This window comes from Nesterenkonia sp. K-15-9-6, assembly GCF_052656005.1.
Genome location: NZ_JBQYEY010000003.1, coordinates 1 through 56412, shown reverse-complemented (window position 1 = coordinate 56412; position 56412 = coordinate 1). Strand labels below are relative to the sequence as shown.

Below are 56412 nucleotides of genomic sequence, written 5' to 3'. Positions count from 1 at the left end.
CCTGCAGCTGCTGCTGGAGTATGACCCCGAGCCGCCGTTCGACGCCGGCGCGCCGTCCCGTCCCGACGCCGATGACGAGCTCGCCCAGGCGCAGATCTCCGCCACCACGGAGCTGCGCGGAGACGTCGTCGAGCGGGCCGCGGCACGGCTGACGGGGGACTGAAGCCCGGAGTTCAGACGAGCGGGATCAGGCGCCTGGTCGCGGGGCTACCTCGTCGGGAACGGGCTCGTCCCGCGCCTCAGGCGGCAGTGCCGTACCGCGCATCCGGGCGACGGCGCTCATCCCATGGTGGATGGCCAGGGCGGCGAAGCTGCCCAGGGCGATGCCTTCGAAGACGATCTGGCCGAACTCCATGGTGAAGTTGGCGATGGCGATGACCAGCGGCACCCCGGCCACGGCCAGGTTGATGGGGTCGGCGAAGTCCACGCGGTTCTGCACCCAGATGCGGACACCGAGAATGCCGATCATCCCGTAGAGAACGGTGCCCGCACCGCCGAGCACCCCGGCGGGGACGGTGGCGATCACGGCCCCGACCTTGGGCAGCAGCCCCAGCGCGATGGCGAAGAGCCCGGCCACCCAGTAGGCGGCGGTCGAGTAGACGCGCGAGGAAGCCATGACGCCGATGTTCTCCGCGTAGGTGGTGGTGCCGGATCCTCCGCCGGAGCCGGCGAGCATGGTGGCCACCCCGTCGGCCATCAGGGCCCGGCCGGTGACCGGGTCCAGGTCACGGCGGGTCATCAGCGCCACGGACTTCACGTGGCCGACGTTCTCGGCCACCAGCACCAGGACCACCGGCAGGAACAGCCCGATGGTGCCCACATGGAAGCTCGGTGCGGTGAAGTCCGGCAGACCGAACCAGGCGGCGTCGCCGACGCCGGAGAAGTCGACCTCCCCGCGCAGCACCGCCACCAGGTAGCCGACGAGCACGCCCACGAGGATGGCCAGCCGGCCCAGCAGCCCACGGAACAGCACCCCGGCGAGCAGCATCGCCACGATCGTCACCGTGGCGGTCACGGGCTCGACGTTGACGTTGTTCCAGGCCGCAGGGGCCAGGTTCAGTCCGATGAGCGCGACGATCGCACCGGTGACCACCGGCGGCATGAGCAGCTGGATCCACCGGGTGCCGGCCACATGGACGATGAGTCCGACCAGGAACAGCCCGGCACCGGCCATCACGATGCCGCCAAGCGCCCCGGACATTCCGTACTGGCCCATGGAGGCGCCCACCGGGGCCAGGAACGCGAAGGAGGACCCCAGGTAGGAGGGCACGCGTCCAGCGGTGATGATGAGGAAGAGGATGGTGCCCAGCCCGGAGAACAGCAGCGTGGTCGAGGGCGGGAAGCCGGTGATCAGCGGCACCAGGAAGGTGGCGCCGAACATGGCCACCACGTGCTGCATGCCGATGCCGGTGGTGCGGCCCCAGCTGAGCCGCTCGTCGGGGGCGACGACGTCGCCGGGGCGGACGGTGCGCCCGTCGCCGTGCAGGGTCCAGCCGAGGCCAGGGATGAGAGTCTTGGTCACAGACATGCACCTTACCGGGACGGGATGACCCGGAGATCACGGAGGCCGACCCGCCATGCAGCTCGAGATCGCCGTCCAAGACGTGGCAGGAATCCAGGTGGCCCACGACCACGGCGCTGACCGGGCCGAACTGTGCCAGGCGCTGGTCACCGGAGGGCTGACTCCGACGTCGGGCATGATCCGCCAGGCGGTCGAGCTGGGACTGCCGGCCCGCCCGTTGATCCGTCCGCGCGGCGGCGGATACCTCTACTCCTCTGCCGAGGTCGCCGTGATGCGCCAGGATGTGCCGGCGCTGCGGGAAGCTGGTGCGGCAGGAGTGATCGTCGGCGCGTTGGACGATCACGGGCTGGACCATCCCGCCCTGCGCCGGTTGGTCGAGGCGGCCGACGGGCTGCCGGTGGTGGTCCACCGGTGTGTGGATGTGCTGCTCGCCGCCGGGCTCACCACGCCGCCGCAGCTCGTCGAGGAGCTGCTGGACCTCGGCGTCAGCGGGGTGCTCACCTCCGGAGGAGCCGCGACGGCGCCCGAAGGGACCAGCGTCATCGGTCAGCTGGCGGAGGCCGGTGCGGGCCGGCTGGAGATCATCGCCGGCGGCGGGGTCCGCGCCGCGCATGTGGCGGGCCTGGCGGAGGCCGGCGCCGACGTCGTCCATCTCTCGGCCGGCTCCCCGGTCACCCACGGATCCCCGGGGCCGGGAGGAGGGGAAGGATCGTATGTCACCACCGACGCCGCGCTGGTGCAGGCGGCACGGTCCGCCGTCGACGCCGCCTGACAGTTCGATCCGGCATATCGTGCCTCTCCTCACATCCCCTTGACACGGTTTGCCGAAATTCAGATCACAGCACAATCACAGTATTTGATGAGATCTGCGATTCTTGCGTCGTCGTGGCGGATCCCACTCACCGCAAGGATGCCGCGCCACGGGGAAAGCCCGCAGGAAAAGCCAGCAGGGGGTGTTTTCACCCCGATTTCACCGGGGTCAGGGTTGATCTGTCTGTGTGGCTCACTACTGTGGAACCGATGTCGAACTCCGCAGACACCCCTGCCCAGAACGGGGAACGTGTCGAGATCCGCACCCTCGAGGTGACCGACGGCGCCGCCCTGTGGCGGCTGGCCGCCGGCACCGGCGTGCTGGATGTCAACACCCCGTACGCCTACCTCCTGTGGGCCCGCGACTTCGCCGACACCTCCGTGATCGCGCTCGTCGACGGCCAGCCCGCAGGATTCATCTCCGGCTATCACCGGCCGGGGGACCCCGAGACCCTGTTCATCTGGCAGGTCGCGGTGGACTCCGCCTTCCGCGGACGCCGCCTGGCCTCCCGGATGCTCGCCGACGTCGTGGCACGCTCCGGCGCCTCCCGACTGGAGACCACGATCACCGCGGACAACGCCGCATCGATCGCGCTGTTCACCGGGCTCGCCCGCGACCAGGGTGCCGAGATCGCCCGATCCGACCTCTTCACGGAGGAGCTGTTCCCGCCGTCCTCCGAGACCGGCGAGGAGCACGCGGCCGAGGACCTCTACACGGTCTCACCGCTGAACACCTCTGACAGCTGAGCCCGGCGCCGTCGACGCACCGACCCCCGACGTCCACCTGACCCCCGAGCGGCGGAGAGACCTCCGCCGCGCCATCAAGGAGACCAGCACCATGGCCACCGACATCTTCGAAACTCGTGAATCCCAGGTCCGCAGCTACTGCAAGAACTGGCCCGCCGTGTTCGAGAAGTCCTCGGGCGCGTACCAGTTCACCGAGGACGGCTCCCGCTACCTGGACTTCTTCTCCGGCGCCGGCGCCCTGAACTACGGGCACAACCACCCGGAGCTGCGGGACCTGGTGGTGGACTACGTCGCCAACGACGGCGTCACCCACTCCCTGGACATGAAGACCCCGGCCAAGCGCCGCTTCCTGGAGACCTTCGAACGGATCATCCTGGAGCCGCGGAACCTCGACTACAAGGTCATGTTCCCCGGCCCCACGGGCACCAACACGGTGGAGGCCGCGCTGAAGCTGGCCCGCAAGGTGACCGGCCGCCAGCACATCCTGTCCTTCACCAACGCGTTCCACGGCATGACGCTGGGTTCGCTGTCGGTGACCGGCAACTCGATGAAGCGCCGCGGCGCCGGCATCCCGCTGACCAACTCCTCGAAGATCCCCTATGACGACTATTTCGACGGCGACATCCCGGACTTCATCTGGCTGGAGAAGGTCCTCGAGGACTCCGGCTCCGGCGTGGACAAGCCCGCCGCCGTCATCGTGGAGACCGTGCAGGGCGAGGGCGGCCTGAACGCCGCCCGCATGGAGTGGCTCAAGGGCCTCTCCGACCTGCTGCGCCGTCACAAGATCCTGCTGATCATCGACGACGTCCAGGCCGGCTGCGGCCGCACCGGCACGTTCTTCTCCTTCGAGAAGGCCGGCATCACCCCGGACATCGTCTGCGTGTCCAAGTCCATCTCCGGCTACGGCCTGCCGATGGCGCTGACCCTGTTCCGCCCGGAGCTCGACGTCTGGGAGGGCGGAGAGCACAACGGCACCTTCCGCGGGAACAACCTCGCCTTCGTCACCGCCGCCCGCGCCCTGGAGCTGTTCTGGGCCGACGACTCCTTCGAGAAGGAGCTGGCCGGCAAGATCGACGAGCTGCGCGAGGGTCTGGAGCAGATCGCCGGGCATGTGAAGGGCGCGACCCTGCGCGGCCGCGGCTTCCTCTCTGGCATCTGCTTCCCGGACCCGGACACCGCCGGCAAGGTGGCCGCCGAGGCCTATAAGCGCAACCTGCTGGTGGAGACCTCCGGTCCGGAGGACGAGGTCGTCAAGGTCATGCCGCCGCTGACCATCGACTCCGAGGACCTGCAGAAGGGCCTGAAGGTCATCGAGGACGCCGTCCTGGCCGCCACCGGCCAGATGGGCGAGCCTTCGCGGGTGCGCCCCCCGCACTGATCGGAGAGCCCGGAGCGGCCCCCGCGGTGCGCGTCCCCGCCGGGGCCGCTCCGGCGCGCTAGACTCCGGGCCAGCACTCGCCCCACCGACCGTCCTCAGCTGACAGGAGACCTGCATGTACACGCTGCACATCGACGACCTCAACGACACCGAGCGCGACATCCGCCACGGCAACTGGCGTTCGCGCCGGATGGTCCTGGGCAAGGAGAAGGTCGGCTTCTCCTTCCACGAGACCACCATCTTCGCCGGCACCACCAGCGAGTTCTGGTACGCCAACCACGTGGAGGCCGTCTACTGCGTCGGCGGCAAGGGCACGCTGACGAACCTGGAGACCGGCGAGAAGCACGACATCACCGACGGCTTCCTGTACCTGCTCGACGGCCACGAGAAGCACCGCGTGGAGGTCGAGGAGGAGCTGCGCATGATCTGCGTGTTCAACCCGCCGGTGACCGGCAAGGAAGTCCACGACGAGAACGGCGTGTACCCGCTGATCATCGAGGACTGACCTCCTCCTTCAGCGCTCTGACCTCGCACGTCTGAGCACCACGACGGCGCCCGTCCCGGCACTTCCGGGGCGGGCGCCGTCCTCAGTGGGGTCGCTGCCCTACCAGGGCGGCGCCGAACGCGGCGGCCAGCGAGCCGGCAGGCAGGGTCTCCACGCGGTCAGCGAGCCGCAGAGAGGCCAGGAAGTGCGAGGCCGTCGCCTCCTGCTCGAGGACCTCAGCAACTGGATCGAGAAGGCGGCCCCCCAAGGCGGCCACGCCTCCCCCCAGGACCACAGTGGAGACATCCAGGGACAGTGTGAGCACCCGCACCGCCGAAGCCACGGCCCAGGCGATCTCTCCACGCATGCGCTGCGCCCAGCGATCGCCGGCCTCTGCCGCGTCAAAGACCTCATGCACGGCCCCTGCGCCAGGACGGCCCCACCGCCTCGCCACGGCTCCACCGCCGGCGTAGGCCTCGATGCAGCCCCGCTGGCCACAGGCACACAGAGGTCCCGTGGGGTCGATGGACAGGTGGCCGATCTCGCCCGCCACGCCGGCAGATCCACGCCACAGCTCACCGTTCAGCACAGCACCCGCGGCCACGCCGGTGCCCAGGTTCAGATACCCCAAGGCCTCATCCACGCCGCCCCGGAGGGCATACGCCCCCAGAGCCGCCGCCTTGACGTCGTTCTCCACACTGACGGGCACCGCGGTCACCCGCTCAAGGAGCTCCCGGAGATCCAAGTCCTGCAGCCCCAGATTGACCGCGTGCCGTACGACTGACCCTCCAGGATCGACCTGCCCGGGCATGCCGATACCGATCGACCGAACGTCGCCGGCCGTACACTGGTCCGTCAGTCCGCGAAGAGCTGTCCGGATCGTCTCCAGCACACCTGCGGCCCCGGGCTGAGTGGGCAGCCGGATACGCGCGACGAGGGAGTCGTGAGCATCGAGCGCGACGGCGTCAGTCTTCGTCCCGCCCACATCGAGTCCGACTCGCACCGTGGAGGCTCGGTCAGTCTGCGGCACTGACAGGGGCGTCATGAGACGCCCAGCTCAGATTCCAGGACCATGACGAGCCCGCCCCGCAGAACGATGTCATCACTGTCGGCCGGCAGGCGCATCCTCACCTGCGTGTGGAATCGACCCAGGATCCGACTGCGCAGCGCCTCCTGCGCGGCGTCGAGGAACGTCCCCTCCAGGAGGCTCCGGGGGCCGGCGACGACCACATCGGAGAGGTTCAGCGCGCCGACGATGGGCGCCAGCAGGATCCCGAGCTTGGTTCCGGCGCCGCTGAGCACGTCCTCGATCGGACGGCCCGCTCGTTCCGCCTCCTGCACCAGCTCACCCAGCCGCGGCACCGAGATCCACGACTCCAAGCATCCGCGCTTGCCGCACACGCATTCCGGACCGCCGCCCTCACCCACCGGCACATGGCCGATCTCACCGGCGGCGTTGTATCGACCGACCACGAGTTCGCCACGGATCATGAGCGCCCCGCCGACACCGCGTCCCACACGGACGAGGAACATGTCAGGGTCACCGCCCCCGAGGGTCTGCTCCGCCAGCGCCGCGGCATTGGCATCATTGCGGACCACCACAGGCACGCTCAGCTCCCGGTGCAGCAGGTCCCTCAGCGGGACGCCGTCCCAGCCGATGTTGGGCGCCGTCAGCACCACGCCTTGGTCCGAGACGACTCCGGGTGTGCCGACACCGACGCCCAAGACTCGACGATCCGCCAGGGCCAGCAGGTTGCGCGCCAATGCGAGGACCGTCGCCTGCGCCTGGTCGCTGGTCTCCCGCCCCCGGCGGGGCTCTTCGAGGCGGGCGAGAATCGTGCCGGTCAGGTCCATCACCGCACCGCGGTAGGCCTCGGCGCCCGAGAGATCCAGCGAGATGACCTGCAGACCTTCCCGGTCCAGGTCCACCAGGACTCCCGGCTTCCCCGGTCCGGAACGCGCCCTGGGGCCCTGCTCCACGACGACCTCTCGCGCGATCAGCTCGCCCACGAGTCCGGAGGCGGTCACGCGGGTCAGCCCTGTTGCTCGCGCAAGATCCGCACGGCTCATCGGCCCGGCGTGGAACAGCTCCCGCTGCACGAGGGCCAGGTTATGCACCCTCACGTGCTCCGGCAGAACGGGGCCTGCGGGTCGTGCGCTGCGGGACTGCGGCCCGGAAGGGCGTGCCAGAGAACTCATGTTTGTAAGTATGACTTACAAAGCGGCGCGACCACCAGGGCAGGAGCCAACTCGATTCGAGCACTGTCCCCTGAATCAGAAGGGAGAGTGCCACGTGGCGGACTTCACATGACTTCGGTCCAGCCTCTTCCATTTTGTTAGTAAAGGCTCCATACTTTTTCCTACGACGGCCTGCACCCCTCGACGAGGGGCGCAGCACCCGGCATCTCGCACCGTGAAAGGACCACTCATGCGACGGCTCCCCCACCTGGCACTCGCCTCCACTCTGACGTTGACCCTGGCCGCCTGTGGCGCAGGCGGCGGGAACACCGGCGACGACGCCGAGTCCGCCGACCTCACCATCTGGTTCATGGAGGACTCTGTTCCCGAAACCGCCCAGGAGTGGCTCGTCGACGAGTTCGAGACGAGCTATGAAGGCTCCACACTGACCGTGCAGATGCAGCCGTGGGCAGGCGTCGTGGAGCTCCTGCAGACCTCGCTGCCTGACAGTTCGCAGACCCCGGACCTCGTCGAGATCGGCAACACCCAAGCCTCCACCTTCACCTCCGTCGGGGCCTTCTCCCCGGTCGACGACCTCCTCGAGGAGCTCGGTGGAGACTCGCTGATCGAGTCTGGCCTGGAAGCCGGCACCTGGGAAGGGACGACGTACGCCCCGCCGCTCTACGCAGGCTCGCGCATCATCTTCTACAGGCAGGACCTACTCGACGCCGCCGGAATCGACGTTCCGACCACGTTGGACGAGCTCAACGAAGCGGCGATCGAACTGAACGAGGCCAATCCGGAGGACACCGACGGATTCTCCGGAATCTACCTGGCCTCCTCCGACCCCAAGACGCTGGAGGGCTGGCTGTTCACCTACGGCGGCGACTATGCGACTCAGCACGACGACGGCACCTGGGAAGGCACGCTCTCCTCCCCAGAGTCTCAGGAGGGCCTCCAGGCCGCGCAGGACCTCATGGAGCGCGGTTCCGAGTATGTTTCGGATCCGAATGAAGCCGTGCCGGTGGCCTACGAGCTGTTCAACTCCGGGAAGATCGGCTTCTACTCGGGGCTCGCCCTGAAGGAGTACGACATCGACGAGGAGCTCTGGGAGAGCGGTGACGCCCAGGTGATGGCCCTGCCCGGCACCGACGCCGACACTCCCGGCACCACGTTCGCAGGAGGGTCCAATGTCGCCATCTCGGCCGCGTCGGCACACCAGGAGCTCTCCCGCGAGGTACTCAGGCTCATCTACTCCGATGACTTCCAGACGATGCTCGCCGCAGACGCGGGCTGGGTGCCCGGCAACCTGGACCACGCCTCTGCACTGGAGGGGCACAGCGCCGAGGCGTTCCAGGAGGCCGTGGCACATTCCCAGCTGACCCCCAACACACCGTCGTGGGGTGTGGCTGACAGCGCCCAGCTCCCCCTGGAGATCTGGACACGCATCGCAGACGGGGAGGACGTCGAGGACATCGCCGCCGACGTGGACGCTCAGCTCGAAGAGATCCTCAACGACTGATGGCGACCCTGACCCCCACCACCTCTCCCCCCGGGACCGTCCCCCGGGACTCGTCCCCAGGGCGGGGTGACGTCTCCAGAAGAGCGCGCCGTCGGAAGGCCTTCCTCCCTTTCCTGCTGCTCGCGCTCCCCACAGGCCTGGTCATGCTGGCCCTCGGGTACCCCATGGCGCGGCAGTTGGTGATGTCCTTCCAGGAGTTCGGCATCGCCCAACAGTTCGGGCAGCCTGCCGAATGGGTCGGGTTCGCCAACTATCAGGCGATTCTGACAGACACCTACTTCTGGGTCGTCACGGTGCGCACACTCGCGTTCACCGCCGTGGCCGCGGGGCTGACCATGGTGGTCGGCGTCGGCCTGGCCGTGCTGATGCAGCGCGTCGCCACCGGAGTGCGCGTGGCACTGCAGCTGGCGCTGCTCTTCGCCTGGGCCACGCCGGTGATCGCCGCCGTCGCCATCTGGAAGCTCATGGCAGATCACCGGCATGGTGTGGTGAATGCCGTGCTCTCCGGAGCCGGCCTGACCGGCTTCGACGGATTTCATTGGCTGCAGGCTGGAACGACGCCTTTCCTCATCGTCGCAGCGACGGTGGTCATCTGGGCGAGCACGCCGCTGGTCACACTGGCCACCTACGCCGCACTGAGTCAGGTGGACGAGTCCGCGGTGGAGGCCGCCCAGATCGACGGCGCGAGCACGCCACGGATCCTGTGGCACATCGTGCTGCCGATCATCCGTCCCGTGCTGATCCTGATGGCCATCCTCCAGGTGATCTGGGACCTGCGGGTGTTCGCACATATCTACTCCCTGCAGCAGACGGCGGGGAACACCACGGACACCAACCTGCTGGGGACCTACATCTACCAGACAGGCATCGCCGGCGGCGACTACGGCATGGCCTCCGCTCTGGCCATGGTGATGCTCCTGCTCCTGCTGGCGCTGACCTGGCGCTATGTGAGAATCCTCGGCCGACAAGGAGATCTCCGATGACGTCGACCACACCGCTGCGTCCGCGCCGGACCGCGAGTCGGCAGGCACTGAACATCACAGCACTCGCCGTCGCCCTGCTCTGGATCTTCCCCATCTACTGGATGGTGAACGTGTCCTTGCAGCCGAATGCGCAGATGCGTCTCGAAGGCCCCACCTGGGTGCCGCTCGACTTCACTCCGGACGCCTACCTGGGAGTCTTGTCCGACAGCTCCTTCTGGACGGCGATGCGGATGAGCATGCAGGTCAGCCTGCTCGCCGTGGCTGTCGCGCTGTTCTCCGCCACGTTGGCCGCGGTCGCGCTCAGCCGATTCCGGTTCCGGAGTCGCACCGCAATCATCATCACTGTGCTGGTCGTCCAGATGATTCCCGCCGAGGCCCTGTTCATCTCCCAGTTCCGCATGCTCTCCGGCTGGGGGCTGGTGAACACGACCCTTGGGCTCTCGCTGCTCTACGTCGGCACCGTGATGCCGTTCATCGTCTGGATGCTGAAGGGCTTCGTCGACGGCGTCCCGGTGGACCTGGAGGAGGCTGCCATGATCGACGGCTGCACCAAGGTGGGGGCCTTCTTCCGCGTCACGTTTCCGCTCCTGGGCCCGGGCCTGGTGGCCACAGGAGTCTTCGGCTTCCTGGTCTCGTGGAATGAGTTCACACTGGCCCTGGTGATGCTCTCATCCGGCGGGAGGGTGACCCTGCCGGTCTGGCTGCAAGGGTTCCAGGAAGGGATGAGCGGCACGGACTGGGCCGGCATCATGGCCGGTTCAGCACTCATCGCGATCCCGGTGCTGATCCTGTTCAGCATCGTCCAACGACGCATGGCCTCCGGCATGGTCTCCGGTGCAGTCAAGGGCTGACACAGCCCAGCAGTGCGCCTCGTCTCGTCCCCCACTCACCCGTCCTCACTCGACACCCGGCCCTCGCCACCCCAACAATCCAGGAGCCCTCGTGACGCACGCTTCAGTCTTCCCCCGGCCTCGCCAGCTCACTGAGCTCTCCGGTCCGGCCCCTGCCCCTCAGGCAGAGGTCCTCGTCACCCGTGACGCCGACCTACCGCCCCAGGGCTTCCGCCTGGAATACGCTGAGACGGTCCGCATCGCCTATTCCGACGCCGCCGGACTGCGCTATGCCCAACGGGCCCTCGACCAGCTGCGCGGCACCCCGGCGGACCAGCAGCAGGCCGTGCTGATCGAGGACTGGCCCGACATCCGCCGCCGCGGATTCATGCTCGACGTCAGTCGGGACCGTGTCCCGGAACGCTCGACGCTGCTGCGCCTGATCCACATCCTCTCCCTGGCCCGGTACAACCAGCTGGAGCTCTACACCGAGCACAGCTTCACGTACTCGGGGCACGAGGAGGTCTGGCAGGACGCCTCACCGCTGACTCCTGAGGATCTCCGCTGGCTCGACGACCTCTGCGCCGCACACGGCATCGAGCTGGTGCCCAACCAGAACACCTTCGGGCACTGGGAGCGTTGGCTGGCCCACGAGCGCTACCTCCCGCGGGCCGAGAACCAGGAACCCCAGGAGTTCGCCGGGCGCCTGCGCCCGCCGTCCACCCTGGCGCCCACAGAGGAGAACGCGGAGTTCGTCACCGAGCTGCTGGAGGAGCTGACGCCTCACTTCAGGTCGGATCGGCTCAACATCGGCGCTGACGAGACCTGGGAACTGGGCACCGGGGTCAGCCGCGAGCAGGCCTCACAGCAGGGGCTGGGCCAGGTCTTCCTGGACTACGTCGCCAGAGTCGCGGCCCCGTGGACCTCGCGGGGCCATCAGGTGGAGTTCTGGTCCGACATCCTGGGCAGCTACCCGGAGCTGATGGACCGGGTTCCGGAGGGCACCGTGCCTGTCGTCTGGCTCTATGACTCTCCGGATCACATCGCCACCGTGATCGACCACATGAGCGAGGCGGAGAGGGGCTTCAACGAGGCGCACGGCGTCGACACGGAGCAGCTGAGGAACTTCACCTCCCGCGCGCAGGCGCTCATCGACGCGGGCGTGCCGTTCTGGGTCGCGCCGGGCACGGGCAGCTGGCTGTCATTCATCGGGCGCCTGGACAATGCAGTGGGCAACATCATCGACGCCGTCGAGACCGCAGGGCGGAACATGGCGCCCGGCTTCCTCCTCACCAGCTGGGGAGACTGTGGACACTTCGACCCCCTGGTCGTGTCCTATGCGCCCATCCTCTTCGGCGGGGCGGCCAGCTGGCATCTGGAGAGCAACCGCGAGACCTCTGAGCTCCTGGGAGAGATTCTGGATCGGCACGTCTTCCAGGACCAGCAGGGCGTGCTGGGGCCGACCCTGGTCCGACTGGGCCGGGTCGCCGGGGAGCTCGACGCCGCCGTCGCCAATTCCAGCCCGTTGTTCCGTGCCGTGCAGCAGCCAGAAGCGCTGGAGGCGCACCAGGTGCCCTCCGCGGAGAGCCTGGATGCCGCGGCAGAGACGATCCACTCGGCGTTGGCCACCCTGAGCTCCTCACGTCCGGCGAGCCTCGAAGGCCCCGTGGTCCTCGAGGAGATCGCCCAGGCAGCTCGTTGGGCGCAGTTCGGCGTCGACGTGCTGCGCAGTGATCTCTTCCGCGGCGGGGCACTCCAGGACTCGGAGGACACCTCTGCGACCGCTCGCGACGAAGCTCGCAGACTTCTGGATCGCCTGGAGAAGCTCCTCGCGGAGCAGCGCAGAGTCTGGATGCTGTCCTCCCGACCGGGCGGTCTGGACGACAGCATGGACCGGTTCTCTTCTCTGCGGCGCCGGCTCGTCCGTCTCGCTCAGCTGCCGCAGCCGGCCCGTCAGGCGCGGACACTGTGACTCACGTAACGTGATACGATTCACAGCGGCGGGCTCCTCCTGGGAGTGGCCGGCCACTTCATAACACTTTTCACAACGGATCGTCGGGCACGTACCTGCCCGTGAAAGGGAAATATCACCATGGCCTCTGTGACCTATGACGCCGCGAGCCGGATCTACACCCCCGGTGCTCGCCCCGCCATCAATCAGCTCCAGCTGGACATCGCCGACGGCGAGTTCCTCGTCCTCGTGGGACCCTCCGGCTGCGGAAAGTCCACCGCACTCCGCATGCTCGCCGGCCTCGAGGAGGTCAACGAGGGCCGCATCCTGATCGGCGGTGAGGACGTCTCCCACGTCTCCCCCAAGGACCGCGACATCGCCATGGTCTTCCAGAACTACGCGCTGTACCCGCACATGTCGGTCGCAGAGAACATGGGCTTCGCTCTGAAGATCGCGGGCGTGTCCAAGGATGAGCGCGCCAAGCGCGTCAAGGATGCCGCGAAGCTGCTGGACCTCGAGCCCTACCTGGACCGCAAGCCGAAGGCCCTCTCCGGTGGTCAGCGTCAGCGTGTGGCCATGGGCCGCGCGATCGTCCGCTCCCCCAAGGTCTTCCTGATGGACGAGCCGCTGTCCAACCTGGACGCCAAGCTCCGCGTGCAGACCCGCACCCAGATCGCTGCCCTGACCCGCAAGCTCGCCGTCACCACCGTCTACGTGACTCACGACCAGGTCGAGGCCATGACCATGGGTGACCGCGTCTGCGTGCTCAAGGACGGCGTGCTCCAGCAGGTCGACTCCCCGCGCAACCTGTATGACACTCCCGCCAACGTGTTCGTCGCCGGGTTCATCGGCTCTCCGGCCATGAACCTCTTCCAGGTGGAGCACGACGGCGAGGCCCTCATCCTCGGCGGTGAGCGCTACGTGATCCCGGACGGGTCGCTGAAGAAGACCAGCAGCAACAAGGTCACCCTGGGTGTGCGCCCCGAGGACATCCACATCGACCCCGAGCACGGCATCGAGATGGTCGTGGACCTCACCGAGGAGCTCGGCGCAGACGCCCACATCTTCGGCTCGCCGGAGGGCCTCGAGTCCTTCCAGCCGCTGGTGGTCCGCGTGGACGGCCGTCGTCCTCCGCTCAAGGGCGACCACGTCAAGGTGGTCCCGCAGATGGACCACATCCACCTCTTCGACGCCGAGACGGGCCTGCGCCTCAACGGCGAGATCCCGGAGAACACCCCGCACGCGCAGCTGGCGGACGTCGAGGCACTCCAGGACGAAGAGGGCGAGTGAGCCCAGGCCGCTCCTGACCTGAACCACCGCTGAGGGCGGGTCCCGGATGATCCGGGGCCCGCCCTCAGCGCAGCTCACGGCCTGGTGGCGTCATCCCCTAGGCTGAGGCCATGAAACAGCTGCTCTCCGTGATCGTGACCATCATCCTGGTCATCGTCGCCATCCGTGTGGTCCTCTGGATCCTGGGTGCGGCGATGAGTCTGGCCGCCAACCTCATCTTCATCGCACTGATCGTCGCCGCCGTGATCTGGCTGATCCAAGCGGTGACATCCAAGCGCTGACAGACCCTGACCCTCAGCCCACCAGCTTCTCCAGCAGCGCCCTGGCCCCCTGCTCCCGCAGGATGGTCAGGGCTTCTGCATACGGGCGCGTGAAGGCATCGTGCGCCACCAGGTCCCCGAAGAGCTCCTCGTCGCGCAGGAAGGCGAGGAGGTCGTCGTCGTGCTGGGCGGCGGCGGCCATGACCCGCTCCCGCAGCCGGTCCACCACGGGCCATTCCTCCCCGTTCTCGCCCACCCCTTCGGCATAGCGGGCCCAGGAGGCGACGACGGCGGCGCAGGCGGTCACGTCCCGCCCGGCGGCGAGGTTCTCCCGGATCACCGGCACCATCCAGGTGGGGATGCGGTCCGAGGATTCGGCGGCCAGCCGGGCCAGGGTGTCCCGGACGTGTTCGTTGTCGAAGCGGGCGATGAGCTGGTCCTTGTACTGATCGAGGTCGATCCCGGGCACGTCGGGGACGGTCGGTGTCCCTTCGCCGTCCATGTAGTTCTCCCGCGTGAAGCGGACGAGCAGCTCGTCGCGGCAGGCCTCGTGGGCGTAGGTGTGGCCCAGCAGGAGCCCGAAGTAGGCGATCACCTGGTGGCTGCAGTTCAGCAGGCGCAGCTTCATCAGCTCATAGGGTTCGACGTCGTCGACCATCTGCACCCCTGCCTCCTCGAAGGCGGGGCGTCCGGCGGGGAAGCGGTCCTCCAGCACCCACTGCAGGAAGTCCTCGCTGACCACGGGCCAGGCGTCGTCGACGCCGAAGTCTTCAGCGACCATGGCGCGGTCCGCCTCGGTGGTCACCGGGGTGATCCGGTCCACCATGCAGTTGGGGAAGGCGACGTGCGCCTCGATCCAGGCGGCCAGGTCGGCGTCGCGCAGCCGGGCGAAGGCCAGGATCATGCGTTGCGCGAGGTCGCCGTTGCCGCGGATGTTGTCACAGCTGAGCACAGTGAACGGCTCCGCTCCTGCCTCCCGACGACGGCGCAGGGCCTCGACGATGAAGCCGAAGAGCGTCTCCGGGGCGTCACTGGCACCGCGGGCGAGATCCCGGGCCACCGCCGGGGTGTCGGCCAGGAACTCCCCGGTGCTGGGGTTGTAGTTGTATCCGCCCTCCGTGACGGTCAGCGAGACGATGCGGATGTCCCTGTCGGTCATCCGCGCCAGGACCGCCTCGGGGTCGTCGGGGGCGTAGAGGTACTCGGCGAGGGCGCCGATGACCCTGGCGTCGCGCGAGCCGTCAGGCGCGGTGGAGACCAGGGTGTAGAGCCCATCCTGGGAGGTCAGCGCATCACGCATCCGCACGTCGCCGGGCAGCAGCCCCACCCCGCAGATCGCCCAGTCGGCGGCGTGCCCGGCAGTGAAGAGCCGATCCAGGTACAGGGCCTGGTGTGCGCGATGGAATCCCCCGACGCCGAAGTGGACGATCCCGACCCGACGGTCCTGCAGCGGATATCCGGGAGTGTGGAGCACTTCCCCGGAGGGCGTCTCGCGACCCAGGTCGGCGACAGTGCGGGCGGACAGAGGCGTGGCATCGGTCATGACGTTCCTTCAGAGACGGGAGGTCGATGTGACCGCCACCATATCAAATGAGTGATATTGACTGCTCATGTGAGCGCAGGAGCGCACTCACCATGGGGGACAGCGGGCCGGCAGTTTCATGCACACCCCTTGAATGTGCCGAGGAAGCGACACGACACTGAGTCTCACAGGAATGGAGAGAAGATCCATGCACAAGCGCACGGCCATTGCAGCGAGAGTGGGCACTGCATCTCTCGTGCTGTCCTCCCCTGCTCACGCGGCTGACGCAGGTTTCAGCCCTCTTCACCAGCCCACCAGCACATGGAGCTCCGAGATCGAACAGCCCGTTCGATGAACCAGAATCCTCGTGTCGTCGCTGCCGCCCTCAACGCTGTCGGCTCGGCGCACCGCTTCTGGCATGGACCTCCTTCGGTCCCACCCAGTATCAGCTCCCCGCTATAGCCTACGGCGCGGTCTGACTGAGCATTCTCGTCATCGCCGGACTGGCTGCGTGGATCTCTCGCCGACCTGAGGATCCGATTCACCCGCCCATCACACCTCTGCCGAAGGCAGCGCGCTCCTCAGCCCCACGTGGTGATCCACGAGCCCCTGTGGCACCGGCACATGAGACATCAGGATCACGCTGCGGGAGCCGTCACTCGTCCCCGATCCTGCCGCCGCCCCGAGCAGATCCCGGATGAGCTGGTCCCCCAGCTCGGGGTCCACGTGTGCGGTGGGTTCGTCCAGCACCAGCACCTCCGCCCGGGAGAGCAGCCCGCGGGCCACCGCGATGCGCTGCGCCTGACCGCCGGAGACCAGCGCTCCCTCGCGGCCCACCCGGGTGTCCAGACCGTCACGGGCACGCGCCCACTCCCCCAGGCCGACGGCCTCCAGAACCTCCCAGAGCTGGCTGTCAGCACACCCCTCCGGCCCCTCGGGATGGGCGAAGCTCAGATTGGCCCGCACCGTCGCGTCGAACAGGTGCGCCCTCTGCTCGATCAGGCACACCCGACGCCGCACCGCGGCCGGAGACAGCTCACGGATCTCCACACCGTCCAGCCGGCATGAGCCCTCATGCTCCAGCAGCCGCACCAGCGCCTGCGCGAGCGCCGACTTCCCTGACCCGCTGGGGCCGGTGACCAGCGCCCGCTCCCCGGGCGCCAGCCGCAGATCCACCGGCCCCGCCGTCGCCACCTGCTGGCCCGGCCAGCGGACAGTGACCCCGCGAAGCTCCAGCAGGACGCCGACGGCGGGGGGCGCACCAGCCACAGCCACCGCACCGTCGTCGTCGCCGTCGTCGTCGCCGTCGTCGGCCGGGATCTCCTCCGGCCGGGACTGCTCGGTGAGCTCCGCGATGCGCGCCGCCGAGGCGCGCACCCGCCGTCGGGCGGACCAGGCGGCCGGCACCGCGGCCGCGACCTCGAAGACCGCCAGCGGCACCAAGGCCAGCACCGCCAGCACCGGGCCGTCCACCGTTCCGGGACTGAGCACGAACTCCGGCCCCAAAGGAGCGCTGGGCTGCAGCCCCGGGACGGCCAGCAGCAGCATCGCCAGTACGGCGGCACCCGTCAGCCCGGTCAGCACCGCGGAGACGACGCCGGCACCAGCAGAGGCGCGCAGCTCGGCGGTCCGCAGCGTCGCGTCGGCCCGCTCCACCCGTCGGATATGCTCGTCGGCGGCACCGTAGGCCAACAGCACCTCCACATCGGTGGCCAGATCCGCGACCTCATCGGCCAGCTGCCCCCGCAGCGCGGCGGTGCGCCGCTCCGCGGACCCGCTGATCCGGGCGTTGAGCCAGGTCCCGGCCACCAGGGCGAGCGCCAGCAGCACTGCGAGCGCCGCTGCGGCCGACGGGGAGAACCACGCCAGCCCGGCCAGGGTCGCCAGGACCACCACGGCGGAGGAGGCCAGCGGCTGGATGACGCGGGTGGGCAGGTCGAGCAGCTGGTCCACATCGCGGACCAGCCGGGAGAGCAGGTCCCCGCGTCCGCGGTCGGCCAGACCGGCCGGGGCCAGCGGCATCAGCCGTTCCACCAGGCCGACTCTCAGCGTGCTCAGCGTGCGGAAGGCGGCGTCGTGGGAGCTCAGCCGCTCCAGGTAGCGGAAGAACGCCCGGGACAGGGCGAAGGCCCGCACGCCCACCACCAGCAGACCCAGGTAGAGGATGGGCGGCTGCTCGGCGGCCCGCGTGATCAGGTACGCCGAGAGCCCCAGCAGCAGCACCGCGCTGAGTCCGGACAGCGCCCCCAGCGCCACACCGGGCGCCAGGCTGCGCCACCTGGGACGGGCCAGGGCGAGAATGCTCATCGCAGCGCCTCCTGCCGCGCGTCGGTGAGCCGATGCACGGCATCGGCGGCCTCCAGCACAGCGGGCCGGTGGCTGATCACCAGGACGATGCGTCCGGCGTCGGCCTCGGCCCGCAGCAGGTCGATCAGCAGCCGCTCCGCATCCTCGTCCAGGGCGGCGGTGGGCTCGTCCAACAGCAGCACCGGGCAGCGCCGGACCCGGGCCCGGTGGACCGCCCGGGCCACCGCCACGCGGTGCGCCTGTCCGCCCGAGAGCCCGCTGCCGTGGACTCCGAGGCGATGGTCCAGGGACAGGCCGTCCAGCCCGAGCGCGTCGAGGATCTCTCGAGCCTGGGCACGGTCCGGGCCCCGCTCACCGAGGGCGATGTTCTCCCCCACCGTGCCCGCCCGCAGGCCGTGACGCTGACCGGTCCAGGCGACGTCGTCACGGCTGGGCCGCCGCTCGGTGCCGTCCACCGCGCGCAGGGTGATCTCCCCGGTGTGGTCCACCAGGCCGACGACGGCGGCTGCCAGCGTGGACTTCCCCGCCCCCGACGGTCCGGCGAGCGCGGTGATCCGGCCCGATTCGGCAGTGAGGCTCACGCGGTCGAGGCGGAGAGTCTCACCGCGCCCCACCTGGACGTCCCGGCATACCAGCGCCGCAGCAGGCGGCGGCCCCTCGCCCGAGACTGGCTCGGCATCGACCCCCGGCTCGGCCCGCCGCTCGGCCTCCAGCAGCGCGAAGACCTCCTCGGCGGCGGCGATGCCGTCGGCGGCCGCGTGATACTGGGCGCCGACCTGCCGCAGCGGCGCGTAGGCCTCCGGGACGATGAGCAGCACGAACAGACCCACGAAGAGCCCCAGCTCGCCGTCGATCAGCCGCACACCCACCGAGACCGCCACCAGCGCCACCGAGAGGCTGGCGGCCAGCTCCAGCACGAACCCGGAGAGGAAGCTGACCCGCAGCACCCGCATCGTGGCGCCGCGATGCTGGTCGGTGAGCCGACGCAGGTTCTGCCGCTGCCGGTGCTGCCGGTTGAAGATCTTCAGCGTGGCGAGCCCCTCCACCAGGTCCAGATAGGCGGTGCCCAGGCGGTCCAGTCGGCGGCGCTGCTGCTGCTGCGCGGACTGGGTGGACCAGCCCACCAGCACCATGAACACCGGCACCAGCGGCATGGTCAGCGCCACGATCACCGCCGTGGTCAGATCCTGGGTGGCCAGCACGCCCAGCAGGATCGGCACCGCCAGGACGGTGAGCACCAGCTGCGGCAGGTACCGCGAGAAGTAGGAGTCCAGGGCGTCCAGCCCGGAGCCCAGCACGGTGACCGCCTGAGCCGGGCCAGCTGAGCCGCCGCCAGCGGAGCCGCCGCCGTCGTGGCGCCCGTGCACCAGCGCCTCTGCGGCCTGACGGCGCAGCTGGGACTTCACCCGTGCCGCCGCCCGCGCCGCCACCGCCTCCATCGCCCAGGAGACCCCCGCGCGAGCGAGCGTCACCACCGCCAAGCCGCCCAGCAGCGGGGCCACCGAGACCAGCAGCGCCCTGCCCGAGGACGGGTCGGCCACCACCAGCTGCTCGGGCACCCAGTCCCCGGGCAGCACCCCGACGGCGGCGATCACCGTGGTCAGCACCCCCGCCAACAGTCCGGCGAAGGCCAGCACCAGCAGCACCTGGGTCAGCCCCAGCGCCACGGCCAGCACCAGGAACCCGCGGGCGGCGCGGGCGTGACGGAGCAGGCGGGGGTCCAGAGGCTTCATGGCACTCGTCTCCCGGCCCTCAGTGCGCCCCAGCGGGGATGTGGTCGCGCGTCAGGCGCCGGCGGAACACCCAGTAGGTCCAGATCTGATAGCCGATCACCAGCGGGGTGACCACCAGGGCCACCCAGAACATCACGGTGAGCGTGTAATCGGTGGAGCTGGCGTTGACGATGGTCAGCCCGCCCTCCCCGGAGGTGGACGGCAGCACATGCGGGAACAGGGACAGGAACAGCGTCACCACGGCCAGCCCGACCGTAGCCGCCATCGCGCCGAAGGCCAGGCCCTCACGGCCGACGGCGTTGGCCACCAGGGCGGCCACCATCGCCAGGGCCGCACCGACGGCGGCCATCAGGGCCGGCAGCGGCTGCCCCGAGAAGGTCTCCAGGTTCAGCGTCCACGCCAGGAACGCGACGGCGGCCACCGCCGCGGGCACCCCGGCGACCGCCGCGAGCCGACGCGCCCGCCCGCGGATGTCGCCGTCGGTCTTCAGCGCGATGAACACTGCTCCGTGGACCAGGCACAGCAGGGTCAGGGTGACCCCGCCCAGCACGGCATACGGGGTGATCAGGTCCAGCAGGGACGCGGTGACGTTGTGGCCGGCGTCCATGGGCAGCCCGCGGACCACGTTGGCGAAGATCAGGCCCCACAGGAAGGCAGGCAGCACCGAGCCGATGATGATCATCCGGTCGAAGGCCTGCGTCCACTGCGGGTGCTTGCGCTGATGCCGGTACTCGAAGCTCACCCCGCGGGCGATCAGCGCCAGCAGGATCAGCAGCAGCGGCAGGTAGAACCCGGAGAACAGGGAGGCGTACCACTCGGGGAAGGCGGCGAAGAGCACCGCCCCGGCCACGATCACCCAGGTCTCGTTGAGGTCCCAGACCGGCCCGATGGTGTTGATCATGACCCGGCGGTCGGTGTCGTCGCGTCCCAGCAGCGGCAGGGACATGCCCACGCCGAAGTCGAAGCCGTCGAGCACGAAGTAGCCGACGAAGAAGAACGCGACCAGCACGAACCAGATCGTGGGGAGGTCGAACTGCGCGGGGTTCAGCAGGGCGAGGTCCATGGCGGGCTCCTGATCAGTACACGACGGCGAGGTCGTCGGAATCGGCGTCGACGTCGTCGTCCAGCTCGGGCGGACCCTCCTGGGCGGCCTTGAGGATGAGCTTGAACTCGACGACGGCGAGAATCCCGTAGATGAGCGTGAAGGCGGCCAGGGAGATCGCCACGTCCAGGCCGGAGACGTTCGGGGACACGGCGGCCTCGGTCTTCATCAGCCCGAAGACGATCCATGGCTGGCGGCCCATCTCGGTGAAGATCCAGCCCACCAGGGAGGCGAGCAGCGGCAGCGGGGCGGCCCAGATGAAGATCCGCCACATCAGCTGCTCCTGACGGGCCGGCAGCTGCCGGGCGTTCTTCCGGGTCAGCCACAGTCCCACCAGGGAGATCAGGGCGGAGACCGCCCCAAGCCCGATCATCCAGCGGAAGGCCCAGTAGGTGACCCAGATCAGCGGGGTGTAGTCGCCGGGGCCGAACTGGGCGACGTACTGGGCCTGCAGATCGTTGATGCCCTCGACCTCGCCGTCGAGCGTGTGGGTGGACAGCAGGGAGAGCAGGTACGGGATGCGGATGGAGAACAGCTCGGAGGCGCCGTCGGGAGTGCCGAGCGTGAAGATCGAGAAGCTCGCCGCGTTCGTGGTCTCGTAGAGCCCCTCCGCGGCGGCCATCTTCATGGGCTGGGCGTCCACCATCGCCAGGGACAGCTGATCCCCGGAGACCCCGACGCCCAGGAAGGCCAGCACATTGGCCCAGAGCCCGGTCTTCAGCGCCGGGCGCATCGTCTCTGTGTGCTGGCCGCGGCGCAGGTGCCAGGCGGCGACGGCGATCATCACCGTGGCGGCGAACATGATGGCCGCGAAGATCGTGTGTGGGAAGGCCGCCAGCACCACCGGGTTGCTGAGCACCTCCCAGAGGCTGGTGAGCTCGGCGCGTCCCCGCTCCATGTTGAAGGTGTAGCCGACCGGGTTCTGCATGAAGGCGTTGGCGGCCAGGATGAAGTAGGCCGAGAGCGTGCTGGCGATGAACACGGTCCAGATGCAGGCCAGATGCGCCAGCCGGGGGATGCGGCCCCAGCCGAAGATCCACAGGCCGATGAAGGTCGCCTCGAAGAAGAACGCGGCCAGACCCTCGATGGCCAGCGGGGCGCCGAAGACGTCTCCGACGAAGCGCGAGTACTCGGACCAGTTCATGCCGAACTGGAACTCCTGGACGATGCCGGTGACCACGCCCATGGCGAAGTTGATCAGGAAGATCTTGCCGAACAGCTTGGTCAGCTTCAGGTACTTGACGTCGTCGGTGCGGTGCCAGGCCGTCTGCATGATGGCGGCCATCAGCGCCATCCCGATGGTCAGCGGGACGAACAGGAAGTGATAGAGCGTGGTCAGTCCGAACTGCCAGCGCGCCAGGGACAGGGGGTCGAAGAGTTCTTCCACGGGGCACTCACCAGGGCTCTTGAGAAGGGCCGCGTCACGCGCAGGCAGTGCCGACGTCGGCGCTCAGCGCCGGGCCGGACCGGCCGTCGTGGCGTGGAGGGAGCCGTCCTCGCGACCCGCCTCCCTGTGAATTCTACAGCGTGTAGAAAACTTTTCTACAACTTGTAGAAGTATGACCTTGGCGGCTCAGGAGCTCAGCCCAGGGCGTCCAGCTGCTCAGCCGCCAGCAGGTCCATCAGCTGATCCGCCAGCTCCGCGGAGATCACCAAGTCATCCACGAAGCCGCCGCGTGCCGCGGCCAGCACCGCCTCCGGATACCCGACCGCGGGCGCGACGGCGAGCACCCGCGTGCGGCGCAGCTGGGCCGGCGTCACCCCGATCACCCGCTCCTCCATGCCGGTGCGCGCCACCCGACCCTGGGCGTCCAACAGGATGCCCGAGCACTCGGCGATCGCCCCGGCGTCGCGCGCCCGCTGCTTCTCCTCATCGCTGACTCGGGCCCAGACCGTGGAGATCCCCGCATCCCAGGCACCGATGGCGATCACCGCGACGTCGAGCTCATCAGCCGCATCCAAGGCGGAGCGCACCTCCGAGGAGGCGCGCAGGGCTGCGGCCACTTCGGGGGACTCCACGATCAGCGGAGTCGGCAGCGGCCAGACCTGGCCACCGGCCCGCGCCCCCAGCCGGTGCACCAGGGCGGCCGAGTCCCCCGTGGTGGAGCCCGGCGCGCTGACCGGCCCCACCAGCTGGACGACGTCGACCTTGGGCAGCTCCCCGAGATGCTCGGACAGGTGCATCAGCGTCCTGGACCAGGCCACACCCAGGCGGGCGTCGTCGTGGAGCCGACGCGGCAGCAGGTCGGCGACCTGGCGAGCCAGCGCCGAGCGCAGAGTCTCATCTGAGCGCTGCGCCACCACGGTGACGGTGGAGACCCCCAGGGCGCGGGCGAGATCGTCATGCTCGGCGCCGGCGTCGGACGGGTTGACGATCGTGATGCGCACTATCCCCTCATCCCGCGCCTGGTCCAGCAGACGGGCGATCTGGAAGCGCGAGAGCTCGTGGCGGCGAGCCATCTCCACCTTCGAGAGCCCCTCCAGGTAGTACTCCGTGGCGAGCTCGGCCAGGAGCCCCAGATGGCTCCGCTCGGACTGCGGATCGGTGGTCATCATGCCTCCCATGCTTGCTCATTCGAGCATATATGACTAAAGTCACGTATCACATGAGCGCTAGATCACACTCATATGAGCGCACCCATCGAATCTCTCGCGAGGAACAGACTCCATGACACCCCACGCGACATCCCCCACCGCCGTCCCGGCTGAACCACGGGGCGGGCCCCGCCCCAGCCGCCGCGCGCTCCTCGGAGCAGGACTCGGCGCCGGCCTCACCGCCGCCACGTTCGGCCTCAACAGCTGCGCCACCACCCGGTCCTCCGCGGGCACCCGGGAGAGCATCGTCGTCGCCATCGTCTCCAACCCGCAGATGCAGGACGCGATGGGGCTGATCGACCACTTCCGTGCCGCCCACCCCGACGTCGACGTCCGCTTCGTCTCCCTGCCGGAGAACGAGGCCCGGGCCAAGATCACCGCCTCAGTGGCCTCCGGAGGCGGCGAGTTCGACGTCGTGATGATCTCCAACTACGAGACCCCCATGTGGGCCGCCAACGGCTGGCTCACCGACCTCGACCCCTACATCGCGGAGACCGACCGCTACGACGCCGACGACTTCATCCCCACCATCAAGGAGGCGCTCTCCCACGAGGGCCGCCAGTACTCGGTGCCCTTCTACGGGGAGAGCTCCTTCCTGGTCTACCGCCGAGACCTCTTCCAGCAGGCCGGACTCCAGATGCCCCGGCAGCCCACCTGGGACCAGGTCCGCGAGTTCGCCGCCGCCCTCCATGCCCCCGAGGACGGCGTCTCCGGCATCGCCCTGCGCGGGCTGGCCGGATGGGGCGAGGTCCTGGCCCCGCTGAACACCGTGATCAACACCTTCGGGGGCCGCTGGTTCGACCCGGACTGGCGCCCCATGCTCGACACCCCCGAGGTCGAGGCGGCCGTGAGCACCTACGTGGACACCGTCCGCACCTGGGGACAGCCCGGGGCCGCCACCTCCGGATTCGGCGACTGCCTCACCCGCGTCAGCCAGGGCGACGCCGCCATGTGGTACGACGCCTCCTCCATGGTCTCCGGCATCGAGAACCCGGCCTCCTCCACCGTGGTGGGCGACGTCGACTACGCCCTGGCCCCCGTGGTGGAGACCGACGACGCCGGCTGGCTCTACGCCTGGAGCCTCGCCATTCCGGAGACCAGCCGCCACAAGCAGGCCGCCTGGGACTTCATCGCCTGGATGACCCACCCCGACTACTTCCGGCTCGTGGGCGAGGAGCTCAGCTGGGAGGCGCTGCCGCCCGGTTCACGGCTGTCCACCTATGAGATCCCCGAGTACGCCGAGCTCGCCGAGAACTACGCCGAACCCACCCTGCACTCCATGGACCGCGCCACCCAGGAGAACTGCATGGTCCACGAAGTCCCCTATCCGGGGCTGCAGTTCGTCGGCATCCCCGAGTTCCAGGACCTCGGCACCCGAGTCGGCCAGCAGATCTCCGCGGCCGTGGCCGGACGGCAGAGCGTCGCCGACGCCCTGCGCCAGTCCCAGACCTTCGCCGAATCCGTCGCCCGCACCTACGGATGGGAGGGATGAGCCATGAGCGTCCCCACTGACACCCGCACCGACACCTCCAGCACGTCGCGCCCCGGAGCCTCGTCAGGCCGGTCAGGTGCGGCAGGACACGACCACCGCACCGCCCGCGCCGCCGCACGGGCCGAGGCTCGCCGGCGTCGGCTCCCTCTGCTGCCGGCCCTGCTGTTCGTCATCGTCTGCACTCAGGTGCCGTTCCTGCTGACCATCTGGTACTCGCTGCGCTCCCGGAACCTGCTGCGCCCCGAAGGCGACCAGTTCGTGGGCCTGCAGAACTTCGCCGACCTCTTCATCGACTCCACGTTCCGCACCGCGGCGCTGAACTCCGTGCTCATCACCCTGGGCTGTGTGGCCGTCTCCGTGCTGCTCGGGCTCGGCCTCGCCCTGCTGTTGGACCGCGAGTTCGCCGGACGCGGCGTGGTGCGCACCCTGCTGATCACCCCGTTCCTCATCATGCCGGTGGCCGGAGCCATGCTGTGGAGCATCTCCCTGTTCAACCCCACCTACGGCCTGGTGAACTGGCTGATCGGACTCATCGGGCTCGGTCCGGTGGACTGGACCTCCCAGCACCCGATCTTCTCCATCCTGGTGGCGCTGGTCTGGCAGTGGACCCCGTTCATGATGCTGCTCCTGCTGGCCGGGCTGCAGTCCCAGTCCAAGCACGTCCTCGAAGCCGCCTCCATCGACGGCGCCGGGCCGCTGAAGACCTTCCTGTTCGTCACCCTGCCGCACCTGCGGTTCTACCTGGAGCTCTCCGTGCTGCTGGGGGCGATCTACGTGGTCAACACCTTCGACCACATCTACCTGATGACCGCAGGCGGGCCCGGCACCGCGAGCGCGAACCTGCCCTTCTACATCTACCAGCGGGCCTTCCTCGGCTTCGACATCGGCCAGTCCGCCGCCATGGGTGTGGTCACCGTGATCGCCACCATCGTCATCTCCCTGCTGGCCCTGCGGCTGATCTTCCGCGGCATCAACTCCAAGGAGCAGTCATGACCGTCGTCGCCGAGACCACGACCGCAGGCCGGACCCGGGCCGGGCGGCACGCCGTCGTCGGGAAGCTGCTGACCGGGCTGGCCTGGTTCGCGGCGTTCATCTTCTTCGCCCCGGTGCTGTGGATGCTGCTGACCAGCATCAAGCAGGAGTCCGACGCCGCCTCCTCGCCTCCGAGCTTCCTGTTCAGCCCGACCCTGGACCAGTACCGGGCCGTCTTCACCTCCGAGGCCGGGGCGTACTTCCTGAACTCGGTGATCGCCACCGCAGTGTCCACCCTGCTGGTGCTGGCCCTGGCTGTGCCGGCCGCCTATGCGCTGAGCATCCGGCCGGTGAAGCGCACCCAGGACGTGCTGTTCTTCTTCATCTCCACCAAGATGCTGCCGGTGGTCGCGGTGATCATGCCGATCTACGTGATCGCCGGGCAGATCCGGATGCTGGACAACATCGTCACGCTGATCATCCTCTACACGGCCATGAACCTGCCGATCGCGGTGTGGATGATGCGTTCCTTCTTCCTGGAGGTGCCCGGCGAGGTGCTCGAGGCGGCCTCCATGGACGGCGCCTCCCTGATGCTGACGATGCGCCGGGTGCTGATCCCCATGGTGAGCCCCGGCATCGCCGCCACCGCCCTGATCTGCGTGATCTTCGCCTGGAACGAGTTCTTCTTCGCCCTGAACCTCACCGCTGCGAACGCCGCCACCGTGCCGATCTACCTGATGAGCACCATGACCTCGGAGGGGCAGTTCCTCGCCCAGCTCTCCGCGGCCTCGGTGCTGGCCTCGCTGCCGGTGGTGCTGGCCGGCTGGTTCGCCCAGAAGCAGCTGGTCCGCGGCCTGTCGATGGGCGCCGTGAAATGAGCCGACCGCGCTCCGCAGCCCCGACGTCCGCCCCCTCCCCCTCAGGCAGAGAGGACCCCACGATGACCCCCACCATGCGTGCCGCCGTGCTGCAGGCCCCCGGCGAGATCACCGTGGAGGAGCGGCCCGTCCCGCTCCCGAACCCCGGGGACGTGCTGGTGCGGGTCACCGCCGTAGGCATCTGCGGCTCCGACGTCCACTACTACCGGGAGGGGAGGATCGGGCCCTTCGTGGTGGAGGAGCCGCTGGTGCTCGGCCATGAGAGCGCCGGCGTCGTGGCCGCCGTCGGGGACGGCGTGGACGCCTCCCGGATCGGCGAGCGGGTCTCGGTGGAGCCGCAGCGCATCGACTGGTCCTCCGCCCAGGCCCGCGCCGGGCGGTACAACCTGGACCCGCAGGTGCAGTTCTTCGCCACCCCGCCCGTGGACGGTGCGTTCGCCGAGTACGTGACGATCCCGGCGATGTTCGCCCACCGGCTGCCGGAGGGGATCTCCGACGAGGCCGGCGCCCTGCTGGAGCCGCTGTCGGTGGCGGTGGCCGCTGCGCGGAAGTCCCGCCTCGGCGTCGGGGATCACGTGCTGGTCACCGGGGCCGGCCCCATCGGGCTGATCCTCACCCAGGTGGCCCGGGCCCTCGGAGCCGCCGAAGTGACGGTGACCGATGTGTCCCCAGAGCGGCTGAGCCTGGCCGAGGCGCACGGGGCGACCGCCGCACTCGACGCCGGCACGGACCTGTCCGGGCTGGGGGCCGACGTGCTGCTGGAGGCCTCCGGGGCGCCGTCGGCGATCCACGCGGGACTGCGCGCACTGGGCCCGGCCGGGCGCGCGGTGCTGATCGGCATGGGGGCCGATGACGTGACCATCCCGCTGTCCGCGGTGCAGAACCGGGAGCTGGAGGTCACCGGGGTGTTCCGCTACGCCAACACCTGGCCGACCGCGATCGAACTGGTGCGCTCCGGCCGCGTGGACCTGGACCGGCTCATCACGGGACGCTTCAGCCTGGAACAGACCGCCGAGGCGCTCGAGGCCGCAGCCGACCCGCGCACGCTGAAGGCGATCGTGCACCCGTCCTGATGCGTTGCCTCTGCGGTTTGGGCCCTTTTGAGCCCGCATCACGCCTGAAAAGGGCCCAAACCGCGGAGACAACGCTCACGAGCGAGCCGGATCCGCTCCACCACTCGGACGAACCCCTCTCGGAGATCCTCGGAGTTCGCCAGGATGACGGTCCACCCGGCACGCTCGAACGCATGGTTCCGGCGCTGGTCGCGGGCCTGCTGAGCCGCGCTGAAGTGCGTACCGCCGTCGTACTGGATGACGATCTTCAGCTCTGGGTAGCCGAGGTCGCCCGGGTAGGGGCTCCCCGGCGTGGGGCGCACCTGAAGCATCGGCTCAGGCAGGCCCGTGTCCTGGATCGCCAGCCGCAGCAGCGTCTCCGGCCGCGAATCCGCCCCTACTCGGACTCTCTCGACGGCCCGACGCCCCTTCACGATGCCCTTGGTCTTCCTGTGCGCCGCCACGAGATCCGCCAGGGATTCTCGAGTCTCCCACGGCTGATCGCGCCCCTCGAGTTCCGGGTACGGACTCCGGACGAGCTGATCTCCGAGGGCGACCAGTTCGCGCTCCGGGAGACGACCCATCAGGTCGAAGAAGATCCGTGCGGGACGGCTGACCCACAGGGCGCCGTGCCGAACGACTTCACCCTCTTCGGCGACCACCATGTGCGGAACGAGTCCGGCCACTCGCTCCGCCCCCGTCGAATGCCCCCGTCGGCTGAGATGGACGATGTCTGGCTCATCGGCCCAAGACGGCAGGTGAAGTCCGAAGATGCGTGCCGCTGTCGAATGACTGAACCACGTGGATCGGTATTCCTCCTGCACCGTCTTCAGCAGCCGAAACCACTCGGGGCTCCCAGCGTCAGGGATCGGAGCCGTCAGAGGCTCGATGTCGGCAGAGCCGACCCATTCATACAGTCCACGGCCCACGCGTCGCATGTCTCGGGCACGAAGCCGCTTCGGAGGGACCCCCAGCGCTTCGGCCTGACGTCTAGAGAAGACACCGTCTCGCAGCTGCGGGGGCAGAGGACGCGGCGTCGTCATGGCTCTCAGCCTGCCCGATCACGCCGCCCCGTGTCCGCCGCCGTGGGCACCCTGTGGAAAACTGCTTTCCGACCAGATTGCCTCCGCGGTTTGGGCCCTTATGAGCCCGCATGAGACCTGAAAAGGGCCCAAACCGCGGAGGCAACGCAGGCGCAGCAGGGGAGGGCTACTCCTGGGAGAGGCCCGCCGCGGGCTGGGTCCTCCCCAGAGCGCGAGCCGGCAGCGCGGAGGCGACGACGGCGGCGGCCAGCGCCGCTGCGGCGATCAGCCCCAACCGGCCCCAGGGGACCGCGAGCGCGACACCCATGACGTCCTCGGCCACCAGGGAGGTCACCCCGGCCCAGCCGAAGAACACGCCCAGGCCGCCGCCGAGCAGCAGCGCGACCACAGCCATGAGCACCGCCTCGGTGGACACCAGACGACGCACCCCGCCGCGGCTCAGGCCCAGCGCCCGCAGAAGGGCGGCCTCGCGGCGCCGCTCGAACACCGAGAGCGCCAGCGTGTTGGACACCCCGATCACTGCGACCACCACGGAGGCGGCCAGCAGCACCAGCACCACCAGCAGCACCGTGTCGATCACTCCGGAGATCGAGGCCCGGGACAGGGCCGCCTCCACCGTGGCCGGTGTCTCCTCCCCCGCCACATCGGTGAGCGTGCCGCTGACCTGCATCACCTCATCCACCGTGGCGGTGTCGCTGAAGCGCATCCAGGTCTGCCCCTCGGCCTCCTGCAGATCCCAGCCGGCGGCGGAGCTGACCACCACGGTGCCGGGGGGCAGCCATCCGGCCATCTCGCCCTGGACCTGCAGCGGCTCCTCGCCGGCGGCCTTCAGCGTCACCGTCGCCGTCTCGCCCCACTGCGCCACCGGCTGCTCGCCTTCGTAGAAGGAGGCCGAGAGCAGGGCCTGTCCCGGCTCGGGCAGCAGGTCGTCCCGCCGCGCGATCTCGGCCACCGTCTCGGTGGAGGCGGCCACCACCTGGGCCGGGGCCTCCGTGCCGTCCTCAGCGGTCACCTCGGCAGGCTCCCCCGGCACCGTGGCGGAGCCGGTCACGGCGTCTTCGGCGTCCACCGCGGCGCCGACGTCCGTGGAGGCCACCGCGGCGTCCACCGGGTAGCGGTCGGCCTGCTCCTCATCCAGGGAACGCTGCGCGGTGGCGGCCCCCACCGTCATGGTGACCACCAGGGTGACACCGATCAGCAGCGCCGAGGTGGTGGTGGTCAGTCGCCCCGGCGTCTGCCGGGCGTTCTGCGCCACCAGCCGGGGCACCTCTCCGCCAGTGATCCGTGCCAGCAGCAGCCCCAGACCGCGCACCACGGCGGGCACGATCGCCCGAGCCGCGAGCAGCACGCCCAGGAACCCGAGTGTTGCACCGGCCACCCCCAGCAGCGGGCTGGTCAGCGCCGCCGCGGCCGCCACCGATCCCAGGCCCAGCACCGCCAGCACGGCGCCGATCGTGGTCCGCACCCGCGGCACCCCACCCTCGGCGGGGGCGACGTCCGCGGGCCGCAGCGCCTGCATGGGTGAGGTCCGTCCGGCCCGCAGCGCGGGGAACAGGCTGGCCGCAGCCGTCACCACGGTGCCCAGCGCGAGACCCACGACGACGGCGACGGCGGTGAGACGCACCGACGCGAAGTCCTCCAGCCACAGCGCCTGGGCCGCGGTGCCGAGCCCATAGGCGGCCCCGTAGCCCAGCACGACGCCGACGGCGGAGCCGACGACGCCGAGCAGCGCGCCTTCGGTGAGGGTCGCCTGCTTCAGCTGTCGGGCGGTGGCGCCCACGGCGCGCAGCAGCGCCAGCGTGGACATCCGGGAGGCCACCAGGACCCCGAAGGTGTTGGTGATGACCAGACCGGCCACGAAGACGGCGATCGCACCGAAGCCCAGCCCGATGGTCACCAGGATGTCGCTGGTGCCGGAGAGGTCCTCCAGCCAGGCCTCCACGATTTCCTCATGCGTGAGCACCGAGGCCTCAGGGGCGAGCTCCAGGATCTGATCCTGGACGATCCGCTGGGCGCCGGCATCTCCATGCAGCGTGTCAGCCAGCACCACCCGGATGGACTCCGGGAAGGCCTCCTCCGGGAAGGCATCCATGCCGGCGGACGAGACGAAGGCGGATCCGGCGCGCTGGATGCCGCTGATCAGGCCCACCACGGTGTAGGGATCCCCGGCGTCGCCGGTTGCGGGATCCTCAGGTGTCACAGCATCGCCCACCGTGAGGCCATAGGCGTCGGCAAACTGCTCCGTGACGGTGATCTCATCGGCCGCCTCGGCCGCCCGTCCCTCGGGGAAATCCACCGGCAGATGCTCGGGCAGCTCGGAGACGCCCAGGAAGCCGTCCCGGCCCCCGATCTCGGCCGGGGCGAAGGCGCTGCGGATCAGCTGGGCATCCCCGACGTCGTCGAGGTCCTGGACCTGTTCGGCCAGGGCCGCGGGCGCCTCCGGGTCGTCCACCAGGCCTGAGACCTCCACCATCAGGTCCGCCCCGGCGGCCTCCGCCTCCGCCTGGGACTCCATCGTGCGGCTGAAGGCGTCGACCATCAGCAGCGAGGTGACCACGAAGGCCACCGCCACGGCGATGGCGGCACCCGCCGCGAACAGCCGGGTGCCGCCGGAGCGCAGGTTCGCGCGCAGCACGGGGTTCATCGGCCCACCTCGATCATCGCGGCGGCCAGCTGCTCGGCGGTGGGCGCCTCCAGGGTGTCCACCAGCCGCCCGTCGGCCAGCAGGACGGTCCGGTCGGCGCGTGCGGCGGCGCCGGCGTCGTGGGTGACCATGATGACGGTCTGGCCGAACTCGTCGACGGCGGCGCGCAGCAGGTCCAGCACCTCCGCCCCGGCGGCCTGGTCCAGGTTGCCGGTGGGCTCGTCGGCGAAGATCACGTCCGGGCGGGAGACCAGCGCGCGGGCCACGGCCACGCGCTGCTGCTGGCCGCCGGAGAGCTCGAAGGGCCGGTGGTGGAGTCGCCCGGTCAGACCCAGTCGCTCGACCACCAGCTCCACGAAGGACCGGTCCACACTGGTGCGCCCCAGGCGGGAGGGCAGCAGGATGTTCTCCTCGGCGGTCATCGAGGGAACCAGGTTGTAGGCCTGGAAGATGAATCCGATGCGCTCCCGGCGCACACGGGTCAGTCGCCGGTCGTCCAGTCCGGTGAGCTCCACGTCGCCGACGATCACACTGCCGCCGTCGGGGGCGTCGAGTCCGGCCAGCACGTGCATCAGGGTGGACTTCCCGGATCCTGAGGGGCCCATCACGGCGGTGAATCGGGCGGCGGGGATCTCCAGGCTGAGGCGCTTCAGCGGACGGACGGCGGCGTCCCCCGTGCCGTAGGTCTTGATAAGGTCGGTCGCCTTCACGGCGACGGCAGATGTGTGCGTCATGGGATCCACGGTACGGTCGCCCCAGGTCAGCTCACATCGGAGCAGAGGATGGTCTCGGCCTCATCCTGCAGGATGAGAGATCAGTGGCCCACCAGCCCGGAGTCGTAGGCGAAGACCACCGCCTGCACCCGGTCCCGGACCTCCAGCTTGGTCAGCACATGCCCCACATGGGTCTTCACGGTGGCCTCGGAGAGGAACAGGCGGCGGGCGATCTCCGCATTGGAGTCGCCGGTGGCCATCTCCTGGAGGATCTCGGCCTCCCGGGCGGTCAGCGACTCGAGCTTGGCCTGCTGGGCGGCGGTGGGCTGCCGCCGTCGGGAGCCCAGCAGGGTGGTCTCCAGCAGCCGCCGGGTGGTGGTGGGCGCGATGACCGCTCCCCCGGTGGTCACGGTGCGGATGGAGTCCAGCAGGATCTCCGGCTGGACGTCCTTGAGCAGGAACCCCGAGGCACCGGCGCGCAGCGCTTCGACGGCGTACTCGTCAGTGTCGAAGGTGGTGAGCACGATGATCTTCGGTGCCTGCTCCCCGGAGGCAGTGATCCTGCGGGTGGCCCCGAGCCCGTCGAGCACCGGCATGCGGATGTCCATGAGCACGACGTCGGGGGCATGTGCGGCGACGGCGTCGAGGGCCTGCTGGCCGTCGCCGGCCTGGGCGACCACGTGCATGTCGGGCTGGGAGTCGATGACCATGGCGAACCCGGCGCGCAGCAGCGCCTGGTCGTCGGCCAGCAGCACCGACGTGGAAGTGGTGGACATCAGGACTCCTTCTCGGTGGTGAGCGGAATGCGGGCGACGACGTCGAAGCCGCCGGCGTGCGCGCGGGTCTGGACGTCTCCGCCGTGGAGTCGGGCCCGTTCGGCCATCCCCAGCAGTCCGGACCCGGCGCCGTCGCCCTCAGCCCGGGCGCCCCGGCCGGTGTCGCGCACCTCGACCACCAGCCAGCCGTCCTCGGCGGAGAGCGTGACCTCGGCGGTGGCGCCGGGTCCGCCGTGCTTCAGGGTGTTCGTCAGAGCCTCCTGGATGATCCGGTGCACCGCCAGCGCGGCCCCCTCGGCGAGCGGGGGCCCGCCGGGCAGGGTCTCGGCCACGCGGTCGGTGAACGTCACCTCTAGGCCGGCGGCGCGGACGTCAGCGATCATCCGCTCCAGGTCCTCCAGCCCCGGGGCCGGCTGCACCAGCAGGGATTCGCGCTCCTCGCGCAGCACTCCCAGCATGCGGCGCATCTCGGTCAGCGCCTCCCGGCCGGTGCGCCCGATGGTCTCGAAGGCGCCGGCGGCGGCCTGCGGGTCCTGGGCCACCACGTAGCGTCCGCCGTCGGCCTGGGCGATCATCACGGACATCGAGTGGCTGACGACGTCGTGCATCTCCCGGGCGATGCGCATCCGTTCGGCGTCCGCGGCCAGCCGGGTCTCGTGGTCGCGTTCGCGCTCCAGCAGCTCGTTGCGCTCGGTGATGGCGGCGATCTCCCGACGACGGCGCCCCGCCAGGTCGCCCAGCAGCCAGGCCACCATGGCGACGGCGGCGGCGAAGCCGGTCATCAGCAGCACCACGAAGAGGGTCTCCAGGCGGATCGCGTAGGCCGGGAGCACCAGGAGCTGCTGGACGAGCGCGTAGAGCCCCAGCAGGACCGCCCCGGCCAGCGCCACTCCCAGGTAGAGCCGTGAGGCCCGGCGGCTGCCGAACTTGGCCACCGAGTACAGCACGAACGGCACGGTGAAGGCGCTGAAGCCGGGGCCCACCAGGGTGAGGATCTGCCCCAGCGCCCCGAGGGCGATCAGCCCGGCGGCCCAGGCAGGCCTCATCCGGCGCACCGTCAGCGGCAGGATGGTCAGCAGGTCCAGCGCGAGGACCAGCCCCCAAGGGGCGGGGCCGCCGAAGAACGTGTACCCCTGGTTCTGGGCCGCCGAGAGCACGGACAGCAGCGTCAGCGGCAGCGCGATGAGGCCGCCGTCGATGATCCACGGGCGCTGGGTCAGCCCCTGACCGAGACGGACGTGCCAGGGGTCGGGCAGCGTGTCGTCACGGGCCGCCGACATCTCCGGCCTCCCCCGCGTCCTCCGCGGCGTCCTCTGGCGTCTCCGCCCCGCGCTGGGGCCAGAGCGACCGTTCCCGCATGACGGCGGCCAGCGCCTCGGCGTCGTCAGTCATCAGACCGTCCACGCCCATGTCGAGGAGTCGGTGCATCTCCACCGGGTCGTCCACCACCCACACGTGCACCTGCAGCCCGGCCCGATGGCAGCGACGCAGGAAGCCGGGGGTGACCACGCGGACGGGTCCCTGCTTCACGGGCACCTGGAGGCAGTCGACGTCGGCGGCGCGGCCGGCGATCGCCCGGGTGAGCCCCAGCGGACCGAGGAAGACGAACAGTGCGGTGGAGGCCCACCCGGCGGAGGAGGCCACCGGGCGGGTGAACCGCTGGACGGTGCGCCGTCGTCGGGCGTCGTGGAAGCTGGCCACCAACACCCGGTCGTGGGCCTGGTGCTCCTCCACGATCCGCACGAACTCGGCGACCGACTCCGCGTCCTTGAGGTCCACGTTGAGGTGGACGTCGTCCCATGCGGTGAGCAGGTCCTCGAAACGGACCAGCCGGGCGTCGGCGTCTCCGGCGCGGCCGGCGGGTCCCACGCGCAGGCGGGAGAGCTCGTCCCAGGTCTTCTCGCGGAGCTTCCCGGTGCCGTCCGTGACGCGGTCGAGGGACTCGTCGTGGAAGACCACCAGGGTGCCGCAGGCGGCGGTGCGGACGTCGATCTCCAGATAGCGGTAGCCGAGCGCCACGGCCCGCCGGAAGGCGCCCATGGTGTTCTCCCGCGTCGGGTCGGCTCCGCGGTGTGCGAAGGCGAGGACGCGTCCCTGCAGGGGGCCGGGTTCGGTGTTCAGGAGGTACCGCACAGGACACCGTCTCCGCCGTCGAGCAGGTCCTCCAGCACCTGCGCGACGCCGTCCTCGTCGCAGTCGGCGGTCAGGTGCTGGGCCGCTGAGCGCGCCATGGGGTGGCCCGAGCCGACCGCCCAGGAGGTGCCGGCCCACTGCAGCATCTCGATGTCATTGGGCATGTCCCCGAAGGCGATGACCTGGTCTCGAGTGATGCCTTCGGCGGCGGCGAAGCGCCGCAGCGCGGCCGCCTTGTCCACGCCCTTCGCGGAGAGCTCCAGCAGGCTGACCCCGGGGGCCGAATGGGTGACCGTGACCAGCGCGCCGGCCTTCGCCCGGACCGCCTCCAGGAAGGCGTCGGCGTCCATGACGGTGGTCTTGGCCAGCAGCTTCACCACGCCGGAGCCTTCTCCGGCTTCGGGCCTGTCCGCGGAGAGGGTCTCCTCCAGAGGCCCGAGGCTGAGCATGTCGTCGGTGACGCCGGCGGCCCGCCGACGGTCCTCCTCGAAGAACAGGGAGTCCACCAGGAAGGGCGGTTCGGCGTGGACCTTCTGCAGGGTCTCCGCGGCGAAGCTGGCCTCCGGGTCGATCTGCCGGATCTGCTCCTGCACGGTGAACACGATGTCCTGATCGATGGGGTCCTGGCGCAGCAGCCGGTCCTCGGCGAGGTCATAGACCACCGCCCCGTTCGAGCAGATCACCGGGCCGATGCCGCCGAGCGCGTCGGCCACGGGCTTGAGCCAGCGCACGGGACGGCCGGTCACCAGCACCACACGCACCCCGGCGGCCCGGGCGGCGCGGAAGGCCGCCACGGTGCGTTCGGTGACCACTCCGGTCTGCGCGGAGGCGTAGCTGAGGATGGTGCCGTCGATGTCGCTGGCGATCAGCCGGGTCCGCTCCAGCGTGGTCACCGGCGCGCTACGCAGTCCCGGCACCCTCTTCGAGCGCGGCGGCCAGCTCCACCGCCGTCGGGGGCTGGGCGCCGAACCGCGAGGAGGTGATGGACGCCGCGCGCGCGGCGGTGGACAGCACACGGGTGAGCTGCTCCTGGCTGATGTCCTGCAGGGCGGACCGGCGGGAGGCGCCGAGCAGGCCCAGTCCGCGCAGCGTGGACAGCGTGGCGGCCATGAAGGAGTCCCCGGCGCCGACCGTGTCGGCCACCTCGATGGAGAACGCCGGCTGGTCCACGAACCCGGAGCGAGCCAGGCCCATGGCCCCGGAGGCTCCCCGGGTGATGACGACGACGCCGGGGCCCAGGTCCAGCCAGGCCTGCATCGTCTCCTCGTAGGGGCGCTCCGGGTAGAGCAGATCGATGTCATCGGTGGAGGCCTGGACGACGTCGGCCAGGGAGATGAACTCCTCGGCCTGGTCCCGGGCCTCCTCCCGGTTGGGGATGATGGAGGGCCGATAGTTGGGGTCGTAGCTGATGGTGGCGACGTCGCGGGCGCGATGCAGCAGGCCCTTGACGGTCTCCGCACCGGGCTGCATCATCGCGCCGATGGAGCCGGTGTGCAGCAGGTCCAGGGCGGGCTCGGCGTCCGGCTCGGCCTCCCGGGCCAGGGCGCAGAACGCCTCCTCCAGCTGCGCGGCCGAGGGCAGCGTCCAGTCCAGGGTGAATTCGTAGCTGGCCTGCCCGGTGGGGTCCAGGGTGGCCTTCGCCACCGAGGTGGGACTGGCGTCCGGCTCCAGCAGGGCGGTGATGCCCTGCGCGCGGAGGCTGCGGGCGATCATGCGCCCGTATTCGTCCTCTCCGTGCCGCCCGGCGAACACGACGTCGTGCTCGAGCCGGGCCAGGCCGACTGCGACGTTGAAGGGGCTGCCGCCGACATGGGCCTTCGGTTCCGAGGTCTCCGAATGGACCACATCCACCAAGCACTCGCCGATGACCGCCAGGTATGCACTCATGGACCCTAAACTACCGCAGTTGGGCTGACTTGCGGAGGTCGCCCCCGGCGGGCGGCGGGTACTGCCGGTAGGTGCGGAAGGCCTTGGCCTGGACTGCCCGCTGGTAGAGGATCCGGCGGAGGTCGCCGTCGGCCTCATGGAGGAACGGGTTGACGATGCGTCCCTGCTCCGCCAGCTCCGCGATCCGGCGGCGCTGCTCGGCGTTGGCGTGCTTCTTCACCAGTGGCAGCGGCAGGGTGGTGTGCAGGGCCGGCTGCTTGGCCACCTGGTGGTCGGGGCCGCCCAGCCCGCCGTGGAGATGCTCCTCCACGTAGAGCCGCGCCGGATTCACCCCGGAGGCGGTCAGGTAGTGGTGATTGCGGCCCAGCCGAGGGTTGAGCTCGAAGAACTTCGCGACGCCGTCGCGGGGGTCCACCTTGATGTCGAACATGGCGAAGCCGCGCCAGCCGATGGCACGCAGCAGCGCCGCGCCCTGCTTCTCCACGGCCTCGTCCCGGGAGGTGAGCACCGCCGGGGAGTTGCCTTCGAGCCCGGGAGCGTGGTCCTCGACGACGACCTCCCCGTAGGCGGTGAGCCGCACCCGGCCGTTCTGGTCGCAGAAGTAGGTGGCCAGCCGCAGCTGAGAGTCGGCGCCGGGGATGTGCTCCTGGGCGATGAGCGACCCGGTGTAGCCGGCCTCGGAGGCCCGGACCAGCAGGCTGGTGAGCTCCTCGGCGTCGTCCACGTAGTGGACCTTGCGGCGGCCGGTGAAGCTGATGTCCGCCCAGGCGCCGCCGTCGCCGGCCTTGAGCACCAACGGGTAGGCCACACCGGCGCCCGCCAGCTCTTCGGCGACGAACGCCTCCGCGCGCTCGTCGGTGTGGGCGGCACAGTCGTAGACGGCGGTCTTCGGGTAGGGGACGCCGAGCTCCCGGCACAGGGCGTAGAAGTTCTCCTTCAGCGCCACCCGGTCCAGCAGCTGCGCCGAGGGGTAGGGGATCGTGTAGCCGACCTCTTCCAGCTCGTCCCGGTGGTCCACGGCGAAGCGGACCAGGTGGTCGTAGTTGGCCAGCAGCAGCAGCGGACGCCGATGGGCGCCGTCGTCGGTGAGGAGGGCGGCGACCTCCTTGAGCGTGGCGATGACCGGCTCCGGCGTGGTCATCGGGCCCGCGGGGAAGGCCTCCAGGATGCGGGAGTGCTTGAGGTTGCGGTTGACCGCGGTGGGGATCACCGCCGAGATCGCGCCGTAGGCCTCGTGAAACTCGCGCGCCAGGGAGTAGGTGCCCACGTCGCCGCCGGTGATGACCGGGACGAAGGGCTGCTCCTGAGGAATCCGCATGGCCATGACGCTAGCAAAGAACGGTGGATGGAGCCTGAATACCGGGCACCGGCTCGCTGAGGCCCGCTGTTAGGGTCGAAGCATGGAGGAGACCCTGCCCGACGCCGCCCGGGACGCCCTGCTGGAGGCCTACCGAGGCTATGCGGCGGCGCCGGTCCGATCGGCCGAGCAGAAGCGGCAGGCGGCGTCCCTGGCCCAGCTGGCGGCCGCGGCGAAGGGCGCAGGGTGGCCGATGCGTCTGCTGGCCGAGCCGTGCGAGGTCAGCGCCGAGCGGATGCGCCAGTTCGCCGCCCGCCATGAGGGCGAGGTCGCCGCCGACGTCGCCGCCCTGTTCCCGGCCTACGCCCGTCCCGCCCCGGCCCGACGGCGGCCAGTGGAGCACCCGCATCTGAGCGCCGGTGAGGCCGCCGAGCTGCGGGACCTGGCGGTGCTGGCCCGGCGACGCACCGGCTCCCACGCCGCAGACTCGGCCGAGGCGCAGGCCAGTGGGCGCTTCACCGCGCTGGTGCGCGAGCATCACGACCGTGGCGTGATCTGGGCGGAGCTCTCGGCGGCGACCACACCCTGGACCTCATGGCCGCTGCGGGGAGCCGAGCGTGAGCTGGAGCCGGTGGTACGGGTCAGCGGACTGCGCCAGCGGATCAGCCGCGCGCGGGGATGACCGGCGCGAGCGATCTCAGATCAGCTCCAGCACCGGCCCCTGATGCACTGCCGTGTAGATCGTGTTGCGGATGACATTGGCCTCGTCCGAGGTGAGTGTGCGGTCGAGGGGTCGCAGCACGATCCGCAGCAGGAGATTGACCTGCCCTTCCTGCGTGCCCAGCCGCGAACGCGCAGCCTCGGGCAGGTCCTCATGCGCGGTCCGACTGAGCACCTCGAGGGACTCGACGACGCCGGCGTCGTCGCCCAGAGCGGTGCGGACGGTGTCGCCGAGCGTCTCCTCGTCCTCGTCGGCCGACAGAACCACGGAGATGTCGCGCCGGACCGCCGGCAGCGGTGAGACATGCCGCCATGGCTCCAGCGTGAGCATCTGCGCGGCGATGCGTGGGTCCTCGGCGCGCAGACAGCGGATGTCGGGGATGCCCTTACGCAGCATCAGCGCCCGCTCCAGACCCATGCCGAGCGCGACGCCTGACCACCGCTCCGGGTCGAGCCCAGACCCTCGCAGCACGTCGGGATGGATGCGCCCACACTCGGCAAGCTCGAGCCACTCCCCCTCGTGGAGCACGTCGATCTGTCGGCCACCCACCGTGTAGGGGTGCGTGACATCGGTCATCGTCCACTCCGCGCCCGGAAGCACCGTCTCGACCAGGCAGCTGATCATCGTGAGCATGTCCTCGTCGCCGGTCTCCGGAGTGCTGCGGATGCGCCAGAGGTCCACCTGATGCGGCTCGCCCACATGGCTCCGATCGACGGCGTCGCGCCGGTACACGAGGCCGGGGGCGACGATCAGCTCGTCGACGTCGTCTCGCCCCACATAGCGTTCGAGGGCGCTCGGCAGCTCAGCGCTGGTATGGCTGCGGAGCATCACCGTCGGACTGATGTAGCGCGTGTACCGGCGCGCGCGGGTGACGTCGTCGGAGTCATAGCCGAGGCGGTCGTAGTTCTCGCGCACTGCGACGATCGGAGAGTGGCGTACGGTGCGGACGGTACAGTGCCATGCGGAACGCAATCGCCCCACGACGGCATCCAGAAGGACCTGGATGGCGTGTCCGCCCTGGGTGGGATCGGTGAGGTCGCGCAGGTTCAGGGCACGGCAGAGCTGGTCAGAAGTCAGATGGTCGGCAGGCGACATGAGGGGTCTCCAGAGTGTGTGCAGGGTGGTGAGGGATAAGAGACTTCCCCCGGCCGTACCTGCGGAGACCTTCAGCGTGCCAAGCGCGCATCGACTGCCCCGCGGCCATCAACCGGCCGGGGGCTCCGAAATCGCTGCTGCCTGAGCATGGCACCAGGATACCCACCCCACTGCACGGAGGCCCATGATGGACAACGACACTGCACCGCTCATCATCAGCTCGACTGCGGGCGCGCTGTTGAGCGTCTCCGCAGTGCTGAATTTCATGGACGGTGCCGCCGTCATCGTGCCCTCTGGGAGGATGGACTGATGCCTTCGCGAAATGGACCTGCCGTGCCCGTTGTGAGCATTCGGCCCTCGATCGGAGCTGCAGAGTATCCGACGCTCGCTGCGATCTGGCGGGGCGCTGTGGACGCGACCCACGACTTCCTTGCCGAAGCGGATCGGGATGAGATCGAGACCAGACTGCAGTCCGACTACTTTCCGGCAGTCGTGGTCTCAGTCGCAGAACGCGATGGTCGACCGGTGGGATTCTCAGGCGTACTCGACGGAACGCTGGAGATGCTGTTCGTCGATGCGACCCACCGTGACAGTGGAATCGGCACCGCGCTGCTCGCCCATGCGATCAAGGATCACGCCGTCACCACGGTTGATGTGAACGAGCAGAACGCCTCGGCCGCGGGCTTCTACGCTCACCGTGGATTCGAGGTCGTCGGTCGCAGCGAGACCGACGAAGCCGGTCGGCCGTACCCGTTGCTCCACCTGAGGCTCAGCAGGCCTGCCTGATCCCTGATCCTCCAGCCCACGGAACCGCCGCGCCGATCACGGCCACACCTCATACGAGATCACATCACACGACACGATCTGAGCCCGACCAGTGGGTCACCCGCGCAGCACCGCGTCGAGGAGCCCGGGGAAGCGAGCGTCCAGGTCCTCACGGCGCAGGGAGCTGCGGATGGCGGTGCCGGCGTAGCGCTGTCGGATGATCCCGGCATCGCGCAGCACCCGGAAGTGATGCGTGGAGGTGGACTTGGACACCGGCAGATCGAAGGCGATGCACGCCTGGTCCTCGTGGCCGACGTCAAGCTGAGCGACGATGGTGCGCCGGACCGGATCGGCCAGCGCGGAGAGGACGGCGTCGAGGGTCAGCTCCTCGACTCCGGGATGTTCCAGCGTGCGCATGGGTGCCCTCCCTCACGTTGATGACGTCATGGTTCCCTCAGCGGCCCTGCAGTTGTATGGTACCTGTCGTAGTACGAGGACTCTCGTACAAATCTGGCTTCGCAGGAAGGACCGCCATGACGCGCGCACTCTTCGACCCCCTCACGCTGCGCGGACTCGAGATCCGCAACCGCATCTGGATTCCGCCGATGTGCCAGTACGCGGTGGACGCCCAGGACGGCGTCCCCACCGACTGGCACCTGATGCACCTGGGCTCCCTGGCCCGCGGCGGCGCCGGCCTGGTCACCGTGGAAGCCACCGGCGTGTCCCCGGAGGGGCGCATCAGCCCGGAGGACCTGGGGCTGTGGAACGACGAGCAGGCCCAGGCCTTCCGGCGTCTGACCGCGATGATCCACTCACAGGGTGCGGCCGCGGCCATCCAGTTGGCCCACGCCGGCCGCAAGGCCTCCACCTGGCGGGCCTGGGGCGACCACCCCGAGGGCAATGTGCCGGCCGAGCGCGGCGGCTGGCAGCCGGTCGGTCCCTCGCCGAGGGCCTATGACGGCCTGGCGGTGCCCACCGAGCTGACGGCGGAGGGGATCGCCGACGTCGTCGTCGCCTTCACCGCGGCCGCCCGCCGCGCCGTGGACGCCGGCTTCGACGTCCTGGAGATCCACGGGGCGCACGGCTACCTGCTCCATGAGTTCCTCTCCCCGCTGTCCAATGAGCGCACCGACGCCTACGGCGGTTCCCTGGAGAACCGGGCGCGGCTGCTGCTGGAGGTGGTGGACGCCGTCCGCGCCGAGGTGGGCGAGCAGGTGCCGATGATCGTGCGGCTCTCTGCCACCGACTGGGTCCAGGGCGGCTGGGACCTCCCGCAGACGGAGGCCGTGTCCTCCTGGCTGGGCGAGCACGGGGTGGACATGATCTCGGTGTCCTCCGGCGGGAACGTCCCGGCCGAGATCCCCGTGGGCCCGGGCTATCAGCTGCCGTTCGCGACGTCGATCAAGGAGGCCACGGGGCTTCCGGTGGCCGCGGTCGGGATGATCGATGACCCGTTCCAGGCCGAGCAGATCGTGGCACTGGGCCAGTCCGACGTGGTGCTGGTGGGCCGCGAGTCCCTGCGCGACCCCAACTTCCCCATCCGGGCGGCCGAGGCGCTGCGCTACGACATGCCGTACAAGCCGGCGCCCTACGAGCGCGCCTACCGCTGAGCGGTGGCCGCCTCGGTGTGCGCGACGATCACCGGGACGATCCGATCCCACTGGTGGCGCGGCACGATCTCATGACCCATGCCCGGCACTTCGATGAGTCGGGCTCCCGGGATCTCCGCGGCGAGCGCGCGGCCGTGCCCGAGTGGCAGCAGCGGGTCCTCCTCCCCGTGGAGGACCAGAGTGGGCGCGGTGATCTCCGCCAGGCGGTGTCGCCAGGGCTCTCCGGCTGAGACGAGGAACGGGTTCGTCATCATGGCTTCGAGGTCGACGGCGCGGTCCACGGTCTTCTCGGCGATCTGCCGCGCCTGCGCCTCGTCGAAGGGGCGGGAGGCCGCGGCGAACGGACGCTCCTCCTCGATCAGGCGGTCGACGGCGGCTTCGCGGTCGGACCAGTCCGGCGGCGGGGCGTCACCGGCGGCGGAGAACCACGCGCGCAGCTCCTCGGTCATCGGGGGCAGATCGGCGGCCTCATGACCCGGTCCGCCGGGGGTCCCCGCCATGAGCGTCAGCGTGGCGACCTGCCCCGGGTGGTCCAGGGCCATCACCTGGGCCACCGCGGCCCCGCCGGAGACTCCGATGAGGTGCGCCCGCGGCGTCTCGAGGGCATCGAGCAGCGCACTGACGTCCTCCACGGCATCGGCCATTCCATAGCCAGGCTCCCCGGCTGGGCTCGTGGTGGACAGGCCGGCGTCGCGGCTGTCCACGCGGACCACGCAGCGGCCCGCGTCGACGAAGCGCCAGACCAGGTCGTCGTGCCACGCCACGAGGCACTGTCCCGCACCGTGCATCAGCAGCAGCGTGGGGTCGTCGGGATCCCCGTGGATCTCGCAGGCGAGCGTCACGCCGTTGGCGACGATCCGCTCCTCACGCATGTCAGGCCGCGCGGACGGAGACGATCTCCCCGGTGTCCACGTCCATCGTGACGATCGTGGGGGAGCCGGAGTTCAGCAGCTCCCGCTCCTGGGCGCTCAGGGTCCCGGGAGCACCGGCGACCTCCGGGACGGTGACGTCGGTGATCTGGCTGGAGGCGAGGTCCACCGTGACGAAGAGATCGTCGTCGGTGTCCAGCAACGCCTGCTTCTCCGGGCTCAGCGAGGCCGTCACGGCGTCGGGGCCCTCCTGCTGGGAGACGACGGCGGCAGACCCGCCGAACACGGCGGTCAGGCCCAGGGCGGCGGCGATCGCGGCGAAGCGGCGCGGCATCACGTTCTCAGCATCAGCACTCATCAGTTCCCCCTTCGAACTGACTGTACCGGATCACAGCGGCGTCACATAGGCCCCTGAGATCCCTCCGTCGACGAGGAATTCGCTGGCGGTGATGAAGGAGGCGTCGTCGGAGGCCAGGAAGGCGACGGCGGCCGCCAGCTCCTCCGGCTCGGCGAAGCGCCCCACGGGCACATGCACCAGCCGGCGGGCCGCCCGCTCCGGGTCCTCGGCGAAGAGCTTCTGCAGCAGCGGGGTGTTCACCGGGCCGGGGCACAGCGCGTTGACGCGGATACCCTGCCGGGCGAACTCCACGCCCAGCTCCCGGCTCATGGAGAGCACCCCGCCCTTGGAGGCCGAGTAGCTGATCTGACTGGTGGCCGCCCCCATCACCGCCACGAAGGAGGCGGTGTTGATGATCGATCCCCTCCCCTGGGCCTGCATATAGGGGATCACCTGTTTGCAGCAGTGGAAGATGCTGGTCAGGTTGACCTCCTGGACCTTGCGCCAGGCGTCGATGCCGGTCTCTAGGATGGAGCCGTCCTCCGGCGGTGAGATGCCCACGTTGTTGAAGGCGATGTCCACAGCCCCGAAGCGTTCCTGCGCCGTCGCGAACAGCGCGGCGACCTGCTGTTCGTCGGTGACGTCGGTGGGCAGGAACAGCCCGCCCACCTCGTCGGCGATCTGCTCGCCCTGAGCCGGATCGCAGACGTCGGCGATGACGACGGTCGCCCCTTCATGGGCCAGGCGCCGCACCGTGGCGAGCCCGATGCCGGAGGCCCCGCCGGTGACGGTGGCGACCCGGCCCGCGAGCCTGTTGGTGACCAGCCCACCGTAGGGGGCCTGCTCCTGCGTCTGTGTCATGACTGCTCCTCTGTCGCGATGAAGACGTTCTTCACCTCAGTGAAGGACTCCAGGGCGTCCGGGCCGAGCTCACGGCCGATCCCGGAGGCCTTGAACCCTCCGAAGGGGGTGGTGTACCGCACCGAGGCATGGGAGTTCACCGAGAGGTTTCCGGCCTCCACGGCCCGGGACACCCGCAGGGCGCGGCCGACGTCACGGGTCCAGATGGAGCCGGAGAGTCCGTAGTCGGAGTCGTTGGCGATGCGGATCGCATCGGCCTCGTCCTCGAAGGGCACGACGGCGACCACCGGCCCGAAGACTTCCTCGGTGAGCAGACGGTCGTGTGGGTCCCGGGGCATCACCACCGTGGGCGGGAACCAGTGGCCCGGGCCGGTCGGCGCCTCGCCCTGGACGAGGAGGTCAGCACGGGCAGAGCCGTCGGGGTTCTGCAGGAACCCGGCCACCCGGTCCCGGTGCGCCGCCGAGATGAGCGGGCCCATCACCGTGTCCTCGCGGCGGGGATCCCCCACCCGGACCTCGCGGACCGCAGGCTCCAGCAGCTCCAGGAACCGGTCCAGCACGCGGCGCTGCACCAGGATCCTGGAGCGGGCGCAGCAGTCCTGGCCTGCATTGTCGAAGACCCCGCCCGGTGCGCGGGCGGCCGCCTCCTGAACGTCGGCGTCGGCGAAGACGATGTTCGCGCTCTTGCCGCCCAGCTCCAGGGTCACCCGGGTCAGCTGTTCGGCGCAGCCGGCCATGATCCGCTTCCCCACCGTGGTGGAGCCGGTGAACACCACCTTCTTCACCTGCGGGTGGGTCACGAAGCGCTCCCCGACGACGGCGCCCCGACCCGGCAGCACGGTGAGCACCCCCTCCGGGATGTCCGCCTCCAGGGCGAGCTCGCCGAGCCGGATCGCGGTCAGCGGCGTCAGCTCGGCGGGCTTGAGGACCACGGTGTTCCCGGCCGCCAGGGCGGGGGCGAGACCCCAGCCGGCGATCGGCATGGGGAAGTTCCAGGGCACGATGACCCCCACCACTCCCAGCGGCTCCCGGAAGGTGATGTCCACCCCGCCGGCGACGGGGATCTGGCGTCCGAAGTTCCGCTCCGGGGCGGCCGCGTAGTACTCCAGCACGTCCCGGACGTTGCCGGCCTCCCACCGGGCGTTGGTGAGGGTGTGCCCGCTGTTGGCGACCTCCAGGGCGGCCAGGTTCTCGAGGTCGTCGTCGACGAGCCGCGCGAAGCGGCGCAGCAGCCGAGCCCGGTCCGCCGGGGCGACGTCCCGCCAGGCGGGGTAGGCCGCGGCCGCGGCGGCGATGGCGGCGTCGGTCTGCTCCTGCTCGGCGAGCTCGATCTCGCTCACCACCTCACCGGTGGCGGGATTGATCACAGCATGGACGGTCATACGGCGGCCTCCTGGCGCACGGCGTCGATGAATCCTTCGAAGAGTCGGAGGTCCTGCGGGTTCTCCTCCGGGTGGAACTGGACGCCGAGCACCCAGCCGGGGGCCTGTGGCATCTCCACGATCTCCACGGTCCCGTCGGCGGCCCGGCCGGTGACCCGCAGGCCCCCGCCGAGCTGGTCGACGCTCTGGTGGTGATAGCACGGCGAGCTCGCGGCCCCTCCGAGCAGTTCGGCGGCCAGGGAGCCGGGCTCCACTTGGAACTCGACCTCTCCGTACTGGCCCGGCGCCGGCTGGTACTGCGGCCCGGCCTCCGGGACGAGGTCCGGCAGGTGCTGGTGCAGGGTGCCGCCGAGGGCCACATTGAGCACCTGCAGTCCCCGGCAGATCGCGAACAGCGGCAGCCCTCGCTCCAGGGCGGCCCGGGTGAGGGTGAGGTCGTGCTCGTCGCGGTCCGGTTGGGCGACCGTGGTCGGATGGGGCGGACGCCCGTAGTGGGCCGGGTCCACATCGGTGCCGCCGATGACGATCAGCCCGTCGAGGACGTCGAGGACGCCGACGTCGGTGCCCACCGGCGGCAGCAGCAGCGGGGTTCCGCCGGCCTCCACGACCCGGCGCACGTAGTTGCCGGGCACGATGGCTGCGGTGTCCTCCCAGACTCCCCATCGTCCCTGCTGCCAGTAGGTGGTCAGCCCGATGCGTGGACGGTCCGCCCCGGACCGCCGGCCCATAGGCGTCTCAGTGTCGTTCGAAGCCACGCCTCACCTCCCAGTCGGTGACCGCGGCCTGGAACTGCTCCAGCTCGACGTCGGCGTAGTGGGTGTAGTGGGTGACGACCTCCTCGCCGAAGAGCTCGCGGACCACCGGGGACCCGGCGAACAGGTCACGGGCCTCGGCCATGGTGGAGGGGACCTGGTCGGCGTCGGCGTCATAGGCGTTGCCCTCGATGGCCTCGGGCAGCGCGAGCTTCTGCTCCACGCCGTGCAGACCTCCGGCGAGCATCGCGGCCATGGCCAGGTAGGGGTTGGCGTCGGCGCCGGGGACCCGGTTCTCCATGCGAGCGGAGAGTCCCTCCCCGACCAGGCGCACCGCGCAGGTGCGGTTGTCCAGGCCCCACCCGATGGTGGTCGGGGCGAAGGACCCCTTGGCGAAGCGCTTGTAGGAGTTGATGTTGGGGGCGTAGAACAGCGTCATCTCCCGCATGGTGGACAGCACCCCGGCGATGAAGTGGTCGTAGAGCGGAGTGCGCCGCCCGGCCTCGGCGTCCCAGAAGGCCAGGCCGCCGTCGAGGCCGCGCAGGGACATGTGGATGTGGCAGCTGGATCCCTCCCGCGCGTTGGGCTTGGCCATGAAGGTGATCGACTGCCCCCGCTGGGAGGCCATGTGCTTGGCCGAGAGCTTGTAGAAGGTGTGGTTGTCCGCGGTGGTGACGACGTCGTCGTACTTGAAGGCGATCTCATGCTGGCCGAGGTTGCACTCCCCCTTGGCGGATTCCACCGTCATGCCCGCCTGGTACATGGCGTTGCGGATGTCCCGCAGCAGCGGCTCCACCCGCATGGATCCCAGGATGGAGTAGTCCACGTTGTACTGGTTGGCCGGGGTCAGGCCCCGATAGTCCCGCGCCGAGGCGTCCTCATAGGAGTCCTCGTACATCACGAACTCCAGCTCGGTGCCGGCCAGCGCGGTCAGCCCCAGCGCGGCGGCCTTCTCCTGCTGGGCCTTCAGCAGGGACCGTGGAGAGACGGGCACCGGGCGGCCATCCGTGGTGGCCAGGTCCACCTGCAGGATGGCGGTGCGCTCCAGGTACGGGACCCGGCGGATGGTGCCGTGGTCGAGAATGAACTCCATGTCCCCATAGCCGGTCTCCCAGCTGGTGAGCGAGTAGCCGTCCACAGTGTTCATGTCAGTGTCGACGGCGAGCAGGTAGTTGCAGGCCTCGGCTCCATGGTCCAGCACGGAGTCCAGGAAGAACTGTCCGTGGATGACCTTGCCCTGGAGGCGGCCCTGCATGTCGGTGAAGGCCAGGATGACGGAGTCGATCTGTCCTGTGGTGATCTCGTGGGCCAGCTGCGATGCGCTGAGCATGCGCTCATTGTGCGGTGCCGGCAGATGGTCGAGGTCCAGCGGGTTCATGGAGCTCCTCGGATGGTGGGCGGGCTGGCGGACAGGACGGGGGACGGTGGTCTCAGTGCAGCTGGCTCTCCTCCTTCTCCAGCAGCGCGAACTCCTCCTCCGGGGCGTCGGCCACCAGCCGGTGGCGGCTGTAGAACCAGAAGTACGCCAGGGCCAGCAGGAAGACCCCGCCGGTGATGCCGGCGGCCCGGACATCCACCACGAAGGTGGCGATCAGCGCGACGCCGGCGAGCACCAATGCGACGGACGTGGTGACCACTCCGCCCGGGGTGCGGTAGCCGCGCTCCAGCTGCGGCTCCCGGATGCGCAGCACGATGTAGCTCAGATTCAGCAACACATAGGACACCGCGGCCCCGAAGACGGCGATGTTGATCAGCAGACCGCCGTCGCCGATGACGGCGGCCAGGATGAAGCCGATGGTGCCGGGGACGATGAGCGCAACCCAGGGTGTGCGGCGGGTGGAGGTCAGCGACAGGAAGCGGGGCAGGTACCCGGCCCGGGAGAGGGCGAAGAGCTGCCGGGAGTAGGCGTAGACGATGGAGAAGAAGCTGGCGACCAGTCCGGCGAGCCCTGCGTAGTTGACGAAGGTGGCCAGCCATGACCCCTCGCCGTGTACGGCGCGCAGCGCTTCGGGCAGCGGCGATTCGGAGGCGCCCATGGCCTCGGCGCCGGCGGCCCCGGGGACCAGGACGAGCATCAGTGCGCCGAAGACCAGCAGCACCATCATGGCCACGATGATGCCCCGGGGCAGGTCCCGCTTGGGGTCGGCGGTCTCCTCGGCGGCCAGCGGCACCCCCTCGACGGCCAGGAAGAACCAGATGCCGAAGACCAGGGCACCCATGACGCCGGTGATGCCGAAGGGCAGGAAGGCGCTGGAACCGGCCGAACCATCGGCGGCGATGTCGAAGAGGTTGCTGACCTCCATATGGGGCAGCAGGCCGAACACGGTGGCTGCGAGCGCGACGACGGCGATCAGGGTGATGCCGAACATGACCTTCAGGGCCTCGCCGACGCCCCAGAGGTGGATGCCGATGAACAGCAGGTAGGCGGCCAGATAGATGGGCCAAGAGTTCGTGAGGCCGAACAGTCCGAGGGCCTCCACATAGCCTCCGATGAAGGTGGCGATGGCGGCCGGCGCGACGGCGTACTCGATGAGCACGGCCATGCCGGTGGCGAAGCCTCCCAGCGGGCCGAAGGCTCTGCGGGCGAATCCGTAGCCGGCACCGGCGGTGGGGATGGTGGAGGACATCTCTGCCAGCCCGAAGACCATGCACGTGTACATCACTCCCATGAGGACGAAGGCGATGAGCAGACCGCCCCAGCCGCCCACCGAGAGGCCGATGTTCCACCCGGAGAAGTCTCCGGAGATCACGTAGGCCACGCCGAGGCCGGCGAGCAGGATCCATCCGGCCGCCCCTCGACGCAGCTGTCGGTGCTTCATGTAGCTCTCGCCGAGGTGCGTGTAGTCCACGTGGGCTGTGGATCCTGGTGCTCGTGACATGACACCCTCTCCCAATGGACTGCTTTCAGTCCTTTGAACAGCACCACTCTGAGGTGACGCACGGCAGAGTGTCAAGAGTCAGCGAGAAGATCGCTCGCAAAATTTTCGAGAGGAGACCTTTGAATCTAGCCATATGGCATGCTGATGGCATGCCGGATGCGTCGTCCCCCGCGGAGCCCATGGCCTCGCTCACTCCTGTGCTGGGTCAGGCACGGCGCGGCAACGTGCTCGAAGAGACCATCGCCCGAGTCCTGCGCGGCATCCGACTGGGCACCTTCGCCCCAGGCGATAAGCTGCCGCCGGAGCGTGAGCTCGCCGAGTCCCTGGGCGTCTCGCGCAGCACCCTGCGCGACGCGCTGGCCGAGCTGCAGGCCGCCGGCTACCTCTCGGTGCGCCGAGGGCGCTACGGGGGCACGTTCGTCGCCGAGGAGCTGCCCGCTCCGGCGACCTCCCTCGGCGCAGAGGACGCGGCCGCCGTCGAGGATGTGCTGACCTTCCGCGGCGTCGTCGAACCGGCTGCCGCGGCCCTGGCAGCCTCCGCCACGCTGAGCACTGCGCAGCGGTCCGCCCTGGTCCAGGCCCTGGAGGTCGTGGACGCCGCCGAGGCCTCCCAGTATCGGCCACTGGATGCCCGTCTGCACTGCCTGATCGCGGACCTCTCCGGCTCGGCGATGCTGGCCGCCTCGGTGGCGGAGGCTCGCGCCGCCGCCAGCGGACTGCTGGACCGCATCCCGTTCCTAGACTCGAACATCGCCCATTCCCAGGAGCAGCATCAAGGGATCGTCTCTGCCATCCTCCAGGGCGATCCGGTACGCGCCGACGAGCTCATGCGCGAGCACCTGGAGGGCACCGCGTCATTGCTGCGCGGCTTCCTCACTGAGACCGGCTCGGCTCCTCCGTCACAGCCTTGACCTGCTCGTAGCCGCCCACCAGGTTCCGCAGCCCGGCGTCGGGATTCCGGTGGCGCAGCACCGCCAGCGCCTGCCGGGAGCGGACGCCGATCTTGCAGTAGAGCACCACGGGGCGATCCTCGCTGGCCTCGTCGAGCCCGGGGACCTCCTGGCCGTGCCACAGCTCGCCCAGCGGCACGTTGACCGCGCCGTCGACGTGCCCGGCCGCGTACTCCCACGGCTCCCGGACGTCCACCACGCCGGCGATCCGCCCGGCCTCGACGGCGGCGTGCAGCTCCCGGATGCCGATGTCCTCCGGGCCATACGGGTGCCCGGTGTAGGGATCGGTCTCCCCCTCCACCGGGTGCAGGGCCGGATCCTCCTCCACCGCGCAGGCGTCTCCAGCGGCCGCACCAGCACCCGGCCCGCCGCCCAACCCGGCGACGTCGGCGCCGATGCTGGTGACCGGCTCCCGGTCCGGGTCCGGCAGCAGCCGCACCTCACGGAAGGAGGCGGTCAGCGCGTCATAGGTCATCACCCGGCCGAGGAGGGTCTCCCCCACGCCGGCGAGGAACTTGATGGTCTCGGTGGCCATGAGCGTGCCGATGACTCCGGGCAGCACGCCCAGCACCCCGGCCTCCGCACAGGTGGGGACCTCCCCGGCGTCGGGGGCCTCCGGGTAGAGGTCCCGGTAGGTGGGGCCCCGCCCACCGGCTGGCCAGTGCGCCTCATCCGGAGCGGACCAGAACAGGCTGACCTGCCCGGCGAAGCGCAGAATGGAGCCGGAGACCAGCGGCTTGCCGGCGATCTCGCAGGCATCGGAGACCACGTAGCGGGTGGCGAAGTTGTCGGAGCCGTCCACCACGATGTCCGCGGTCTCCACCAGCGCCAGGGCGTTCTCCGGACCGATGGGCTCCCGGTGCTCGTGGACGGTGACCTCCGGGTGCAGTCCGCGCATCACCGCAGCGGCGGACTCCGTCTTCGGGCGGCCGATGGAGGCCTCCGAATGCAGGACCTGCCGGTGCAGGTTGGAGCGGTCGACCACGTCATGGTCGACGACGTCGATGGTCCCGACCCCTGCGGCGGCCAGGTAGGTGAGGATGGGCGCCCCGAGTCCGCCGGCACCGATCACCAGCACCCGGGAGTCGAGCAGACGCAGTTGCGCCTCCGGGCCGAAGCCGGTCAGCGAGAGGTGCCGCTGGAAGCGTTCCAGCTGGGTGCGGGAGAGGTCGTTGATCTGGGTCCGGCGTGTGTCAGTCAACGGAGCCGATCCTTCCTTCCATCGCGGAGGAGGCCAGGGCGTGACGACGGCGCGGGATCCGCCCCGCCCCGGCGGAGAGCCACCCGGACTCCACGGCCAGGGCCATGGCGCGTGCCATGTCCGAGGGGCGTTCGGCGCGGGTGACGGCGGAGGCCACCAGCACGGCGTCGCAGCCCAGCTCCAGGGCCAGCGCGGCCTCGGAGGCGGCGCCGACGCCGGCGTCGAGGACCACCGGCACGTTCGCCCGGGAAGCGATGAGCTCGATGTTGTGCGGGTTCAGAATCCCCAGGCCGGTGCCGATGGGGGCACCCAGGGGCATGACGGCGGCCGCGCCGGCCTGCTCCAGGCGCACGGCCGCGGCAGGGTCATCGGTGGTGTAGACCATGGGGATGAAGCCCCGGTCGGCGAGCTGCTCGGTGGCCTCGAGGGTCTCGATCACGTCCGGCAGCAGGGTGTGCTCGTCAGCGATGACCTCGATCTTGATGAGGTTCGTCTCGAGGGCCTCCCGGGCCAGCTCGGCGGTCAGCACCGCGTCCTTGACGGTGTAGCAGCCAGCCGTGTTGGGCAGCACGTCGATGCCCAGGCGCTCCAGCATGGCGAACACGCTGGTCTTGGTCTCCGGGCTGTAGCGGCGCATCGCCACCGTGGTCAGCGTGGTGCCGGAGGCGATCAGCGCCCGCTCCAGGGCCTCGAGGTCAGTGATGCCGCCGGTGCCCATGATGAGCCGGTTCTGCAGGGTGTAGTCCCCCACCTGGACGGTCGGGATGGTCGGCGCGGCCATACGGTCACCCTCCCTGCACGGCGGTGACGATCTCGATCTCCTCGCCGTGGCTCAGTTCGGTCGTGGCCCAGGCGCTGCGCGGGACGACCGCGGCGTTGACGGCCACGGCCACGCCCAGGCGCCCCCCGTCGGCGGGGGTCCCGTCCGGGTTCAGCTCACGCCCGGTGGTGTGCGCGACGGCGTCGACCACGGTGGCGCCGTCGTCGAACTTCACGTCTTCCTCATTGATGGTCACGGTGAGCATGTCTCTCACAATCCTGTGGGGGTCAGCTGGGGTGCGGTCGTCGACCGCGTGGGACTCATATGGGCCAGCATCTGCCGGTCCGCCTCGCTCAGGGCGGCCTCGCCGTCATCGCCCAGCAGCGCGGCGGCGAGCCGGGCGGCCAAGGGTGCCAGCAGGATGCCGTGTCGAGAATAGCCGGTGGAGATGACGACGTCGGGGGCCTGCTCCATCCGACCCAGGTACGGGATGTCATCCGGGGTGCCCGGCCGGGCCCGGGTGGTGATCTCCACCAGCTCCGTCTCCTTGACGCCTGGCAGGATCGCGACGGCGTCGTCGAGCAGCTCCTGCACGGAGCCGGCGTGGGTGCCGGGCAGGCCGTCCTCCCGGGAGGAGGCGCCGACGACGAGCCCGCCGTCGGCCCGTGGCACCAGGTAGACGCTGCGGCCGGCCACCGTGGCCCGGACGGTGGCGCCGACGATGTGCTGTTCGCCGGGCAGCAGCTGCCCGGGCCGGACCTTCAGGCGCAGCACGTCCCCGTGGACGGGTCGCAGATCCAGCGGGGTCTGCTCGGGCAGTCCGGCGATGTCCGCGTAGCCGAGCCCCGGCACCAGGAGGATCTTGTCGTCGGTGAGTTCGGTGCCGTCGTCGAGGGTGAGCCGGGCGCCGCCGCCCGGTGTGGGGTGCACAGCGGTGACGCGGGCCTGGATGAGATCGGCGGGCGGGCCGACGTCGGGGAACCGCGCCGCGTCCAGCGGCGCCTGCAGGGCCTGCACCGCACAGTCCGCCAGCAGCCGGGGGTCCACCTGGTGGTCGCTGGGGACGTCCCAGCCCTTGGAGATCCCGGGGGCGAGGCCGGGCTCACGACGCCGCAGCGCCGAGGAGGTCAGCGGCTCCACCTCCATGCCGTGAGCCTGCTGGACAGCCACCAGCCGGGCGACGGCGTCGCGGTCGGACCGATCGGCGGCCAGCAGGATCGTGCCGTTCTCCCGCCACCCGGTGGGGGCGTCGACGGCGGCGGCCAGCGTGGCCAGGAAAGCGGGATACTCCGCCCGAGAGGCAGTCATGAGGGGGTAGAGCCGGTCCTGGCCGTATTGCACCTCACTGATGGGGGCGAGCATGCCGGCGGCCGCGTAGCTTGCGCCCTGGGCGATGTCCGGCGCGATCACCGTGACCCGGTGCCCCTGCCGGCGCAGCTCCCACGCCGAGAGCAGCCCGACGACGCCTGCTCCCACGACGGTGACGCCCACATCTCCTCCTCACGGCGGCATGACCCGCATCGAGTCCGAGTGGTCGGCGGTTTCGCCCTCTCAGCCCGGCCAGCCCGGGCTCCCACGGAATTCCAGTTCCATTCTAGGGGGCGCCGAGGAGGTACGCCGAGCCGGGGGCATGACGAATTCTGGACGAGACCCTCAGCCCGTCGCCTCGGGATTCAGCAGCGCCGCGGCGGCGATCCGGTGCTGCGGATCTCCCGTGGTGAGCGCGAACATCCCGTAGGCCACCGGGGACGCGGCCCACAGCTCATGGCAGTGCTCGGCCAGCTGAGGCCACACGGTGCCACCGGCCTCCTCGTAGGCGTCCACCGTGACCTCGAACGCCTCCTGCCCGGCGATGGAGAACTGGTACGAGAAATCCCGTCCGGGGTCGTCCACCCGGGCGGTGGTCCAGTCCAGGATGCCGGTGATCTGCCCGGTCTCACCGAGCAGGATGTGCGCCGGGTACAGCTCCCCGTGGGTCATGACAGCACGCTGGGGCCAGAGCTCATCGGCGTCGAGCCAGGTACGCCACCGGGCCAGCAGGTCTGAAGCCACGTCGAACTCGGAGGCGACGGCGTCGATCTCCTCCTGCCAACGGGCCCGAGAGTCCTCCGGGCTGCGGACCTCCAGCCCAGCGGCGCGGGCCTCCTCGGGGTCGATGCTGTGCAGCTCGGCCAGGAGTCGGCCGAGCGCGGAGGCGAACTCATGGGACTCAGCATCCATGTGCCACTGCGGCTCCCCGCCACGCAGGGTCAGCCCCGGGTGCCCGGGCAGCGCTCGGTAGGCGATCAGCTCCTCGGAGTGCACCTCCCAGGCCGGGACGGCGACGCTCAGATGAGGGCGCACGAACTCAAGGATGCGGGCCTCCTCGTCCATGCGCGGCAGGACGTCCGGCCGGCGCGGCACCCGGAGGACCCATCGCTCTCCCGCCGCATCATGGGCGAGCGCCACGCGGAAGTCGAGGCCCGCGTCGACGATCTCGACGCCGTTCTGGTCGAGCGCCAGGCCATGCCAGACGGCCCGCTGGATGACGTCGTCGAGAGCTGAGGAGTCCATCCGTTCACGCTACTGGCGCGCTCTCTCTGCGGCAATGCGCACAGGGGCCGAAACGTGATCAGGGGTGATGCATCGTGTGCATCACCCCTGAGTGGTGGAGCGGATGACGGGAATCGAACCCGCGTCGTCGGCTTGGGAAGCCGAAGCTTTACCATTAAGCTACATCCGCGCAGAACCCGGATCCGCGGACCCGAGGAACTTCTGAGTAGAGATTATCACTCCTGGGCAGGGTGATTTCCAATCGGCCGCTACGGTGACTCTCATGGCCACCTCCCCGAGCACTGACGACGCCGACTGGGCCGCCTACTATCGGCGCACCGCCGACCGACCGCCCCGCTCCCTGCTTCGTGATGCTCTGGCGCACCTGTCCACCGCGGCCCGCCGCGCTGGCGATGTCCACCATGCGGTGGACCTGGGCTGCGGCGACGGCACCGAGACCCTTCACCTGCTGAGCGCGGGGTTCCACGTGACCGCGATCGACCGTGAGCAGACTGCGGTGGATACGGTCACCACTCGTGCCGAGGACGCGGAACTCGGTGACGGTCTCACCACCGTGTGCGCCGACCTGTGCTCAGCCGATCTGCCGCGCGTGGACTTGGTGCTGGCCTGCCTGAGTCTGCCTTTCCTGCGGGAGGACGATCTGGTCGAGGTGTGGCAACGCCTCCTCGCCTCGCTGCATCCTGGCGGGATCCTGGCCGCTCAGCTCTTCGGCGACCGGGACTCCTGGGCCACCGGCGAGACCGCCGTGGAGGGGATGACGTTCCACACCCGCGACGACGTGGAGGCATGGGTGAGTGGACTCACCGTGCTGCAACTCGACGAGCGCGAGTACGACGGTCCCAGCGGCCGGGGCCCCAAGCACTGGCATGTGTACGACGTGATTGCGCGGAAGTGATCCGGCGGTAGTGGTGGCCAGGCTGGGCTCAGGCAGCAGAGGTATGGCTCAGTGTCGTCGTCTGCTGGTCTCGTAGAGGACGGTCACGCCCCTACGGGAGCCCGGGGTGGCGTGGTGCGTTGCGATGAGGTCGACACGGCCGTGGGGCGCCGGGGTGCGCCGTCGCGTGGGCTGCCAGGCAGGCGGCAGCCCACGACGCCGCTGATCGGGATGCGCCGGTGGAGCTGCCGGCCGCTGAATGGACGGTGGCGACGGTGTTGTTGGCGGGGGATTCGGCGGCGTTCCTGTCTTCGGCGGTGCTGGGGTGTTCAGGGCTGTGGGTGGATCGTCTGTACTGGTCAGAAGTCCGTGGGACTTCAGCCGGTGGTGCCTGCGGCACAGGGCCTGCAGGTTGGGCCCGCTGGTGGGGCCTGCCGGGTAGGGGAGCCGATGGTCAAGATCGCAGCGCTGCGCCGGGATGGTGCACCCCGGTGCCTGGCAGACCCCGTCGCGGAAGATGATGGCATCGCGGAGCCGGGCCGGAGCGTAGCGGCCGGTGTAAGTGATCGAGAGGATGTCCGGAGAGACGTCCCCTGCGCCCGGCTGGTGCGGGCCGGTGGTGGCCTGGTACCAGTCGTGGCAGGTGCGGGGATCACCGGCGAGGTGGCGGGCATCGCTGGCTGGGATCACCCAGTTCCGGTC

General features: G+C 69.9%; 53 protein-coding genes, 1 tRNA gene and 1 riboswitch (1 of these 55 only partly in view). Of the genes, 20 read left to right on the top strand and 34 right to left on the bottom strand.

What is annotated here, in order from left to right; translation table 11 throughout:
* Positions 1 to 163 carry the 3' end of a DJ-1/PfpI family protein gene (locus tag SD455_RS02595; RefSeq protein ID WP_070159717.1) on the top strand. The gene continues 527 nt to the left of window position 1, outside the view, so 163 of the gene's 690 nt are visible here — the last part of the coding sequence; the start codon falls outside the window, past its left edge; its stop codon occupies positions 161 to 163.
* Positions 164 to 187: 24 nt separating this feature from the next.
* On the opposite strand, the gene SD455_RS02590 is transcribed toward SD455_RS02595, so the two are convergent.
* Positions 188 to 1528, bottom strand: a complete 1341-nt coding sequence (locus SD455_RS02590) for a uracil-xanthine permease family protein (RefSeq protein WP_070159715.1) — start codon at positions 1526 to 1528, stop codon at positions 188 to 190.
* 49 nt (positions 1529 to 1577) lie between these two features.
* Between SD455_RS02590 and SD455_RS02585 the strand changes: the two genes are divergently transcribed.
* The 4 genes from SD455_RS02585 (at position 1578) to SD455_RS02570 (ending at position 4962) form a co-directional block, all read left to right on the top strand.
* Positions 1578 to 2294, top strand: coding sequence for a copper homeostasis protein CutC (locus SD455_RS02585; protein WP_070159713.1), 717 nt, complete (start codon positions 1578 to 1580; stop codon positions 2292 to 2294).
* A gap of 248 nt (positions 2295 to 2542) precedes the next feature.
* A complete protein-coding gene (gene ectA, locus SD455_RS02580) occupies positions 2543 to 3079 on the top strand; it encodes a diaminobutyrate acetyltransferase (RefSeq protein ID WP_445507155.1) in 537 nt (178 codons plus the stop codon).
* Positions 3080 to 3170: 91 nt separating this feature from the next.
* Positions 3171 to 4457, top strand: a complete 1287-nt coding sequence (gene ectB, locus SD455_RS02575) for a diaminobutyrate--2-oxoglutarate transaminase (protein ID WP_070159709.1) — start codon at positions 3171 to 3173, stop codon at positions 4455 to 4457.
* 115 nt (positions 4458 to 4572) lie between these two features.
* Positions 4573 to 4962, top strand: a complete 390-nt coding sequence (locus tag SD455_RS02570) for an ectoine synthase (protein ID WP_070159707.1) — start codon at positions 4573 to 4575, stop codon at positions 4960 to 4962.
* An 82-nt stretch (positions 4963 to 5044) separates the two neighbouring features.
* On the opposite strand, the gene SD455_RS02565 is transcribed toward SD455_RS02570, so the two are convergent.
* A complete protein-coding gene (locus SD455_RS02565) occupies positions 5045 to 5986 on the bottom strand; it encodes an ROK family protein (RefSeq protein ID WP_336582077.1) in 942 nt (313 codons plus the stop codon).
* On the bottom strand, positions 5983 to 7140 hold the full coding sequence (locus SD455_RS02560; RefSeq protein WP_070159705.1) for an ROK family transcriptional regulator: 1158 nt from the start codon (positions 7138 to 7140) through the stop codon (positions 5983 to 5985). Before SD455_RS02560 ends, SD455_RS02565 begins: the two co-directional genes overlap by 4 nt.
* Positions 7141 to 7369: 229 nt before the next feature.
* On the opposite strand from SD455_RS02560, the gene SD455_RS02555 reads away from it, so the two are divergent.
* From SD455_RS02555 to SD455_RS02530, 6 genes are all read left to right on the top strand, one after another.
* Complete coding sequence (locus tag SD455_RS02555; protein ID WP_445507154.1) at positions 7370 to 8641, top strand: extracellular solute-binding protein; 1272 nt, start codon at positions 7370 to 7372, stop codon at positions 8639 to 8641.
* Positions 8641 to 9624: a carbohydrate ABC transporter permease gene (locus tag SD455_RS02550; RefSeq protein ID WP_445507153.1), complete on the top strand. Its 984-nt coding sequence runs from the start codon at positions 8641 to 8643 to the stop codon at positions 9622 to 9624. Before SD455_RS02555 ends, SD455_RS02550 begins: the two co-directional genes overlap by 1 nt.
* On the top strand, positions 9621 to 10475 hold the full coding sequence (locus SD455_RS02545) for a carbohydrate ABC transporter permease (protein WP_070159704.1): 855 nt from the start codon (positions 9621 to 9623) through the stop codon (positions 10473 to 10475). Before SD455_RS02550 ends, SD455_RS02545 begins: the two co-directional genes overlap by 4 nt.
* A 91-nt stretch (positions 10476 to 10566) precedes the next feature.
* On the top strand, positions 10567 to 12426 hold the full coding sequence (locus SD455_RS02540; RefSeq protein WP_445507152.1) for a beta-N-acetylhexosaminidase: 1860 nt from the start codon (positions 10567 to 10569) through the stop codon (positions 12424 to 12426).
* Between the two features lie 120 nt (positions 12427 to 12546).
* Positions 12547 to 13695 carry an ABC transporter ATP-binding protein gene (locus tag SD455_RS02535; RefSeq protein ID WP_070159702.1) on the top strand — a complete coding sequence of 383 codons (1149 nt, stop codon included), beginning with the start codon at positions 12547 to 12549 and terminating at the stop codon, positions 13693 to 13695.
* A 110-nt stretch (positions 13696 to 13805) separates the two neighbouring features.
* The gene (locus SD455_RS02530; protein WP_170922658.1) at positions 13806 to 13976 is read left to right on the top strand and encodes a hypothetical protein; all 171 of its coding nucleotides are present in this window, start codon (positions 13806 to 13808) and stop codon (positions 13974 to 13976) included.
* Between the two features lie 13 nt (positions 13977 to 13989).
* Here SD455_RS02530 and SD455_RS02525 read toward each other — a convergent pair whose 3' ends face one another.
* The 6 genes from SD455_RS02525 to SD455_RS02500 form a co-directional block, all read right to left on the bottom strand.
* Positions 13990 to 15498, bottom strand: a complete 1509-nt coding sequence (locus SD455_RS02525) for a mannitol dehydrogenase family protein (RefSeq protein WP_070159700.1) — start codon at positions 15496 to 15498, stop codon at positions 13990 to 13992.
* A 531-nt stretch (positions 15499 to 16029) separates the two neighbouring features.
* The gene (gene cydC / locus SD455_RS02520; RefSeq protein ID WP_445507151.1) at positions 16030 to 17784 is read right to left on the bottom strand and encodes a thiol reductant ABC exporter subunit CydC; all 1755 of its coding nucleotides are present in this window, start codon (positions 17782 to 17784) and stop codon (positions 16030 to 16032) included.
* Positions 17781 to 19517, bottom strand: a complete 1737-nt coding sequence (cydD, locus tag SD455_RS02515; protein ID WP_445507150.1) for a thiol reductant ABC exporter subunit CydD — start codon at positions 19515 to 19517, stop codon at positions 17781 to 17783. The genes cydC and cydD overlap by 4 nt, the downstream gene beginning before the upstream one ends.
* A gap of 19 nt (positions 19518 to 19536) precedes the next feature.
* Positions 19537 to 20580 carry a cytochrome d ubiquinol oxidase subunit II gene (gene cydB / locus SD455_RS02510; protein WP_445507149.1) on the bottom strand — a complete coding sequence of 348 codons (1044 nt, stop codon included), beginning with the start codon at positions 20578 to 20580 and terminating at the stop codon, positions 19537 to 19539.
* Between the two features lie 13 nt (positions 20581 to 20593).
* Entirely contained in the window at positions 20594 to 22006 is a 1413-nt protein-coding gene (locus SD455_RS02505) for a cytochrome ubiquinol oxidase subunit I (protein WP_344685197.1), read from the bottom strand.
* Positions 22007 to 22200: 194 nt separating this feature from the next.
* Positions 22201 to 23175, bottom strand: coding sequence for a sugar-binding transcriptional regulator (locus SD455_RS02500; RefSeq protein ID WP_445507148.1), 975 nt, complete (start codon positions 23173 to 23175; stop codon positions 22201 to 22203).
* Between the two features lie 112 nt (positions 23176 to 23287).
* On the opposite strand from SD455_RS02500, the gene SD455_RS02495 reads away from it, so the two are divergent.
* The 4 genes from SD455_RS02495 to SD455_RS02480 all read left to right on the top strand — a co-directional run bounded on the left by SD455_RS02495 (position 23288) and on the right by SD455_RS02480 (position 27629).
* Positions 23288 to 24706: an ABC transporter substrate-binding protein gene (locus SD455_RS02495; RefSeq protein WP_445507147.1), complete on the top strand. Its 1419-nt coding sequence runs from the start codon at positions 23288 to 23290 to the stop codon at positions 24704 to 24706.
* 3 nt (positions 24707 to 24709) lie between these two features.
* Complete coding sequence (locus SD455_RS02490) at positions 24710 to 25699, top strand: carbohydrate ABC transporter permease (protein ID WP_445507146.1); 990 nt, start codon at positions 24710 to 24712, stop codon at positions 25697 to 25699.
* A complete protein-coding gene (locus SD455_RS02485; protein ID WP_445507145.1) occupies positions 25696 to 26556 on the top strand; it encodes a carbohydrate ABC transporter permease in 861 nt (286 codons plus the stop codon). The genes SD455_RS02490 and SD455_RS02485 overlap by 4 nt, the downstream gene beginning before the upstream one ends.
* A gap of 62 nt (positions 26557 to 26618) precedes the next feature.
* Complete coding sequence (locus SD455_RS02480) at positions 26619 to 27629, top strand: NAD(P)-dependent alcohol dehydrogenase (RefSeq protein ID WP_445507144.1); 1011 nt, start codon at positions 26619 to 26621, stop codon at positions 27627 to 27629.
* Between the two features lie 38 nt (positions 27630 to 27667).
* Here SD455_RS02480 and SD455_RS02475 read toward each other — a convergent pair whose 3' ends face one another.
* The 9 genes from SD455_RS02475 to SD455_RS02435 form a co-directional block, all read right to left on the bottom strand.
* Positions 27668 to 28294 carry an endonuclease domain-containing protein gene (locus SD455_RS02475; protein WP_139827833.1) on the bottom strand — a complete coding sequence of 209 codons (627 nt, stop codon included), beginning with the start codon at positions 28292 to 28294 and terminating at the stop codon, positions 27668 to 27670.
* Between the two features lie 523 nt (positions 28295 to 28817).
* Positions 28818 to 31295, bottom strand: coding sequence for an FtsX-like permease family protein (locus SD455_RS02470; protein WP_445507143.1), 2478 nt, complete (start codon positions 31293 to 31295; stop codon positions 28818 to 28820).
* A complete protein-coding gene (locus SD455_RS02465; RefSeq protein ID WP_445507142.1) occupies positions 31292 to 32029 on the bottom strand; it encodes an ABC transporter ATP-binding protein in 738 nt (245 codons plus the stop codon). The genes SD455_RS02470 and SD455_RS02465 overlap by 4 nt, the downstream gene beginning before the upstream one ends.
* Positions 32030 to 32109: 80 nt before the next feature.
* Entirely contained in the window at positions 32110 to 32784 is a 675-nt protein-coding gene (locus tag SD455_RS02460; protein WP_445507141.1) for a response regulator, read from the bottom strand.
* Positions 32784 to 34064, bottom strand: a complete 1281-nt coding sequence (locus SD455_RS02455) for a sensor histidine kinase (protein WP_445507140.1) — start codon at positions 34062 to 34064, stop codon at positions 32784 to 32786. Before SD455_RS02455 ends, SD455_RS02460 begins: the two co-directional genes overlap by 1 nt.
* Positions 34048 to 34917: a glycerophosphodiester phosphodiesterase gene (locus tag SD455_RS02450; RefSeq protein ID WP_445507139.1), complete on the bottom strand. Its 870-nt coding sequence runs from the start codon at positions 34915 to 34917 to the stop codon at positions 34048 to 34050. Before SD455_RS02450 ends, SD455_RS02455 begins: the two co-directional genes overlap by 17 nt.
* A complete protein-coding gene (locus SD455_RS02445) occupies positions 34902 to 35810 on the bottom strand; it encodes a Cof-type HAD-IIB family hydrolase (RefSeq protein ID WP_445507138.1) in 909 nt (302 codons plus the stop codon). The genes SD455_RS02450 and SD455_RS02445 overlap by 16 nt, the downstream gene beginning before the upstream one ends.
* 7 nt (positions 35811 to 35817) lie before the next feature.
* Positions 35818 to 36804, bottom strand: a complete 987-nt coding sequence (locus tag SD455_RS02440; RefSeq protein WP_311025540.1) for a carbohydrate kinase family protein — start codon at positions 36802 to 36804, stop codon at positions 35818 to 35820.
* A 10-nt stretch (positions 36805 to 36814) separates the two neighbouring features.
* Positions 36815 to 38122 (bottom strand): carboxylate--amine ligase, encoded by a 1308-nt coding sequence (locus tag SD455_RS02435; RefSeq protein WP_311025541.1) that lies wholly within the window; start codon positions 38120 to 38122, stop codon positions 36815 to 36817.
* Between the two features lie 82 nt (positions 38123 to 38204).
* Between SD455_RS02435 and SD455_RS02430 the strand changes: the two genes are divergently transcribed.
* Positions 38205 to 38783, top strand: a complete 579-nt coding sequence (locus SD455_RS02430; RefSeq protein ID WP_445507137.1) for a hypothetical protein — start codon at positions 38205 to 38207, stop codon at positions 38781 to 38783.
* A gap of 15 nt (positions 38784 to 38798) precedes the next feature.
* Here SD455_RS02430 and srmL read toward each other — a convergent pair whose 3' ends face one another.
* Entirely contained in the window at positions 38799 to 39917 is a 1119-nt protein-coding gene (gene srmL, locus SD455_RS02425) for a PheS-related mystery ligase SrmL (RefSeq protein ID WP_445507136.1), read from the bottom strand.
* Between the two features lie 333 nt (positions 39918 to 40250).
* Between srmL and SD455_RS02420 the strand changes: the two genes are divergently transcribed.
* The gene (locus tag SD455_RS02420; RefSeq protein ID WP_445507135.1) at positions 40251 to 40703 is read left to right on the top strand and encodes an acetyltransferase; all 453 of its coding nucleotides are present in this window, start codon (positions 40251 to 40253) and stop codon (positions 40701 to 40703) included.
* Between the two features lie 96 nt (positions 40704 to 40799).
* Here SD455_RS02420 and SD455_RS02415 read toward each other — a convergent pair whose 3' ends face one another.
* Positions 40800 to 41099, bottom strand: coding sequence for an ArsR/SmtB family transcription factor (locus SD455_RS02415; RefSeq protein ID WP_070161941.1), 300 nt, complete (start codon positions 41097 to 41099; stop codon positions 40800 to 40802).
* A gap of 116 nt (positions 41100 to 41215) precedes the next feature.
* Here SD455_RS02415 and SD455_RS02410 point away from each other — a divergent pair, with 116 nt between their 5' ends.
* A complete protein-coding gene (locus SD455_RS02410) occupies positions 41216 to 42292 on the top strand; it encodes an NADH:flavin oxidoreductase/NADH oxidase (protein WP_070161943.1) in 1077 nt (358 codons plus the stop codon).
* Here the strand turns inward: SD455_RS02410 and SD455_RS02405 are convergent.
* The 7 genes from SD455_RS02405 to eat are packed head-to-tail and all read right to left on the bottom strand — an operon-like array spanning position 42283 to position 49372.
* On the bottom strand, positions 42283 to 43164 hold the full coding sequence (locus SD455_RS02405; RefSeq protein WP_445507134.1) for an alpha/beta fold hydrolase: 882 nt from the start codon (positions 43162 to 43164) through the stop codon (positions 42283 to 42285). The two genes, SD455_RS02410 and SD455_RS02405, sit on opposite strands and share 10 nt — an antisense overlap.
* A gap of 1 nt (position 43165) precedes the next feature.
* Positions 43166 to 43519 carry a hypothetical protein gene (locus tag SD455_RS02400; protein WP_139827835.1) on the bottom strand — a complete coding sequence of 118 codons (354 nt, stop codon included), beginning with the start codon at positions 43517 to 43519 and terminating at the stop codon, positions 43166 to 43168.
* A 30-nt stretch (positions 43520 to 43549) separates the two neighbouring features.
* Positions 43550 to 44359 carry a 3-oxoacyl-ACP reductase gene (locus tag SD455_RS02395; RefSeq protein ID WP_445507133.1) on the bottom strand — a complete coding sequence of 270 codons (810 nt, stop codon included), beginning with the start codon at positions 44357 to 44359 and terminating at the stop codon, positions 43550 to 43552.
* The gene (locus tag SD455_RS02390; RefSeq protein WP_445507132.1) at positions 44356 to 45741 is read right to left on the bottom strand and encodes an aldehyde dehydrogenase family protein; all 1386 of its coding nucleotides are present in this window, start codon (positions 45739 to 45741) and stop codon (positions 44356 to 44358) included. The genes SD455_RS02395 and SD455_RS02390 overlap by 4 nt, the downstream gene beginning before the upstream one ends.
* Positions 45738 to 46496, bottom strand: coding sequence for a gamma-glutamyl-gamma-aminobutyrate hydrolase family protein (locus SD455_RS02385; RefSeq protein WP_336582537.1), 759 nt, complete (start codon positions 46494 to 46496; stop codon positions 45738 to 45740). Before SD455_RS02385 ends, SD455_RS02390 begins: the two co-directional genes overlap by 4 nt.
* Complete coding sequence (locus SD455_RS02380) at positions 46477 to 47871, bottom strand: glutamine synthetase family protein (RefSeq protein ID WP_070161953.1); 1395 nt, start codon at positions 47869 to 47871, stop codon at positions 46477 to 46479. The genes SD455_RS02385 and SD455_RS02380 overlap by 20 nt, the downstream gene beginning before the upstream one ends.
* Before the next feature lie 52 nt (positions 47872 to 47923).
* Positions 47924 to 49372, bottom strand: coding sequence for an ethanolamine permease (gene eat, locus SD455_RS02375; RefSeq protein WP_445507131.1), 1449 nt, complete (start codon positions 49370 to 49372; stop codon positions 47924 to 47926).
* Positions 49373 to 49521: 149 nt separating this feature from the next.
* Between eat and SD455_RS02370 the strand changes: the two genes are divergently transcribed.
* A complete protein-coding gene (locus SD455_RS02370) occupies positions 49522 to 50283 on the top strand; it encodes a FadR/GntR family transcriptional regulator (RefSeq protein ID WP_445507130.1) in 762 nt (253 codons plus the stop codon).
* Here SD455_RS02370 and moeB read toward each other — a convergent pair.
* From moeB to SD455_RS02340, 6 genes are all read right to left on the bottom strand, one after another.
* Positions 50246 to 51523: a molybdopterin-synthase adenylyltransferase MoeB gene (moeB, locus tag SD455_RS02365; RefSeq protein WP_445507129.1), complete on the bottom strand. Its 1278-nt coding sequence runs from the start codon at positions 51521 to 51523 to the stop codon at positions 50246 to 50248. The two genes, SD455_RS02370 and moeB, sit on opposite strands and share 38 nt — an antisense overlap.
* A complete protein-coding gene (locus tag SD455_RS02360) occupies positions 51516 to 52304 on the bottom strand; it encodes a thiazole synthase (protein ID WP_445507128.1) in 789 nt (262 codons plus the stop codon). The genes moeB and SD455_RS02360 overlap by 8 nt, the downstream gene beginning before the upstream one ends.
* A 4-nt stretch (positions 52305 to 52308) precedes the next feature.
* Positions 52309 to 52548 carry a sulfur carrier protein ThiS gene (gene thiS / locus SD455_RS02355; RefSeq protein ID WP_445507127.1) on the bottom strand — a complete coding sequence of 80 codons (240 nt, stop codon included), beginning with the start codon at positions 52546 to 52548 and terminating at the stop codon, positions 52309 to 52311.
* 5 nt (positions 52549 to 52553) lie between these two features.
* Complete coding sequence (gene thiO / locus SD455_RS02350; protein ID WP_445507126.1) at positions 52554 to 53774, bottom strand: glycine oxidase ThiO; 1221 nt, start codon at positions 53772 to 53774, stop codon at positions 52554 to 52556.
* Positions 53764 to 53870, bottom strand: a riboswitch (TPP riboswitch). (Overlaps the previous gene by 11 nt.)
* Positions 53871 to 53936: 66 nt before the next feature.
* Complete coding sequence (locus SD455_RS02345) at positions 53937 to 54836, bottom strand: macrolide 2'-phosphotransferase (protein ID WP_445507125.1); 900 nt, start codon at positions 54834 to 54836, stop codon at positions 53937 to 53939.
* A gap of 95 nt (positions 54837 to 54931) precedes the next feature.
* Positions 54932 to 55005, bottom strand: a tRNA-Gly gene (locus SD455_RS02340).
* A 93-nt stretch (positions 55006 to 55098) separates the two neighbouring features.
* Here SD455_RS02340 and SD455_RS02335 point away from each other — a divergent pair.
* A complete protein-coding gene (locus SD455_RS02335) occupies positions 55099 to 55731 on the top strand; it encodes a class I SAM-dependent methyltransferase (protein WP_445507124.1) in 633 nt (210 codons plus the stop codon).
* Positions 55732 to 55779: 48 nt separating this feature from the next.
* On the opposite strand, the gene SD455_RS02330 is transcribed toward SD455_RS02335, so the two are convergent.
* Positions 55780 to 56412 (bottom strand): HNH endonuclease signature motif containing protein (locus SD455_RS02330; protein ID WP_445507123.1); only part of this gene is annotated, 633 nt, incomplete at its 5' end.

Excerpts from the sequence above, each read along its gene's own strand:
- SD455_RS02415 (WP_070161941.1), bottom strand. The coding sequence starts at position 41,099 with ATGCGCACGCTGGAACATCCCGGAGTCGAGGAGCTGACCCTCGACGCC.
- SD455_RS02470 (WP_445507143.1), bottom strand. The coding sequence starts at position 31,295 with ATGAACCCCGTGCTGCGCGCGAACCTGCGCTCCGGCGGCACCCGGCTG.
- SD455_RS02435 (WP_311025541.1), bottom strand. The coding sequence starts at position 38,122 with ATGCGGATTCCTCAGGAGCAGCCCTTCGTCCCGGTCATCACCGGCGGC.
- SD455_RS02585 (WP_070159713.1), top strand. The coding sequence starts at position 1,578 with ATGCAGCTCGAGATCGCCGTCCAAGACGTGGCAGGAATCCAGGTGGCC.
- SD455_RS02530 (WP_170922658.1), top strand. The coding sequence starts at position 13,806 with ATGAAACAGCTGCTCTCCGTGATCGTGACCATCATCCTGGTCATCGTC.
- cydD (WP_445507150.1), bottom strand. The coding sequence starts at position 19,517 with ATGAAGCCTCTGGACCCCCGCCTGCTCCGTCACGCCCGCGCCGCCCGC.
- SD455_RS02535 (WP_070159702.1), top strand. The coding sequence starts at position 12,547 with ATGGCCTCTGTGACCTATGACGCCGCGAGCCGGATCTACACCCCCGGT.
- SD455_RS02400 (WP_139827835.1), bottom strand. The coding sequence starts at position 43,519 with ATGAGTGCTGATGCTGAGAACGTGATGCCGCGCCGCTTCGCCGCGATC.
- SD455_RS02380 (WP_070161953.1), bottom strand. The coding sequence starts at position 47,871 with ATGAACCCGCTGGACCTCGACCATCTGCCGGCACCGCACAATGAGCGC.
- SD455_RS02390 (WP_445507132.1), bottom strand. The coding sequence starts at position 45,741 with ATGACCGTCCATGCTGTGATCAATCCCGCCACCGGTGAGGTGGTGAGC.
- srmL (WP_445507136.1), bottom strand. The coding sequence starts at position 39,917 with ATGTCGCCTGCCGACCATCTGACTTCTGACCAGCTCTGCCGTGCCCTG.
- SD455_RS02525 (WP_070159700.1), bottom strand. The coding sequence starts at position 15,498 with ATGACCGATGCCACGCCTCTGTCCGCCCGCACTGTCGCCGACCTGGGT.
- SD455_RS02495 (WP_445507147.1), top strand. The coding sequence starts at position 23,288 with ATGACACCCCACGCGACATCCCCCACCGCCGTCCCGGCTGAACCACGG.
- SD455_RS02370 (WP_445507130.1), top strand. The coding sequence starts at position 49,522 with ATGCCGGATGCGTCGTCCCCCGCGGAGCCCATGGCCTCGCTCACTCCT.
- SD455_RS02490 (WP_445507146.1), top strand. The coding sequence starts at position 24,710 with ATGAGCGTCCCCACTGACACCCGCACCGACACCTCCAGCACGTCGCGC.
- SD455_RS02455 (WP_445507140.1), bottom strand. The coding sequence starts at position 34,064 with ATGTCGGCGGCCCGTGACGACACGCTGCCCGACCCCTGGCACGTCCGT.
- SD455_RS02430 (WP_445507137.1), top strand. The coding sequence starts at position 38,205 with ATGGAGGAGACCCTGCCCGACGCCGCCCGGGACGCCCTGCTGGAGGCC.
- SD455_RS02405 (WP_445507134.1), bottom strand. The coding sequence starts at position 43,164 with ATGCGTGAGGAGCGGATCGTCGCCAACGGCGTGACGCTCGCCTGCGAG.
- SD455_RS02440 (WP_311025540.1), bottom strand. The coding sequence starts at position 36,804 with ATGAGTGCATACCTGGCGGTCATCGGCGAGTGCTTGGTGGATGTGGTC.
- SD455_RS02565 (WP_336582077.1), bottom strand. The coding sequence starts at position 5,986 with ATGACGCCCCTGTCAGTGCCGCAGACTGACCGAGCCTCCACGGTGCGA.
- ectB (WP_070159709.1), top strand. The coding sequence starts at position 3,171 with ATGGCCACCGACATCTTCGAAACTCGTGAATCCCAGGTCCGCAGCTAC.
- SD455_RS02570 (WP_070159707.1), top strand. The coding sequence starts at position 4,573 with ATGTACACGCTGCACATCGACGACCTCAACGACACCGAGCGCGACATC.
- SD455_RS02410 (WP_070161943.1), top strand. The coding sequence starts at position 41,216 with ATGACGCGCGCACTCTTCGACCCCCTCACGCTGCGCGGACTCGAGATC.
- SD455_RS02485 (WP_445507145.1), top strand. The coding sequence starts at position 25,696 with ATGACCGTCGTCGCCGAGACCACGACCGCAGGCCGGACCCGGGCCGGG.
- ectA (WP_445507155.1), top strand. The coding sequence starts at position 2,543 with ATGTCGAACTCCGCAGACACCCCTGCCCAGAACGGGGAACGTGTCGAG.
- eat (WP_445507131.1), bottom strand. The coding sequence starts at position 49,372 with ATGTCACGAGCACCAGGATCCACAGCCCACGTGGACTACACGCACCTC.
- SD455_RS02345 (WP_445507125.1), bottom strand. The coding sequence starts at position 54,836 with ATGGACTCCTCAGCTCTCGACGACGTCATCCAGCGGGCCGTCTGGCAT.
- SD455_RS02545 (WP_070159704.1), top strand. The coding sequence starts at position 9,621 with ATGACGTCGACCACACCGCTGCGTCCGCGCCGGACCGCGAGTCGGCAG.
- SD455_RS02395 (WP_445507133.1), bottom strand. The coding sequence starts at position 44,359 with ATGACACAGACGCAGGAGCAGGCCCCCTACGGTGGGCTGGTCACCAAC.
- SD455_RS02480 (WP_445507144.1), top strand. The coding sequence starts at position 26,619 with ATGACCCCCACCATGCGTGCCGCCGTGCTGCAGGCCCCCGGCGAGATC.
- SD455_RS02360 (WP_445507128.1), bottom strand. The coding sequence starts at position 52,304 with ATGGCCGCGCCGACCATCCCGACCGTCCAGGTGGGGGACTACACCCTG.
- thiS (WP_445507127.1), bottom strand. The coding sequence starts at position 52,548 with ATGCTCACCGTGACCATCAATGAGGAAGACGTGAAGTTCGACGACGGC.
- SD455_RS02555 (WP_445507154.1), top strand. The coding sequence starts at position 7,370 with ATGCGACGGCTCCCCCACCTGGCACTCGCCTCCACTCTGACGTTGACC.
- SD455_RS02460 (WP_445507141.1), bottom strand. The coding sequence starts at position 32,784 with ATGTCCACCACTTCCACGTCGGTGCTGCTGGCCGACGACCAGGCGCTG.
- SD455_RS02590 (WP_070159715.1), bottom strand. The coding sequence starts at position 1,528 with ATGTCTGTGACCAAGACTCTCATCCCTGGCCTCGGCTGGACCCTGCAC.
- SD455_RS02500 (WP_445507148.1), bottom strand. The coding sequence starts at position 23,175 with ATGATGACCACCGATCCGCAGTCCGAGCGGAGCCATCTGGGGCTCCTG.
- SD455_RS02335 (WP_445507124.1), top strand. The coding sequence starts at position 55,099 with ATGGCCACCTCCCCGAGCACTGACGACGCCGACTGGGCCGCCTACTAT.
- cydC (WP_445507151.1), bottom strand. The coding sequence starts at position 17,784 with ATGAGCATTCTCGCCCTGGCCCGTCCCAGGTGGCGCAGCCTGGCGCCC.
- SD455_RS02465 (WP_445507142.1), bottom strand. The coding sequence starts at position 32,029 with ATGACGCACACATCTGCCGTCGCCGTGAAGGCGACCGACCTTATCAAG.
- cydB (WP_445507149.1), bottom strand. The coding sequence starts at position 20,580 with ATGGACCTCGCCCTGCTGAACCCCGCGCAGTTCGACCTCCCCACGATC.
- SD455_RS02550 (WP_445507153.1), top strand. The coding sequence starts at position 8,641 with ATGGCGACCCTGACCCCCACCACCTCTCCCCCCGGGACCGTCCCCCGG.
- SD455_RS02560 (WP_070159705.1), bottom strand. The coding sequence starts at position 7,140 with ATGAGTTCTCTGGCACGCCCTTCCGGGCCGCAGTCCCGCAGCGCACGA.